At 35.8% G+C, this 46,384-nt stretch carries 29 protein-coding genes; 15 read left to right on the top strand and 14 right to left on the bottom strand.

Annotated elements, in window-relative coordinates:
* The coding region (locus Q7C23_RS11250; RefSeq protein ID WP_375032610.1) for an immunoglobulin domain-containing protein at nucleotides 1-7,142 on the bottom strand (7,142 nt) is incomplete at its 3' end.
* Nucleotides 7,143-8,465: 1,323 nt separating this feature from the next.
* Here Q7C23_RS11250 and Q7C23_RS11245 point away from each other — a divergent pair.
* The 4 genes from Q7C23_RS11245 to Q7C23_RS11230 all read left to right on the top strand — a co-directional run bounded on the left by Q7C23_RS11245 (nucleotide 8,466) and on the right by Q7C23_RS11230 (nucleotide 10,645).
* Nucleotides 8,466-8,663 carry a hypothetical protein gene (locus Q7C23_RS11245; RefSeq protein ID WP_375032613.1) on the top strand — a complete coding sequence of 66 codons (198 nt, stop codon included), beginning with the start codon at nucleotides 8,466-8,468 and terminating at the stop codon, nucleotides 8,661-8,663.
* A 507-nt stretch (nucleotides 8,664-9,170) separates the two neighbouring features.
* The gene (locus tag Q7C23_RS11240; protein WP_375032609.1) at nucleotides 9,171-9,395 is read left to right on the top strand and encodes a helix-turn-helix transcriptional regulator; all 225 of its coding nucleotides are present in this window, start codon (nucleotides 9,171-9,173) and stop codon (nucleotides 9,393-9,395) included.
* Nucleotides 9,370-9,705 (top strand): HipA N-terminal domain-containing protein, encoded by a 336-nt coding sequence (locus Q7C23_RS11235; RefSeq protein WP_375032608.1) that lies wholly within the window; start codon nucleotides 9,370-9,372, stop codon nucleotides 9,703-9,705. Before Q7C23_RS11240 ends, Q7C23_RS11235 begins: the two co-directional genes overlap by 26 nt.
* Nucleotides 9,698-10,645 carry a HipA domain-containing protein gene (locus Q7C23_RS11230; protein ID WP_375032607.1) on the top strand — a complete coding sequence of 316 codons (948 nt, stop codon included), beginning with the start codon at nucleotides 9,698-9,700 and terminating at the stop codon, nucleotides 10,643-10,645. The genes Q7C23_RS11235 and Q7C23_RS11230 overlap by 8 nt, the downstream gene beginning before the upstream one ends.
* Nucleotides 10,646-12,549: 1,904 nt before the next feature.
* Here the strand turns inward: Q7C23_RS11230 and Q7C23_RS11225 are convergent.
* Both Q7C23_RS11225 and Q7C23_RS11220 read right to left on the bottom strand, forming a co-directional pair.
* Nucleotides 12,550-12,801 (bottom strand): hypothetical protein, encoded by a 252-nt coding sequence (locus tag Q7C23_RS11225; protein ID WP_375032606.1) that lies wholly within the window; start codon nucleotides 12,799-12,801, stop codon nucleotides 12,550-12,552.
* Between the two features lie 17 nt (nucleotides 12,802-12,818).
* Nucleotides 12,819-13,331: a hypothetical protein gene (locus Q7C23_RS11220; RefSeq protein WP_375032605.1), complete on the bottom strand. Its 513-nt coding sequence runs from the start codon at nucleotides 13,329-13,331 to the stop codon at nucleotides 12,819-12,821.
* 267 nt (nucleotides 13,332-13,598) lie between these two features.
* Between Q7C23_RS11220 and Q7C23_RS11215 the strand changes: the two genes are divergently transcribed.
* From Q7C23_RS11215 to Q7C23_RS11205, 3 genes are all read left to right on the top strand, one after another.
* On the top strand, nucleotides 13,599-13,790 hold the full coding sequence (locus tag Q7C23_RS11215; protein ID WP_375032604.1) for a hypothetical protein: 192 nt from the start codon (nucleotides 13,599-13,601) through the stop codon (nucleotides 13,788-13,790).
* A gap of 111 nt (nucleotides 13,791-13,901) precedes the next feature.
* Nucleotides 13,902-14,189, top strand: coding sequence for a helix-turn-helix domain-containing protein (locus tag Q7C23_RS11210; RefSeq protein ID WP_056189192.1), 288 nt, complete (start codon nucleotides 13,902-13,904; stop codon nucleotides 14,187-14,189).
* Nucleotides 14,190-14,198: 9 nt separating this feature from the next.
* Nucleotides 14,199-15,452 (top strand): type II toxin-antitoxin system HipA family toxin, encoded by a 1,254-nt coding sequence (locus Q7C23_RS11205; protein ID WP_375032603.1) that lies wholly within the window; start codon nucleotides 14,199-14,201, stop codon nucleotides 15,450-15,452.
* 774 nt (nucleotides 15,453-16,226) lie between these two features.
* Here Q7C23_RS11205 and Q7C23_RS11200 read toward each other — a convergent pair.
* From Q7C23_RS11200 to Q7C23_RS11165, 8 genes are all read right to left on the bottom strand, one after another.
* Entirely contained in the window at nucleotides 16,227-17,210 is a 984-nt protein-coding gene (locus Q7C23_RS11200) for a hypothetical protein (protein ID WP_375032602.1), read from the bottom strand.
* Nucleotides 17,211-17,403: 193 nt separating this feature from the next.
* Nucleotides 17,404-17,637, bottom strand: coding sequence for a type IX secretion system membrane protein PorP/SprF (locus Q7C23_RS11195; RefSeq protein ID WP_375032601.1), 234 nt, complete (start codon nucleotides 17,635-17,637; stop codon nucleotides 17,404-17,406).
* Between the two features lie 268 nt (nucleotides 17,638-17,905).
* A complete protein-coding gene (locus Q7C23_RS11190; RefSeq protein ID WP_375032600.1) occupies nucleotides 17,906-20,227 on the bottom strand; it encodes a TonB-dependent siderophore receptor in 2,322 nt (773 codons plus the stop codon).
* Nucleotides 20,228-20,576: 349 nt separating this feature from the next.
* Nucleotides 20,577-21,887, bottom strand: coding sequence for an OprO/OprP family phosphate-selective porin (locus Q7C23_RS11185; RefSeq protein ID WP_375032599.1), 1,311 nt, complete (start codon nucleotides 21,885-21,887; stop codon nucleotides 20,577-20,579).
* A gap of 18 nt (nucleotides 21,888-21,905) precedes the next feature.
* Nucleotides 21,906-22,973 carry a type II asparaginase gene (locus tag Q7C23_RS11180; protein WP_375032598.1) on the bottom strand — a complete coding sequence of 356 codons (1,068 nt, stop codon included), beginning with the start codon at nucleotides 22,971-22,973 and terminating at the stop codon, nucleotides 21,906-21,908.
* Nucleotides 22,974-22,996: 23 nt separating this feature from the next.
* On the bottom strand, nucleotides 22,997-24,445 hold the full coding sequence (locus Q7C23_RS11175) for an aspartate ammonia-lyase (protein WP_375032597.1): 1,449 nt from the start codon (nucleotides 24,443-24,445) through the stop codon (nucleotides 22,997-22,999).
* A gap of 47 nt (nucleotides 24,446-24,492) precedes the next feature.
* Nucleotides 24,493-25,719: a DcaP family trimeric outer membrane transporter gene (locus Q7C23_RS11170; RefSeq protein ID WP_375032596.1), complete on the bottom strand. Its 1,227-nt coding sequence runs from the start codon at nucleotides 25,717-25,719 to the stop codon at nucleotides 24,493-24,495.
* A gap of 81 nt (nucleotides 25,720-25,800) precedes the next feature.
* The gene (locus Q7C23_RS11165; RefSeq protein WP_375032595.1) at nucleotides 25,801-26,055 is read right to left on the bottom strand and encodes a hypothetical protein; all 255 of its coding nucleotides are present in this window, start codon (nucleotides 26,053-26,055) and stop codon (nucleotides 25,801-25,803) included.
* A 209-nt stretch (nucleotides 26,056-26,264) separates the two neighbouring features.
* On the opposite strand from Q7C23_RS11165, the gene Q7C23_RS11160 reads away from it, so the two are divergent.
* The 8 genes from Q7C23_RS11160 (at nucleotide 26,265) to Q7C23_RS11125 (ending at nucleotide 38,797) form a co-directional block, all read left to right on the top strand.
* Nucleotides 26,265-27,854 carry a hypothetical protein gene (locus Q7C23_RS11160; RefSeq protein WP_375032594.1) on the top strand — a complete coding sequence of 530 codons (1,590 nt, stop codon included), beginning with the start codon at nucleotides 26,265-26,267 and terminating at the stop codon, nucleotides 27,852-27,854.
* A gap of 74 nt (nucleotides 27,855-27,928) precedes the next feature.
* Nucleotides 27,929-28,822 carry a dienelactone hydrolase family protein gene (locus Q7C23_RS11155; RefSeq protein WP_375032593.1) on the top strand — a complete coding sequence of 298 codons (894 nt, stop codon included), beginning with the start codon at nucleotides 27,929-27,931 and terminating at the stop codon, nucleotides 28,820-28,822.
* A gap of 265 nt (nucleotides 28,823-29,087) precedes the next feature.
* On the top strand, nucleotides 29,088-30,239 hold the full coding sequence (locus Q7C23_RS11150) for a porin (protein ID WP_375032592.1): 1,152 nt from the start codon (nucleotides 29,088-29,090) through the stop codon (nucleotides 30,237-30,239).
* A 22-nt stretch (nucleotides 30,240-30,261) separates the two neighbouring features.
* Nucleotides 30,262-31,692, top strand: coding sequence for an anion permease (locus Q7C23_RS11145; protein ID WP_375032591.1), 1,431 nt, complete (start codon nucleotides 30,262-30,264; stop codon nucleotides 31,690-31,692).
* 72 nt (nucleotides 31,693-31,764) lie between these two features.
* A complete protein-coding gene (locus tag Q7C23_RS11140; RefSeq protein ID WP_375032590.1) occupies nucleotides 31,765-32,505 on the top strand; it encodes a ZIP family metal transporter in 741 nt (246 codons plus the stop codon).
* Nucleotides 32,506-32,629: 124 nt separating this feature from the next.
* Nucleotides 32,630-33,841, top strand: coding sequence for an NO-inducible flavohemoprotein (hmpA, locus tag Q7C23_RS11135; RefSeq protein ID WP_375032589.1), 1,212 nt, complete (start codon nucleotides 32,630-32,632; stop codon nucleotides 33,839-33,841).
* A 480-nt stretch (nucleotides 33,842-34,321) separates the two neighbouring features.
* A complete protein-coding gene (locus Q7C23_RS11130; protein WP_375032588.1) occupies nucleotides 34,322-34,771 on the top strand; it encodes a response regulator in 450 nt (149 codons plus the stop codon).
* A gap of 12 nt (nucleotides 34,772-34,783) precedes the next feature.
* Nucleotides 34,784-38,797 (top strand): PAS domain S-box protein, encoded by a 4,014-nt coding sequence (locus Q7C23_RS11125; protein WP_375032587.1) that lies wholly within the window; start codon nucleotides 34,784-34,786, stop codon nucleotides 38,795-38,797.
* Between the two features lie 124 nt (nucleotides 38,798-38,921).
* On the opposite strand, the gene Q7C23_RS11120 is transcribed toward Q7C23_RS11125, so the two are convergent.
* From Q7C23_RS11120 to Q7C23_RS11110, 3 genes are all read right to left on the bottom strand, one after another.
* Entirely contained in the window at nucleotides 38,922-40,835 is a 1,914-nt protein-coding gene (locus Q7C23_RS11120) for a sialate O-acetylesterase (RefSeq protein ID WP_375032586.1), read from the bottom strand.
* 234 nt (nucleotides 40,836-41,069) lie between these two features.
* Nucleotides 41,070-42,995, bottom strand: a complete 1,926-nt coding sequence (locus tag Q7C23_RS11115; protein WP_375032585.1) for a RagB/SusD family nutrient uptake outer membrane protein — start codon at nucleotides 42,993-42,995, stop codon at nucleotides 41,070-41,072.
* An 11-nt stretch (nucleotides 42,996-43,006) separates the two neighbouring features.
* Complete coding sequence (locus Q7C23_RS11110) at nucleotides 43,007-46,081, bottom strand: SusC/RagA family TonB-linked outer membrane protein (RefSeq protein WP_375032584.1); 3,075 nt, start codon at nucleotides 46,079-46,081, stop codon at nucleotides 43,007-43,009.
* Between the last annotated feature and the right edge of the window lie 303 nt (nucleotides 46,082-46,384).

Raw genomic sequence — 46,384 nt, 5'->3', positions numbered from 1 at the left:
TAGGTTATCGTCTCCCCTGCCTGGGCAAAGCCGTCACCGTTCACGTCATTGAAGACAGCACCCTTAACAATAGTAATATTAGGTACAGCTACAAATAATGTTGCCGTTGTTGTACTGCAATTAGTTGGATTTAAGTTCTCACAGATACTGTAGGTTACTACATAAGTTCCTCCTGTTGTATTTGGAGCTACAGTAAGGGTTCCATCAGCATTCAGCGTCAGACCTGCCGGTACAGTTACCGGTGTTAATGTAATATCAGATGGATTTAAAATCGCACCGTTCAGCATATCATTTAATAATACTGAAGGCGTACTTCCACCAGTTGTTCCACTTATTGAAGCAGAGGTAAAATTATCTATGACGGCATTGATAACCGGCGCAGTCACATTTACTGTTACAGTAGCTGTATCACAGTTTCCACTATTTACAGCCTCACAAATTTGATAAGTCAACAGATAATTTCCGGCAGGTGTCCCAGCTGCCACAAACACATCTGTCCCTGATAAAGTAATCCCGGGATGGGTTGAATTTACAAAACTAACCATAACATTTCCAGTTGTAGCCGGATTACCTCCCAAAGTATCATTTAACAGCACATTACTGAAAGAGATCCCCCCCGATATGCCCGCTATAGAATTCCCTGTGTCATTATTAGCTACGATAGGCTGTGCCCCAGGTACATTTATTTGAACTCTATCAGAGCAGTTAGCAGTAGTTGTCCAAACAAAAACATAGGTTCCATTGGTATCAAAACCCGTAATGGTTGTTGTAGGATTATTAATGTCTGTGATAATAGCCGCTCCCGGAGGCGTACCTAAGATACTCCATGTCCCCACTCCTGTTGCAGCCATGGTAGCTGTTCCATTTAAAAATACATTTTGGTCCGGTCCAGCATCAGAAATATTTAAAATGATCTGTGCAGGCAAGCTTGCCATTCCTGCAGCATCCACTTCATTAAAGTTAAAAACTATGCTCGATACACCCGCCCCCGGGTCTACAGTCAATAGGTTGGGGTTATAATTTGAAATAACCTGTCCTGCTGTTACCGCTATACTGTTATAAAAAAGCGTCCCGTTAACAGGCAATGAAACTATAGTGATAGTATTGGTACTGCTGCTGCCCGTATAAGTACCATCTTCAAAATCAGATCCTGTTAGAACCGGGACATTTATTTGTGTACTTCCACCAGCATCTGTAATACAGGCAGTAAGAGGATTGGCTATTGGTATACTGTTGATACCAAAATCTGCGTTGACCACCGAGGTTGCGGCACCTAATACTATGTTTGTCAAAACACCGTTTACAGTACCATCATTTCCACTACCTGTTCCGAGGTACTCTCCCGTATTGGCCCAACCCGAAGGTAAACTTGAACTTGGAGCTGGTGTACCCACTATTGCTGCTGTTGTGCTCAATACAACACTGTAAGTTCCAGGGGGTAAGAGGGTAAAATTATAAGATCCATCTATAGCCACCGCTGAATTGGCAACAACGTCCCCAACGTTATTAACCAATATCGCAGTAAGCCCTCCGGCATTGGTTCCGATACCATCTACTGTACTAAAAGGAGTACCTATTAAGCCATTTGCATCATCATGTACCACACCGCTTATTCCCACAGCAATCACTTCTATAGTTGCAGTAGTAGTTCCATCACAATTGCCAGAGTTTAATTTTTCACATATACTATAAGTTAAAACATAGGTACCGGCAGGAGTATTTGCAGAGACCGTAATCGTTCCATTCGGGTTTAATGTCAATCCGGCTGGAACGGTCACAGGTGTCAAAATAATATCGGCCGGGTTTAAGATTACTCCATTTAAGGTATCATTCTGAAGAACCGAAGCCGTTGTGCCCCCAGTAGCACCATTGATGGGAACAGAAGTATAATTATCATCGACCCCATTAATCATTGAGGTGGTTACCACAACAGATGCAATATCTACACAACCACTAAGGCTAGTCCATATAAAATTATATGTGCCTGGCGTACTAAAAGCTGTAATGGTCGTGAATGGGCTGGATGGCGTGGTAATCGTAGCCGTACCCGGATTCCCTATTTGTGGTGTCCAGGTACCTGTCCCAGTGGCTGCCATTGTAGTGTTGCCGCCCACAAATGCCGATTGGTCTATTCCTGCATACGTTGTTGACAATGTTACTGTGGCGGGTAAACTTACAGCACCCAGACCATCTACTACTGAAAAAGTAAAGGATAATGTGGAAACTCCCGCATTGGGATCTATTGTCAATAAACTTTTGTTGTAATTTGATATAACCTGGCCGGCTGTTACGGGGAGTCCGCTGTAATAAAGTACACCATTTGCCGGAAGGGTTACAATAGTTATTGTGTTATTATTGGTACTGCCATCATAGATACCATCTTCAAAATCGACACCAGTCAAAGCAGGTACGATTATTTGATTGGTTCCCCCTGGGTCTACCTCGCAAGAATTTATAGTATCTGCCGTTGGCCGGCCGTTGATCCCAAAATTAGCATGGGCCACATTGGCCGTGCTTATTACAATATTGGGCAGGATACCATTTACATCACCATCATTGCCAGCGGTAGCCCCAAGGTTTTCGCCAGTATTGGCCCACCCTGCCGGCAGGCTCGGGCTTGGAGGGGTTGCCCCCACAACTGCATTGGCAGCACTCAGCACTATACTATAAGTACCCTGATCTATAGAAACAAAACTATAGTGGCCGTTAACAGGCACAGGGGTCACAGCAACTACTCTTCCTAAGCTGTTTACCAGTATTGCATTTAAGCCTCCGGCATTTGTACCGGTACCGTTTACAGTATTGACAGGAGACCCGCCCAGACCATCCCTGTCACCAAAGACAGTTCCTTCCAGTAATAGAATTGAAGTATAATCCTCTACTTCACCGTTATCGAATATATCATCAAAAGCTGTAAAAACCACTGGTATATCAGCCACAATGAGACGTAACTTATAGGCCGTAACTCCAGAGGGCGCTAGTATTGCAACTGGTAATATTACAGCTGATGCTCCCACTGCGCTGTTGCCGCTGTAAAAAGCAGGGTCGCCATTGGCATCTACATCATCGGCAAAATTCCCGTTGTTGTTCCAGTCAAACCACATTCCGTAATGCACCATAGTGCCAGGGGTGTTGGTATTTAAAATCACATTAAAGGTTTGTGATGTAGCTGTTTGTGCAGCGCCCGTCGGACGGATCAGTCCATCATCAAAAGCATCGGCCGAAGCTGTCGCATTTCGTAATGGAATGGACTCAAGACTTATACCCGCTCCTGCCCATACTGAGGTGTTTGAACCTGTGGGCACACCCGCGACCAGACAATTGGCTACTCGTGCCTGTGCTACCGGCCAAGGGGCAATTATATCACTATAATCATAGTTGTCAATGGCAGTTATTTCAAAACTGGCTACAGAGCTGCACCCGCCATTGGAACCTGTTACGGTATAGATTCCAGGTGTGGTTACCGTTATACTCGAAGTATTGGTTTCACCCGTGCTCCAATTATAGGTAAGTGTGGGAGCAGTTCCCTCCGCATGGGATAATACCGAGGCGGGAATTGCTTGTTTAGCAATGGAGGGTCCTGAATAGGAAACCGTTAAGGCATCTGCCCCTACGGCGCTTTGAAAGTAATTAACAACAATTGCGTGGCGGCCCACCGAAAGATTAAAGGCAGTGGAAGCTACTTCTGTTAAAGTATGACCCCCATCATTACTGACACGTAAAGATCCATCAATATATAGATTGCTTCCATCATGGCTGTTGGTATAAAATATGTAGTCTCCGGCAGTCGTTATATTTATAAAACCTCGATATTGAACTCCATAAGAAACCGAACTTGTGGTAATGCCGCTAAGACCCGTAAGATTCATTTGACTCGCAATACCGCTAGTTGCCGGCTCTTCATTGTAAAAGCCATTAGCAATAACCGTAAAATCAGAACTGGCAAATAAGGAACTGGCATCATACGGATTAAATGTATCATATCGAAGGCCCGGAGTAAAGCCAGCAACATTTAAGGTTATAGAAGGATTATTACAGTTTAATCTCTTAATACCACCAGTGCCTATGGCAAAACTCGACAACACCGAAGGGCTTACCGTTATGGTAGTACTATTGGTGACAGTACAGCCATATTTATCTGTATAGGTACAGGTATAAGTGCCCGCCTGTGCAGCTTTAATGTCCGTAATCTCAAATTCGGCCTGTGTACTGGTAAAACCATTTGGTCCCGTCCAGCTTATACTTGCGGGAACCGCTCCCGCAGGAACGGTCTCCGATGTAAAAGTAACCGTAGAGCCAACGCATGGAGCACTAGGCATTGGAGTAACAACTATCGAGCTGATAGGTAGGTCAACAATTAGATTTTCAATATGAGAACAGCCTGTGTTGTCTGTTACAGTTAAAAGATATGTACCCGTATTCAGAGCCGTAGGATCCGTAAGAACAGGACTAGCCTGAGTGCTGGAAAAGCCATTAGGGCCTGTCCAGCTATAACCTGTAATATTGGAATTAAATGCAATAGCACCATTATTCAAAGTAATAGTATTGGTCTCACAGGTGTGAGTTGTTTCAGGAAATAAAACAACATTTCCAAAATCAGAAAAATTACTGTAATCGCCGCCACCATTACTATACATATTTTGATAAAAATAGAATTTACCCAATGTATTCTTTATACTAACAACGTCACCCGGCGAGAAAGTATTAGTAACAGTTTTCCTACAGTAACTCCAGCCAGGCATATTGGGTATTGCGGTAAAATCAGAAGCTTGTAAAAGCGTTGTATCACCATTTAATGAAAATCCACTTAAAATTGAATTAGGAGCTACAAAGTTAAAAACTGCCTCAGTTGCAACTGTCGGATACTGGAATGCGATTGCTCGTGTGCCTTTACATTCGGCAATTGGCGTTAAAACCCCACCACCTAACTCTGTGGCGTATCCTCCGATTTTATAAACCATAATTGGTTTGTCTGCTATAATGCTGGCAGCATTTTTGCCAACTGGCATCAAGTGTTTTACCATGCCTCCCTTGTTAACTACAAGAGTACTGGTGGTAGTCCCATCAAATATTGTTATCGTAGTTCCGTCTTCAGAACCAAAAATATAAGCCAATTCTCCATTATTATTAAGATTAGCACGTAAATGAACATATTCCAAGCCTAATTTGGCAATTGGCACTAATTGGTCTCCCATATTATCTGCAGCACTTCCATATCCTAATAAATCATCCATATAGGTAACAACGACAGGCTTGGTACTCGTGACTAAACTGCCTGCCATATGTCTTCCTGTACTTGACGTCGCCTCAGCCGAGTAACTTTGGCCCTTGTTAAGGGTTATAGTAAAAGGCACATTGGCACCATGTCCTAAAATGGCCTCAGTCGGGTTAATTGTAACTATTGTGTTATCTTGCGTAGAAGTTACTACAAACATACTTCTTGCCAGACCCCAACTTTGCGAATTACTAAAAGTGTCCTGACCGGGAATAATAAAAGAAGTTCCCAAAGCGTTGGGACCTCGAAGTGGCATTGTACCATAATTAGAATCACTCTCATTGGCATAGTAAGCTCCCATCTGTCCGTTGACCCGAATTCTGAGTCCCTTATTTTGAATTGTATTAGCGGGCTTTACTGTTATAGAATTGATCAGTGATGACATATCTATGATTTTAGCTGTAGTAGGAGCAATGAAACCCGTTATCGGGGTAAAGCTTGGATCAGCAGGCATGTCAATAACGTAAGCAGCACTTTGGGTATCGGAAACCCCCGTAAAATGCAGTTTTTGAGGCATGAAATAAGTTGTATTCCAAGAAGGTACCCCGAACCAAAACTCAAAGTCATAGGTTGTAGGGATAATCTGTTCACCGATATTAAGGGTGAAATAATCACCATTATTCAAGGTTATTCCTGTAAATTCTAGGGTAGAACCTGATATCGATCCAGTATAAGGTGTTGATGTAGCAAAGCTGTTGCTGTTGTTAACTAACAAAGCAATATTGCTTAAATTAGCTGTTGATAGCAATAACTCAGGGATAAGGTTTAGATCAAATTTAAGATTAACTGCACCCACACCAGATTTACTCACCCGCCATACACGCTGCAATCGTTTTCCATAACCACCTGCCGGTACATCGGTAGACCGCAAATCAATCGAGACACCATTATCCCCGGTTATGAAATAGTCGTCATTATTTAGTGCGGCTGGACTTTCAATACTCAAAACGGAACCAATATTTACACTTCTTGAATTGGTTTGATTTAAACCCGAGCCGTCATCTTTGGCAATACCCGTTACATCTTTGGCGAATCCACTATGTGAAGTAGCGCTAGGGTACCATGCTACACCAGAACTATTTACATAATTCTTTGCTACAGTTTGATCCAGGGTAATACCATATTTCAGTGCCAGATAACTTTGGATCTGATTATTTTGCACGGCATTTACCGGCCCCAAATAGCCAATTACTTCTGCTATGTCATCATTTGCCATAGAATTTCCTAAGGTAGCATTACTGGCACCTCCCGTAAAGCTTGTCATTGTGACTCCTGAAGCCAATACCTTACCATCAGAAACTATTGCATTTTTCACAGTACCGCCATGCGTCTGCCCAGCTGTTATACTGGCATTGAAACTATACATATGAGGTTCTTTGTTATTGGGTATGCTGGCGAAACTAAATATTAAATCTGGCGCTTTAGGGCGCCAATACACATTACCATTAGTAGAAAAAGGCAAGAATATAGATAATGAGCCACCTGGTATTGCTTGATTCACTAAAGTAGCATTACCAGCTGAATTATTGATTCTGATCACCGAATAAATATTTACATCGCTAATGCTTCCAACTCCTGTAATACCATTTGCAAAGTTCATTACGTCATTGGTAAATCTAACAGCAGGATTATTATTAATAGAATTATTTACTAAGAGCGGCTGGGAACTAGCAACTGCCTGAGTAAAATTTATAGCGTTACCTGACTGATCAGCCCATGCCGATACATTTGTTCCAGTTACGCCTGCGTCGGCTTTCAACCAAAATTTAAGATTGCTACTTACTCCTCCGGGTGCCTGGGCTAGTGAACTCGAAGAGGTTAGCAATAACAGAAAAGCAATGATAAGAAATAAGTATTTTTTCCCCATAATAAAAGTATTAATAAATTGGATTATTAATTGCTTCGACTTTACAATAAAAACACAGCGGTTTTATTTAACTAAAGAAATTAGCAAAGTATTAGGTTAAACATGGATATAAATATGGTTTGTATGATTTTTGATTTGTTACCAATAGCATAATTGTTCTTAACTGCTATAGTATGCTAAATAAATGATTAATCATCAGTCAAAAATGCCATTTAAGGATTAGCTTTTCTTAATTGTTAAATCCTCTCAATTATGAAACAAGAACAGTAAATTGTTTACAATTATAAAGTTAGAGAATTAAAGTGTACGGATTTGTGATTCACAGTTAAATAAAAGTAAATCAATCACAAAGCGGTTTTATACAAATTGATAATACTAATCTGTTATCAACCGATTTAAAAGTCAAATTTCTGCTTTCTAAAAGTCATTTATTTTTGTGATATCGCTAATAGTGGATAGGATTAAGCGAGAAGCATTCGTGCCATTTTTTGCATCTGGACTATGAAAGATAAACCTCTGTTTCTTTACATTGTAGTCGTAACTTCATTTTCATTCCATAGTTGGTCACAAAAAAGTCTTCCAAAAGAAAAAAAATACACCACTCAAAAACTAATTATTCAAATACTATTGATACAGTTGCTACAAGGAAAAAAATAAAATATTACCATGTAGAAGAAATTGTTTTGCAAAAGTTTGGCAGCCACAAAAGAATATATAATGTAACGTATACAAAATTAATTGCAACCAATGATTTAGAATCAAATGGAAAAAGAACAATAACTGCTGTGTTCGAAGACGACATGTAAGATAAAGGAATTGTAAAAAGTAAAAATGAAATAGTGGTAGATTCTGAACTTGCCAAAAAGGAACAGGAAAAGGGCAACTCTCTAAAGCTATCAATAAAACAACAGAAAGATCAATACCGAAAAAGAGAAATTACGACAGGGACAACTCGGTAAAATTAAAAATCTAAAAATAATAAAAACGCCGGGATTTAACGTAAATAATTGGCCGCAAGACGGCGATCCCATAATACTCAGTACCAGTGATACAATATTAATTAGCAGGATTACAGAGCAAGAAATACAGCAACAACCTTATAAACTATTAAAAAATCAAAGGCTCAAACGCAAGAGGCACTTAATAACTTTTCTTCAAAATTACACCCAAATAACATAGTCATTCCAAATTTTTTGAATAAAATTGAAATAACTAGCCAATTACCAAGCACTAAGATTTCAAAAACGTATCTATAATAAATGTACATTGATGTTATAAAAAAATTTGAAAGAATGGTTAAAGACGGCTACGACTCTTTAGAAAATCGCTGACTCTTATTATTTCAATAATGATTTTAAAAATGCCAAAAAATACTATAAAAAATTACTGGCGAAGTACCCGAATGATATAGGAGCTGAATATTATTATAAATATTTCCTTGTATTAAAATCGGAAAATCAAATAAAAGCTGCTAATTTTTATCTTAAAAAATACAATGAGCTAAGTAGTTTAAAAAATTAATATATTTAATGGATATAAAAAACATCTCTTTAATAATTCTGAAAAGATTTTATATCTATATTGCTTTGTGCTTTACCCTCCTTCGTAAATAAAAGTAGTCTGTCAATATCTTCTTCAGGAATGCTTATATTATCCATATTTTAAGCTATAAAGATACAAGAGTAATTTTTTAATTTAAAATTATGAATATTAATTTTATTTAAACATGTTAAGTAGAAAAAACTAAACCAGAATCATTTTTTTATCCAAAACTACTAAAAAACAGTTATTTAAACTTATAACCCTCCTTATATAATTACTTAATTACACATCATAATGATCAATAATACATTTAATTCCATAGAAAAACAGTAAAAAGTCAATATTATATCCAAATACATATAATTATAATTTTTAAAATATTTTTATATTCAAAAACATATAATTATTCGCTTTTTGTTTTTTTTATACTCAAAAACATATAGTCATTATTTTTTTTACTATCTTTATATTTAAAAACATATAAAAATGAATGCAATAGCAGATTTCGTAAAGAAGCGACGAAAACAAGCAGGGCTTACCCAAGAAGAGTTTGCAATGAGAGCAGGTGTGGCATTGACAGTAATTCGCAAAATAGAACAGGGAAAAGAAAATCTAAGCTTATCTAAAGTAAATCAGGTATTACATATGTTTGGACATATTTTAGCACCTATAATAGAAAATAATTATGCGACAAGCGATAATAAAATATAATTCTATCAAATCGGGAATTTTAACCGAATCAGACGATGGGGAATATGTATTTACATATGATGAAGATTATATTGCCAACCATCAAGGGTTATTCATAACTTTTGATATGCCTGTACGTCAACGTCCCTATATAAGCAAAAGATTATTTTCTTTTTTTGATGGTTTAATTCCGGAAGGATGGCTTTTAAATATAGCATCTGAAAGCTGGAAAATAAATAAAAATGACCGCATGGGACTTCTTTTAGCATGCTGTCAGAATGCTATAGGCGCTGTGAGTGTTCACCCTTTTAAAGAAAATCAAAATGGCTAAATGTCTGTATTGCTACAAAGAACTAGATGATGATCAAATCGATTATCATCCTAAATGCAGTCTTGTATTTTATGGTACAATCCACCCTCCTATTCTCCCATACAAATTAGAAGAGATGGAAAAATTAGCTAAAGCGGCTGTTGAATTATCCGTATCAGTTCCAGGCGTTCAGCCTAAATTATCATTGGGATGGATTAAATCACTGTTAGAAAACGGTCATGACGAACGTCTCACCATTATGGACGCACTAGACGGAAATTACATTTTAAAACCTCAAAACCAACAATTTAATCAGATGCCCGAAAATGAGCATCTTTCTATGAAATTGGCTGAACTGTTTAAAATTGATGCTGTGCCGTCAAACATGATCCGTCTGGCATCCGGTGAATTATGTTATATTACTAAACGGATTGACCGAAGAAATGATGGTTCCAAAATCCACATGATTGATTTTCTGCAGATTTTAGAATTAGGAGATAAATACATGGGAACAATGGAGATGCTTGGAAAAAATATCGGAGCATTGTCTGTAAATACATTACTTGATAAATTACGGTTCTTCGAACTTACACTATTCAATTTTATTATTGGAAATAACGATATGCATTTAAAAAATTTCTCAATGTGGCTCTCAGATATTGGCTGGGTTTTATCGCCTTCTTATGATTTATTGAATGTAAAAATAATTTTACCAAAAGATGATGAAGATACTGCCTTATTATTTGGAGGAAAAAAGAGAAACTTTAATAAAGTTTATTTTGACAGATTTGCAGAAATTTTACAATTAACTCCACGACAGATTAATTATGTATACAGAAGATTAAGTCTATGGCTTCCTCAGGCTGTTGAGCTTATTGATATTTCTTTTTTACAAGACGATTTAAAAAAGCAGTACAAAGAACTCGTTACAATGCGAACCAATTTATTTATTAGGCTTTGATATTAAATTTTCAAGACAGAAAGCCTTAACAGTTTTATTCAGCTGATTTAAAACTTTATGACTTACAAAAATAATTTCTGTGAGATATGATAATTTAAAATCGAATTCTTAAGTAAGCACAAAGGATAAGAATGCATTCATTTTTAGGCTATAAGACAATCGAAGAATTTGATAAAATTAATAATTTATATAAAAAATAATGACCATTTAAACACAAAAAGATGGAAACAATTATAAAGCAAGCTAAAAGGTTTAGAAACCAAAATGTTATAATATCATTGATAGGGTCTGTAATTTTTTTGGCAATTGCTCTTATTGTTATAGACTTATCTGTTTTTCTGGCAGTATTTTTAGGTATTATTGGACTCTTATATCTTTTTTCTTTTATAAAAAACAGGGTGTTACCGAAGAATCCACTGAAATCATTATTAGTGATACGAAGGTCTTTTTTAATTCAATAGGAACTTTTGCGTGGGATGAAATAAATACCTTTGAAGTAAATAAGAGGAGCAGTCATAATGAATACAATGAAAAAAGTACTGCTACTTACTTATATATAATGTTAGAAAATAAAAAATCCTTTTATTTTCTAATAGATTAACTTGAGAAAAATGAAAATGAAATTGTGGCACTTTTTTTACAGTACAAACCAATTCTCCAGAAATCACATATTTAGCGACAATATGAATTAATATTTACATAATACACCTCATACATCAACCAAATTCAGTATACTGCAGGTATAAGTGACATTGATATTAACATCCATTGAATGACAACTTTAATTTTTCAACCTTGTTGTTTGTTCACTATATTTGACTGTTCATTTAAAATGAACATGAGATAAAAGTGAACAAAAAAACAATTGAAAATTGTAACTAAAATTAAAAAAATAGATAAGCTTTTCAATTTAAAAAAATAAAAAATAAAAAACAAATATGCACTGCAAGCTAATATAAATAAAGGGCTCTACTGATTTTTCCCAAGCCTATCGATAAATGATTTTTTTGAATTTAGCTTTCCGGAAGTTACTTCTTAAACTGACAAATAACACAAATTTCAACCCAACAAAACACGCCATATAAACCCTAGAGGGTTTATATGGCGTGTTTTGTTGGGTTATGGTTTGTTACTCAAGCGCCCGCACCGCTTGAGTAAAGGTAATCTTTATTATTTAGAAATATAAGATATCACATTAGATATTAAGATATTAATTTCCAACTTATAACTAAATAATTTTTTGATCTAATCAAACCTAAAATTAGTGTGCTTATATAAATATTCTTCATGAATAAGATTTACTAAGTTTAGCACTATCGAATTTACCAATATAAACACGATTATGTTTACTAATTTTATCACCTATCCATCCAGATTTCGAAGAAATTATAGTGTGGTTCGAATCTGCAGCTGATTATTTCCAAAGTGCATATATAGGTGCACCTTTTTTCGAGAGGTTTGTCAACGCTAGTTACTACTAAAACCACCATCGCGATGAGTTTTCATCTTTTGAAAATGATTATTTTCATCTGGAATAAACATAAGATATCAAAAAAAATAATCCCATTTTACAAGTTAAGTAGTGATAAAATTTATATTTAGGAATTGAGAGCTTACTCAAGAACGAAATTATTAAAAAAACTGAAGTTTATTAATTCTTAATAGATTCTTTTTCTAGATTGAAAATCCCGGAACTAAATTTTTGTTCACCAGGCAAGACGTCATTGTCGTAGTACACTACGCATTTTATTTTGTACTTACCATCTTTTAAGATTTTTTCATATAACTTTTGGGAATAATTCCATCTAGGTATATGTATGATACTGCTTGAGGCATTATTCCGTCATCTACGCCATTAAGATCAAAATCATAGGATGTAGAAACCCCTTTGGAATTAATTAAAATTAGTTCTGCCCTACTTTTAATTGGAAATATTTACTATTAGATTTGGGAATTACTTTGAGTGTTACTGTTACATTTTTTGCTTCAGGTTCTGGTGCATAATCTACAGCTGAAACTTCATCTATTTTTAGAGTAATTAGATCAGAACTTGGTTTTTCATATCGAGTGCCATTATTTTCAATGCTATTGATATTTTCTTTATTCTCACGTGTAAGCTTTATAAATTCAGAAACTCCAGCATATAAGGCAAACATTAATAATAGAATTGTAATTACTTTATTATTTTTTCCACAACCTTATCATAAAAAGATTGTGAATCTTCAACTATTTTTCCTGCAAGTTTGTTTTTATCATAAAGCTCAATTTCTTTTGAAACATTATCACTAAATTTTTCAGTAACACGCTCTAGTATCTCAAGATACTTGTCAAGAAAATTTAAATCAATTAGATTTGGTTTTTCTTCGATACAATAGAAGTTTTTATTTTCAATTTCTCGACTTTCCATTTTACCTGTGAGAAAACCATAATAGCTACTAGTATATTTTTCAAGGTGCGTATATTGATTCCTTTCAGGCTGGTTAAAATACTCTTGTTCCTTAATAGCCACTTTTTCGAGAAATTCATTATATTTATTTTCATTCCACTGCTTAGAAATTTGTACAAAATAATCCTTATCCACTGATAATAGATTAAAATGAGCAATTTCGGATTTAAGCTGTTCGAAAAAAATATTTACAGTTTTATCGTTTGAAGTATGAATAGTTTGATTTATCTCTTCATTCATATTCTCAAAAAGCCTTTGAATGTGGTCTAACTTAAACTGTAAGTTATCTTTTTCCCAACCACCCTTTTCATCTTCAGGCGTCTTAAGTAATCAGTAAATTCATAAATGGTTCCGGCTTCACGGAAGTGTATGAGATCATTAATCGCCAAGTTTTTTCGAGGGAAGGTTAAAGTCATGATTGAAAGTTATAGTTATAAGAAAACAAGAAAGGTAAATTTATAAATAAATCATTAATAAAGCTATTAGCAACTTCTTGAATTTGCTAGTATGTCTACTTTCCAGATGAGATTTGGTATTTCGAACAACAATAACAACAACAACAACAACAACAACAACAACAACAACAACAACAACAACAAGAAGAAGAAGAAGAAGAAGAAGAAGAAGAAGAAGAAGAAGAAGAATAGAAACACAAACAAATTGATTGTTATTTCAAACAAATACATTAACTTTGTATGAAATAACAATCAATAATAACATTAGTAACATTAGTAACATTAGTAACATTAGTAACATTAGTAACATTAGTAACATTAGTAATACTAGTAGCTTTAGTAATATATTGCAAAGATGAACAGGAAGAAACAAATCATTTATCCCAAATATAAGGAGGTGATGGAACAAATGGGAGAGAATATTAAACTAGCGAGAAAAAGACGTAAACTTACCACTAATCAATTAGCTGAACGTGCAGATATCGCAAGATCTACACTGTATCTAATAGAACAGGGAAATGAAGGTGTAGCTATGGGTGCTTATTTTAATGTACTTCGGGTCTTAGGTCTTCATGAGGATTTTCTTAAACTTGCAGCGGATGATACCTTTGGACGAAAATTACAAGACTTAGAGTTATTATAATTTGAAGAGATGGCACAGAACAAATTTGACATATATGTTTACGCACATTGGATAGGTATGCAGGAACCTGAGTTAACAGGCATACTGTCGGCACATTTTGCCAAAGGTAAGAAATCATTCAGCTTTGAATACGATAGAACATGGATTAAATCAAAAGATCAGATGCTTTTTGATCCGGATATTCAGTTTTATTCAGGTCCACAATTCCCGAGTGATAAAGAAAACTTTGGAATCTTCCTTGATAGCATACCAGATACATGGGGGCGAACACTAATGAAAAGAAGAGTCAGCCAGCAGGCAAAAGAGAATGGAGAAAAACCACGAACACTTTACGATATAGATTATCTTCTTCGTGTTTACGATGAAAGCCGCATGGGAGCGTTGCGTTTTAAGACTGAGCTCGACGGCCCCTTTTTAGACAATAATAATACAAGCCCTACTCCACCGTGGTCTTCCATCCGTGAACTTCAGAACGCCGCAAAAATGCTGGAGAATGACGATGATAACAAAGAGATCCAAAAATGGCTCTCTGTTCTCATGGCTCCAGGCTCTTCTCTTGGAGGAGCTAGGCCAAAAGCTAATATTCTTGATGAGAATAAGGAGCTCTGGATAGCAAAATTCCCTTCAAAAAATGATACGATTGATAAGGGGGCATGGGAAATGCTTGCCTATGAACTAGCACTTAAAGCGGGCATAGATATGGCGCCAAGCAAAATTGAGAAGATTGCCGGCAAGTACAACACTTTTTTCACAAAGCGTTTCGATCGGGAAAAAGAACAAAGAATACATTTTGCGTCGGCAATGACAATGACTTCTAATAGTGAAGATACAATTCGCGATAATATGCCAAGCTATCTTGACATTGCTGATTTTATTCAAAACTATGGAGTGAATATTAATGAAAACTTACAGCAGCTATGGCGCAGGATAATTTTTAATATTGCCGTTTCTAACACTGATGACCACCTTAGAAATCATGGATTCTTATTAACTAACGAAGGATGGATACTATCTCCGGCTTATGATATTAATCCCTCAATAGATAAGGATGGCCTTGCCTTGAATATTGATACTAACAACAATGAGCTTGATTTTAATCTTGCAATAAGTGTTGGAGAATATTTTAGACTAGATAACAACCAAATGGATAAAATCATAAATGAAGTTATTAAAGCCGTAAGCAGCTGGAAAGTTATTGCGCAAAAAATTGGAATCTCTAGGACAGAACAAGAATTAATGACTGCCGCATTCATAGTACCTTAATGTTATTATTAAAAGTAAATTTTCAAATATATTCAAAAGCATATGATTAGGTGAACAGTAATACATCAGAAGTAGCCATAATAATCTATTGTCATTAAATACAAATACGTACATCAGAAGATTATATTATAAAAAAATGTATTTTTGCCATATTAAAAAAATAAAATTATAACCTGTTAAAATACAATGTATTACATACTAAATAGCACATTGAAAGTTTGTGGCAGAATCATAGCGCAACGGGTAAAAAAATATTAGAAATGCAGTATAATAGAGGGATGCGGAGCTTAGGTTCGAATCCCTCTTTCTCCCTGGAATTCTCAAGGATATTGTATCAAAACGAAATATCTATCGAAAACAAAGGTGTTCGACTGTCGAACACCTTACAATAATTTTAAAAGTTATATTTTCCTTTTTAGAATAAAAAATTTGACCTAAAATCTAAAAAAATAAAATAGCATTTTCGATTTAAACAGAATAAATAGTAAATCCATAGGCGCTTCAAGCTTAGATAAATAAGGGATTTAGTGATTTTTACCAAGCTTATTTATAAACATTAAAATAGGGATTAAGTGTTCGATTGTAATCCCATCCATTCCACAAAAAAGCCTGTAAACCCAATGTTTACAGGCTTTTTGTTTTTAAATGAAGTTAGAACTAGCACATATAAAAGGTGTTTTAATTCAAATTTGACTTTAGATTGAAGAGCAAACCTATAATCATAAAAAAACCCTGTTCATTGAGCAGGGTTTTCTTTTATATAAAGAATTCTAATTATAGTACATAAGTTGAAGCTCCTCTATTTGGCCATGCAGTATTTGCATTTGGTAGAAATGATGCGTCAACATGAATTGGAGGTCTTTTTGTGTTTCCGGTAAAATCTTGAATATTAACTAATGTATTAGCACCATTTTTGATGCTTAAATCTGTAAGTGTAGTAATAGTAAATGCCCAGATAGATTTAATTTTATTATTAGAATTAAAATTTAAAGTAACCCACTTATTTGATGAAACATTCATTTGCTCAATATTCACAAAAGGGGCAAAATTGAATGATGTAAGTTGATTTCCTTGAATAAATAATTGGGTAATACCAGTATTATTATTAAGATTTAATGTTGTAAGCTGATTACCATAACACCACACACCAAATAAAGTTGGTGAACTTGGAAGAACTAAGCTAGTTAATTGGTTAAGGTGACACCAAACCTGCTGTAATTTTGTATTTGCGGTTAAATTTAAGGTTGTCAATAGATTCTGCTGACATTCAATCCACTCTAAATTTGCTAACCCTGAAACATTGATAGTTGTTAAATTGTTTTGTGAAACAATTAGCTGCTTTAAACCTGTAAATCCATTTATTCCAGTTAAATCAGTGATACCTAAACCTGCAAGGTACAATCCGCCTCTTGTAGTGTCTACTTCTACCCATTGATCTCCTGGATTAGCATCTTGTGCTGCTCCCATATTTACTATTGCAGTTCTAAAAGCTGCATCAGGAACATACGTACTAACAAAAGCTGCCGTTCTTGAAGTGCTAGAACCTTTCGATGTTACAGACTCTGATTTTACAGATTCTATCGAAGCCATAAAGGCTGGATATTTTGCATTTAAATAATCCTGTGGAGTAGGGTTAGGATTAAAGGTAACTCCTTTTACTGTGGCATTTGCATTTGAAGGAGTTGAACTTTCTGTGCTGTCATCTGTTGAACATGCTACGAAGTTAAGCGCTAACACAATTAATAGTAATTTTTTCATAGATTTGGAAATTTTATTAAGTTATTTCCCAAATATATTAATTATAACTTATCCTTTTACAAAAATTATAAGAATTTACATAAAAATAATAATAACTATTTCAAGATGTGAAATTATTCCAAAAACTCACACTGTATTTAAGAATTTAAAAAATATTTATAAAACATCTTTTTTTTTATAAATACTTTTAGGTTTAAATTTTAAATTGAAGAAAAAATTCGTTTGTATTTCTAGCTTTCGCAAGTTCATCCTTAAAATTTGCTTCAAATGCATATACGACCTTTAAAAGTTTAAATATTGTAATTCCTGCAATACCGGCACAAGCATTATCTATCCTGTAAGTTCCTCCAATTTCAAAAATATTGTCTATTTCCAACATAGTATTAAAATCTACTGATATTGGAGCCCCGATAGCGCGGATTTGCAATCCATGCCCGCAAAGTATATCTTAACAGATTAGAAAAAAGAAAATCCAGTTTTTATTAATATTAGGAACGGGCACGGAAAGAATTTCCGCGCTATCGTTGCGAATATGCGAGCGATCGGGAGTTTTTACTGGAAATCACTTATCAACAACGAAATAAAACATAACTAGCTCAATACTCAGCGAATCCACAAAAAAAGCCTGTAAACTAAATATTTACAGGCTTTTTATTTTTCAGTCTGACTCTGAAAATGATGCTAGGTAACGAAAACTAAAATTTAAAAGTAAGATTAGCCAGGAAATTGGTTGGAGCCTGCGGAGCTCCCCAGGTACTGCAATATTGCTCGTTAGTTAGATTATTTAATTTGATTCCGATTCTCCAATTTGGTCTCTCATAAAAAACAGTCGCATTTAAAATAGTATAAGATGGAATATAAAAAGTATTAGCAGTAGACATATAGGTTTCGTCTACATAATTAGCTCCAAAACCTAAACCTAAGCCTTTTATCTTGTTTTGGAATTTATAAGAAGCCCAAAAATTCACTACATTTTCTGGGGCATCTGCCGCCTTATTTCCTTGAAAAGTAGTAGATTTTACAATCTTATTATCATTGTATGCGTAGCCGGCAATAATATCTAATCCCGCAATCGGATTGGCTATCAATTCAAAATCAAAACCTTTACTTACCTGCTTTCCTCCTTGTTCATAAGTTAAGTCCGCATATCGCATTACGGCATTGTCATTCGTAATGCTGTAATAACTAATAGTAGTGCTTAATTTCTTATTGAAAACTTCCGCTTTGATACCAGCCTCAAACTGATTTGCATAAAGTGGATCTAAGATCAACTGTCCGCCATCAGGTTGGTTTACAGGAGCAAGATTCTGAAATCCGTTTAAATAATTCCCGAACACAGAAACCTGATCTTTAACTATTTGGTATACCAAACCTAATTTAGGAGACAAAGAAGTTTGGTTATAAGCCGGAGTTGTCCCACTTTCTTTACGATCAAAATTATCAACACGTAAACTCAACATGGCAGAAAATCGGTCAGCGATGCTGATAACATCAGAAACATAGGCACTAAAGGTAAACTCTTCCCTGCCTGCTCTTATCGTTGGATTTCCCAGTACATCATCAATCTCTTTTTTTCTCACGGGAACAAAATTCGCTGTCACATCAATGGTTCTAAAAGGAGTTACAGGAGTCGTAACAGTTGAAAATGTATCCGAATAATATCTGTAATTCACACCGGTTAGCAATTTGTGTTTTAAAAATCCGGTTGCAAATGCACCATTAATATTTTCCTGTATGTTGGTATAATTACTCGATATAGGTCCAAAAACAGTAGCACGCATTGTCACTGTTGTTGGCGAAGTCCAGGTTGGCAAAGCCTGATAACTGTACTCCACATTCTCACTTACATAAGAAAATAAAGTAGTCGATTTCCAGTTGTCACTAATTTGATATTCTCCCTGAACAAAAGCTTTTGCTGACGATGATTTAGCATCAGCATCGTCGTGAACTAATGCTTTTTTATAATCCAGTTTTACATCACCGGGATTTGTTATACCAGATGCAGCACTTGCATTAGGGTATAAAGGTTTTGTGTTATTCGTATTAAACAACTCCGCATCGATATTAAATGTAAGTTTATCTGATGCTTTATAAATAATACTTGGCGTAAATTCGAGTGTATTGTTGAAACCATAATCCAGGAAGCTTTTTTCTCTGTTTACAGCTACATTTAGTCGGAACAATACATTTTTATCTTTTGTAAGCGGTGTATTAATATCAGCTGTCAGACGATTTAATCCAAAACTTCCTCCTGTGTAGCCGATTTCAGTTACTGCAGTTTCAAAAGGTTTTTTGGTCACTACATTTACCACTCCGCCAAAAGAAGATGCGGAAGATCCAAACAAAGTTCCTGAGGGGCCTTTCAATATTTCGATTCGTTCTACATTCGCGATCCCAACGGAAGAACGGCCTGATAATGTTTCCATTCCGTTTCTTGAATTTATCCCGACTGTAAAACCTCTAAAAATAGCTGCAAAACCACCCGATGGGTAATTAAGCGGTACTACTCCGGGTGAATTTCTAATAGCACTCCCAATCTCGACTGCAATTTGTTCCTGTAAAAGTTCTTTATGAACTACACTGTAAACCTGTGGATTTTCAAGATTTTTTAAAGGCATTCTGGCTACATAAGTTGTCTTTTTTGATAAAATGCTTTTTCTGCTATTAATAACAACTTCCTGCAATTCTTTATTTGAAACTTTCAATTGCAAACTAATTGTAGTCGTTTCATTATCTGCAACATTTATTTCTTGTTCCGAAGTTTCATAACCTGTCAGGGATATTTGCAAAGTATAGGTATTGGCTTTTACTCTGTTCAATTCAAAACTTCCATCATCATTTGTTGATGTGTTGTATTTTGAATTCTTAAGCGTAATGTTTACGTCTGCTGCCGGAGCCCCATCTGAAGTTGTGATTTGTCCTTTTACTTTTCCATGACTCTGTGAAAAGGAATGGACTGAAAATAAAAGGGTGATAATACATAAAAAGAGTACTGTTTTTAAACTAAGATATTTCATTGATTTTCAAATTTGATTAGTTTATTTTTATTTAGAATTAATAAAAACAGTGCAAATGTAAAAATTAATAATTGCTTAACAAGTATTTATTTTGTCTAATGGTATTTAACTAAAGCAAATTAAAATACGTACCTACCGCTAGATTACTTATACAAACGAAAAAGGCCTGTAAAACTAAGTTCTACAGACCTTTGTATTTTATTTTTTTTCTAACTTCTTTAATTCATATAGCGCAATGGGCCTTATTATTCATCAATATAACAAAACCCACTTCGCTATATTCAACTAAAAACAATTTTAAATGAAACAATTTAAGCCAACCTTTATTTTTTTTAAAGTATTTGTTTTATTAAAGTAAAATCTGAATTCTGGATTGAAAAAACTGGGTTGCCCCTTTCAGGCTGTACCGGTCCAATATTCCATAACCGTAAGCAAATTCAAATCTAAAGTTTCCGGAAAGATACCAGTTAAACGTAGGTGTTATTCTCCAGAATCGTCCGCCCTCGATTAATCCGCCATTTAATTCATTAGTAGAATATCTTAGTGCGGCTTCGATTTCTCCTAATCCTCCCTGAAAAACAGATTTCTTAACCGGGATGAAAGTATAAATTCCACTTGTCGTCGTATACGGTCTGCTTGCTCCTGTAAAAATATAACTCATCATTACTTCTCCACCATGAAAAACCGGATCATTTTTTTCTTTTGAATTAAACATCTGCCAGCCATATTCAGTTCCAAACAACCATGGTCCTTTATTATAGTAGATTTCCCAACCCACAAAAGTTCCCTGATTGGATGAAAAACTACCCGTATCTATAAAAATGGGAGCTGTGTTGGATTCGGGTCTTGATTTAAGTCTGATCTTATTATCTTCCGGCTGTCCTATTCTGAAATTACCTCCAATATGAAGCGTAGTTTGTTTTTCTTCAGAATGAATTGGAAGCCATGCCGCTCTTGTGATAAATTGCCAGCTATACGTACTGAAACCCTGATTGTGCGATAACCAGTCTGCAAAAATCCCCATATTCCAGACGATTCTTTGTTTAGGAAGGTAGCCAAGCCATTTTATACCGTCACCTAAAATGGGTATTGCATCAATTGCCATGTGTCGTTCCAAAGATTCTCCGGAGTAACCGTTCATGACTTTACTAAGTGAGTAACCTTCTTTTGTTCGACCGATAAAAATGCTTCCCCAGATCTCCGGAGTTGCGATCATTACACCTGACTCCCGAACATACCATTCTTTCGCATCACCGTCATACATGAAACCGGCCTTCCAGGTTATGGTTCTTTTTGTTTTAAGCTGACCACCGATTAAAATCCTAAAGTCACGAACATCAAAATCGTATTTAAGCTCTTCGCCAATAGAATCCATTTGTCGTTTCCCGGTTGCATCCTGGGTGTATCCAGCATATTCATATAAAAAACCAGCACCCAATTTGATCGTTGTAAAACTGGTGTCAAACATATTCCAGGGCAATTTTTCAGCCTTTGTAGTGTCTGCAGCCTGTAACACATCTCCTTCAGTTCCGTCAGGTACTGTTTTTGGCAGTTCCTGACCTAGTGAACGACAAGGTAAAATCAGCATTGTAAAGACAACCAAACCAACCCGCAATTGCGACAGAAAGGAACAATTTGCTATGATTCGTTTTGCTTTCAAAATACCGTTGTTTATAGATTAATATTCCAGGAATATTTTTTGTAATTCATCCAATTTTCTTGGTTTAAGTAAGGCTACGGTCAACAGTATTCTTGATTTTTGCGGATTTAATCCATAAGAAGCAATAAGTCCTAATTCATCATCATTGCACTCTACATTACGTCCTACAATACCAGTAGCAACACGTGTGCTTCTAACTACGATAATTCCTTTTTTACTTGCTCTTGCACAAGCATCAAGAGAAGCTTTATTCATATTTCCGTTACCAACGCCGGCAATCACAATTCCTTTTGCGCCTTTTTCAATTGAAGCATCAATTAAATCCGGTTTCATATCGGCATCAGCATAAATAATATCAACACGAGGAAAAGTCGTTACTCCTTTCACATCGAATTCAGAACTTTTTCCGAATTTTTGATCAGGATAATGGTAAAAATCATTCACTCCGTAAGAAGTAGTTCCAATAAGCCCGCGTATAGGAGACATAAAAGTCTGAACAGCAGTTGTACTAACTTTAGTTAAAGATTGTGCCGAATGAATCCAATCATTCATTACCAAAAGTACGCCGTGGGCTTTTGCTTCAGGATCTGCAGCCACAGCAATCGCATTGTAAAGGTTTAAAGGCCCGTCAGCACTAATTGCAGTCGATGGTCGCATGGATCCAACAAGTACAACAGGTTTTTCTGTTTTTACCACCAGATTTAGAAAATAGGCTGTTTCCTCCATAGTATCAGTTCCGTGTGTGATCACAAAACCGTCAACATCTTTACTTCCGGCCAATTCATTTATTCTGTTGGCTACTTTCAGCATGATTTCAAATGACATATCCTGAGATCCTACATTTGAAATTTGCTCTCCTTTAATATCGGCCAGTTTCATAGCGTCCGGTACTGCATTTACCATCGCATCTATAGTAACTTGTCCGGAAGTATAACCCGATTGTACGCCACTTGCCGCGGAACCTGCAATGGTACCTCCTGTTGCCAGAATTAAAACTTTCGGCTTCGTTTGAGCCATTACACCCGTACTTACTGATAATAGGATAATAAGAAATAGTTTTTTATAAGAGTTTGTATATACTTTCATGATATAGATTTTTTAGTTCATGGTTATTTTTGTCCTGTTAAACTTGCAGGGGCAAGCAATTTTTTAATTTGATCCTCTGTAAGCAATTTTTTTTCACGAATAAGCTCCAGAATTCCTTTGTTGGTTTCAAGGGCTTCTTTGGCCAGCTCAGTAGTTTTTTCATAACCCAAAACCGGATTAAGAGCCGTAACAATACCTACGCTTCTTTCCATATAATGGTCTTGCACAGATTTGTTAGCTGTAATTCCTTCGATACAATTTTTTCTGAATAAGGGAAAGGTTTTAAAAAACAATCCTTGTGATTCCATCATGGCTATAGCTTCAACTGGTTCAAAAGCATTCAATTGAAGTAAACCGGAATGAGCAGCAAGCGTCACGGTCAGATCATTTCCTATTACTTTAAAGCAAACTTCATTCATTAACTCTGGCATTACAGGATTTACTTTACCCGGCATAATCGAAGATCCCGGTTGAAGTGCCGGTAAATTAATTTCAAAAATACCAGCGCGTGGTCCGGAAGCCAGAAAGATAAGGTCACTACTAATTTTTGACATAGCAACGGCCATACTTTTAAGTGCCGAAGAATAAATTACAAATCCTTGTTGACTAGAAGTGGCAGCAATAAGATCTTTACTCATCACTATAGGTTTTCCTGTAATTTTAGCAAGATGCGTGGCCACCTTTTCGGCATAACCTGGTGACGCTGTAATTCCGGTTCCTATTGCTGTCGCTCCCATGTTTTGTTCACATAAAAACACTTCTGCTTTTCGTAAAGCGGCAATTTCTGCGTCAAGCTGATTTCCAAAAGCGTGAAATTCCTGTCCCATTGTCATTGGTACAGCATCCTGTCCTTCGGTACGCCCCATTTTTAGAATGTCTTTAAACTCATCTCCTTTTTTATGGAATGCTTTGGCCAGTAAATCAGCTTCTTTTATCAGTTTATCATTGTGTAATAATAGCGCCACTTTGATCGCTGTCGGATATACATCATTTGTAGATTGTCCCATATTTAAATCGTCGTGCGGTTCTAAATATTGATACTCCCCTTTTTTATGGCCGCTCATTTCTAAACCGATATTAGCGAGAACTTCATTAACATTCATATTTGCTGAAGTACCTGCACCACCCTGATACAAATCTACCAGAAACTGATCGTGGTATTTTCCGTCTATAACAGCCTGACAAGCTTTTTCTATGGCTGCGAGTCGGTCTTTTTTAAGTCTGCCATCGGCTGCATTGGCACGTGCCGCGGCTAATTTCACCATCGCAAAAGCTTTTACATAATCGGGATAAAATTGTGTCGTCATTCCGCTGATCTGAAAATTTTCAAGCGCGCGGGCGGTCTGAACTCCGTAGTAAGCATTGTTCGGAATTTGCTTCTCACCCAAAAGATCTTTTTCAGTTCGGGTTTGAGCACTAAGGAAGCTGATGTATAATCCGAAGAGGATTACATAATGTATTTTTTTACACATGTGTTCTGTTTTTTAGTTTTTGGTAACTTTTAGAGAGCTATTTCTTTTTAGTTTTTTCTGTAGAATGCTTGCGAGAAGTTATATTTAAATGAGAATTGTACTTTTGATATAGAAGTACTCCATCCGTCGCTAAAATTTTCACGATCACCCCATTGAAATTCAGCTCCAACCATGCAATTTTTTGCCGGAGAATACAACACATTCGCTATTGCATATTGCCCTTTTTTGAAAGCATCAGGAGCTTGTCCGTCAGAATTATCAATATCAATCATAGAATAACCAATGGAGCTCGTGAATTTTTCATTCCAGCTATGATCAAGAAAAGCAACTACACCAACCAATGGAAGCGCGACACCTTTTACCGGCGTAACGGCATTTCCAGGATTATTTTCGATACCCACATCTACTGGGGCGTCATTCATGTAGTTCTGAATTCCTTCACCATACACAACCTGGCCTCTGAAGACATCACTTTTACCAAATTTAATATTGGTACTTAAATTCAATCCCCATCCAAGGGCATCTCCTGATAAATCAAATTGGTCATTATTTTGGTCTTTCCATTCAATTTTTCTAAGTATACCGGCTAACTCCAGATATCCCCAGTTAAATCCATGGCGGTATTCTGCAGAAAGATCGGGTAACGGAAATCTTCCATTAACTCCCTGAAGTTCTATACGGTTTGCATATACACCCTGATCGGCACTTGCTCCTGGTCTCTCCAGTGCAATAGTCAAACGGGTATCGCCCTGAATGGGCATATAACGTATTTGTATGTTTCGAAAGAATACCATTCCCGTTGGTCCCCAATATTCTAAGGTATTCGGAAATACATCAATATCCATAAAAGGGCTCCAGGTCTGACCGGCTCCAAATTTTCCTAATTCAGCATAAGCATGTCTTAAACGAAAAGTAGTTTGACCTGCATCAACACCCGTACCATATAACTCAAACTCAAATTGCGTTTTCAGTTCCCCAATTCCTGTGTCAAAATAATTTTTTATACCAAATCTAGTCTGACGTACGGAGGCATAATAACTGCCGTCTACTCCATATTCATCTTCATAAGATGGCAATTTGGTAGGTCGCACGGCATCATACCAATCTGGCTGAATCTGATTAAAATTATAGCCAATATCGGTCATGATAAAGCCGTAAATTTCCATACTTTTCTGAGCGTCACCCTCCTGTGCATGCGTTAGGTTTGCAACAAAAAAACAAATTATAATGGCGTGATACCGGATCATTGCCACCTGTAAAAGCTTTTTTTTCATAATTATTTTGGTTTAAAATTGTTTGCTTAGTTAGTTGAGCATACCACGCGCTTTAATGGGATTCCAGTTTGTGGGTAAAATTTATTCCATGTTTTTTTCTATGTATTGCACTATTTCATCTTCAAGTTCTTTAGTCAGATTTTCATACTCTACTTTCAGATGAAAATCCTCTTCCATTTTTTTTTTGAATTTTTCGACATTGATTTTACTGCAACAATAATCATCGCACATCGTTTTGAAATCATCGTCAACCAAATACAAAACTTTGATTGATTCTTGATAATTGGAAAGTTTTTCGCTGTATAATTTCTCCGGAATTGACATTTTATCTTTCATTAAATACTGATATTCAATCAAATATAAAAAAGCATGCTATTGAAAAAGAGTTAAAAACCGTTAAATTTAACGGTTAAATGAAGGAAAAAACTTATTTTTAAACCTTTTTTCCTACAAATAATCTAATTTTATCATAAAATGAAAATAAATTATTTAACTTTATAGGTACCAAAATTTTCACCCTATTATTCTCATTTAATGCAACTTACATGGAGAATGTAAAAAAAAAAACACATGAAGAAATTTTTACCGAACTAGAATCTGTTTTAACATTTACATCATTAAGAAGCTCTCCTATCTTAAGTAAATTTTTAAGATATATTGTGGAGGAAACACTTAATGAAAACCAGCATTTTATCAAAGAATATTCTATTGCTATAAATGTGCTTAACAGATCAGCTGATTTTAATTCTAATGATGATGCGGTTGTGCGTATACATGCAGGCCGGTTAAGAAGAATATTGAATGAATATTATTTGACTATCGGCCAAAACAATTCATTAATAATAGATATTCCTAAAGGCTGTTATATTCCGAGATTTATTCGAAAGGAGCATCATCAAAAAGAAGATGTGCGGCCCATTGTGCCTCCCCATGACGATACAAATCCAATCATTGCTATATTCCCATTTAAATCAATCACCAACAAACAAAATTTAGATATTTTCTCGCTAATGCTGTGTGAAGAGCTAAGTGCAGAACTATCATTATTTGAAGATATTTCCGTTGTGGGGAATTTTTCATCTGAAATGATTTCAAAAATCAATCAAAATATTATGGAGGCAGCTAAAGCAATAGGTGCCGATTTTATTATTACCGGAAATATTCAATGCAATGATAAAACACTCCAAATAAGAGTTAACCTTTTAAACTCAAAAACGGGAGAATTCGTAATGACGAAATCTTTCGATCATATTGATATTAAAGACATTCATCAAATACAAAGTGAAATCACACACAGTATTGTTAGTGAAATAGGCGGCTATTATGGTAGTATTTTTAAAGAAATAATTAAAACTTCGCCCTCCAGAATTAGTGATAATTTGAGTATTTGGAAAGGGATTTACAGTTATTATAAATATCAATGTGACTGTACCTTGGAGAATTACTGGTCGGCTTTCAGAAATTTAGCTGAAGCAACAAAATTACATCCAAATCACGCAACCACCTGGGCGATGTTAGGCGAGTTTTATCTTGACGGAGCTGCGTTTGCAATTGACAATGACGAAAATACTATTGAGGAAGCTTATCGCTGCGTAATGAAATCTTTAAAAACAGATCCACATTGCCAACATGCGTGGCATACTTTGACTGGGGTTAATTTGTTTAAAAAAGACCCGGAAGCCTGTCTCTATTCTGCCGAACAATGCATTAAAATAAACCCTAATGCATCAGGTATCGTTTCGGGAGTTGGGTGCATGCTTGTTCTTGCTGGCTATTTTGATAAAGGTTTTACTATTATGCAAAATGCCATTCAAAAAAATCCCTATTGTCCCTGGTGGATCAATATTGGTTTTTGCTGCTATTATTTATCAAAAAAAGAATATAAAAATGCTTTTTTATGGGCTGAAAAAATGGATTCTGAAGAGACTTTTTGGGATCCGCTTCTTAAAGCTGCTACATTATCTTTGATTAGTGAAGACATTAAGGCACAAAAATATCTTTCGAAACTTTTAGCTTTACAGCCAGACATACCAAACAAAATCCATCAAATACTTTCAAGTCTAATTCTTTCTGAAGATTTAGTAACAGAAGTAGTTGAAGCGGTCAAAAGAATCGAATTAACTCAAAAGAATTAATTATTTTTCACTAAAAATCAAGTAGTTGCAATATCATAAAATACAAATCATTTTAGTTTCAAAAAATAAATGCCATGCAGAAATTAACCAAAGAAAATATTTCACAAGAAGTATTTGACCTCTATGATGACTATGCCCATAATAAAATTGAGAGAAGGCAATTCATCGAAAAACTATCCATTTTTGCAGTTGGGGCCATAACACTTCCTTCGCTTTTAAGTTTTATGATGCCAAATTATGCAGACAGCATCTTAATTAAACCGGGAGATCCAAGAATAAAATCAGACTATATTACATATGAATCCCCTAAAGGTGGCGGGTCTATCAAAGGACTTTTATCACAATCTGTTGAAACCAAGAAAAAACTACCCGGAATTATTGTCGTTCATGAAAATCGAGGCCTTAATCCCTATATTGAAGATGTTGGCAGAAGAGCTGCTGTTGAAGGTTTCATCACGCTTGCTCCAGATGCCTTATCGCCATTAGGAGGTTATCCGGGAAACGACGATGCAGGACGCGAATTGCAAAAAAAACGTACCCGCGAAGAAATGCTCGAAGATTTTATTGCCGCGTATGAATACTTAAAAGCTCACAAAGATTGTAACGGTTATGTAGGTGTTGTCGGATTTTGTTTTGGTGGATGGATATCTAATATGATGGCAGTAAAAATATCAACTTTATCAGCTGCAGTTCCTTATTATGGCGGACAACCAACTAAAGAAGAAGCCGAAAAAATAACAACTCCGTTAATGCTGCATTACGCCGGTTTAGATACAAGAGTTAATGAAGGCTGGCCTGCTTTTGAAGAAGTGCTAAAAAAGAATAAGGTCGAAAATAATGCGTATTTCTATCCGGAAGTGAATCACGGTTTTCATAATAATACAACCCCAAGATATGATGAAGCGGCCGCTACTTTATCGTGGACAAGAACGATCGATTTTTTTAAACAGAAATTAAAAAAGAAATAATTATGAAGCTTTTGAAGAAACTGCAAAGCCGGAAAAGATGATAATGTAATTCATCTAAAATTACAATTTTCCAGTGATAGTCGTGAATGGATATTTTTTTGATCAGAAATGCTAACAGTATTTTAACGGTACTTTTTCTACAATAAGTTACTTTTTTTCTTACTTTAGTACAACATTTCTAACAGTGACAAGCCGGACAACTATATTCCTTTTCCCTTTTGTCACTAATTTAAGATCAATAATAAAAAACTTAATTTTTTTATTTATGAACTGTATCCGTACAATTTTACTAGTATTTGCCGGTTTTACTTTTTTAATGTTTCCACTTACCATACAAGCCCAAACTCCGGAAACTGCAGCAGCTGAAAATACTGTAAAATATCCTCAGTTTCAATTTAGAGGACTTTTTCAGGGAAGATTTCTGGCAGCGATGACAGATAATGTTGATGTGCTTGGCGTTCAGCATACAACCGGAGAAGTTACACAAACTTCGTTTGATATTAAAAGGATGCGTGTTGGTCTCACCACTAAAATTAGTCCCGAAACTGAAGTTGTAATTTTAGTAAACTTAGCCGATTTTAAATCGGATCCAAAAGGAAAAGTTTTAGAGAATGCTTACGCAAAATATACATTTAATAAATATGCAGCCTTAGTTGGAGGGCAGTTTAGAGCTCCATTTGGTATCGAAGATCAGGTTTCGGTAGATATCATAAAATCATTTGATTTCTCCAACCAGTATTATGAATTCGGAAAAAACGGCTGGACCAGTTTTCAAATTGGTGCTTCAGTTCTGGGATCAGTTGATATTGGAAAAGTTCCCGTAAATTATGCCTTTACTATTGTCAATGGAAATGGAAAGAATCAGGAAAAAGATAAGGATAACGGAAAACAATATTTTACAAGATGGGTTTTCGGTTTATCAAAAAAGAACAACATAAATCTGGGTTTAAACGGAGGAACCGGAAGAGTTTCAACACAGGAAGTTTTTGCTGTTGGTGCAGATATAACCAGTAATTTTAAACTTGCAGACAAGCTTAATTTAGAGTTGCAATTGGAATACAAACAAGGAACAAATCATAATTTATATTTTTCATTACCGGTTGAAGGCAGAACAGCTAGTGTAGTCGACTACCAAATGCGAGGTATGTATTTTTTACCCAATTTAAGATATGCAATAGCTTACAAAAGATTGTCATCAATAGAAGTATCCTGTCGATATGAAACTTTTGATTCCAGTTATAAAATCAACTCAAACGTAAGACAAACTTATACGCCAATGATAAGTCTTGAATTTGGTAAAGCCTACACTGGCCGCATTGAATTAGGATTTACACTTGATAATTATGAAAAAGACATTCCCGATACGTCGACCTATAGCAGCAATTTATTTTTAATGCAGCTGCAATGCCGACTTTAGTTTAATTTAATTCTCGTTCATTATGAAAGAAGTAAAAATTACCCAAACCATCATTACCTTTGCCGTTGGACTTATTATTTGGTTTATTCCGGCTCCACAAGGTGTTGTAATTGAAGCCTGGCATTTGTTTGCCATTTTTGTGGCTACTATTCTCGGAATCATTCTGAAAGCAGCTCCAATGGGAACCATGTGTATGATTGCGATTGCATTGACTGCCTTTACACAAGTTCTCGCACCGGGAGAAGCTGGTAAATCGATCACGCTGGCATTAAAAGGTTTTGGAGATAAGGTAATCTGGTTAATCGGAATTTCATTCTTTATTGCGAGAGGTTTTATTAAAACCGGATTAGGAAACAGAATCGCTTTTCTATTCATCAGAGTATTCGGTAAAAGCTCCCTTGGATTAGCTTATGGTTTAGGACTTGCTGATGTGGTATTGGCTCCTGCTGTACCAAGTAATACAGCTAGAGGTGGCGGAATTATCTATCCCATTATGAAATCAATGTCTATGAGTTTTGGCTCCATGCCGGATCAGCCGGAAACACATCGAAAATTGGGTGCGTTTTTAACCTTGAATAGTTATAATATGAACCTGATCGCCTCTTCAATGTTTTTAACAGGAACGGCCAGTAATCCCATGTGTCAAAAATTTGCGCTCAATTTAGGAATCAAAATTTCGTGGATGTCGTGGGCAACTGCAGCGATTGTTCCGGGTATCGTTTCCTTCTTTGTCATTCCGTTTGTATTGTATAAAATTTATCCTCCTGAACTCAAAAGTACTGGAGACGCTCCACAAATTGCCAGTCAGAAACTAAAAGAAATGGGACCAATTTCCCAAAATGAATGGTTAATGTTATTGACGTTCTTCATTTTATTGTTTCTTTGGATAACAGGTGATTTATTCTCTATAGATGCTACAACTACTGCTTTTATTGGTTTAGTGGTGTTATTACTAACTTCAGTTTTAACCTGGGAAGATATTAAGGCCGAAAAAGGTGCCTGGGATACCATTGTTTGGTTTTCTGTTTTGGTAATGATGGCAAGCTCACTTAACGAATTAGGTTTTATTGGCTGGTTTAGCGATCAGGTAAAAGCGGAGATTGGTGGTTTAAGCTGGCAAATGGCTTTTCCAATTATTATTTTAGTGTACTTCTTTAGCCATTATCTTTTTGCCAGCGCAACAGCACACGTGGCTGCCATGTATGCTGCATTATTAGGCGTTGGTATTTCTATCGGAATTCCGGGATTACTACTTGCTTTCATGCTTGGATTCGTGGGCTCTTTATACGGAACTTTAACACATTACGGTCACGGGCCAGCACCTGTTTTCTTTGGTAGCGGTTATGTCGACTTAAAAAGCTGGTGGGTTAAAGGCTTAATTACCGGACTTGTCATGTTGCTTATTTACATGGTAATTGGCGGATTATGGATGAGAGTTATTGGCTATTTCTAAAAAACAATAAAAGAGAAATAGGTTAAAAATCAGCAATTCAAAAGTACGGTCATGCAATAAAACATATTTATTATGCTACAAGCTTTTATTACAGGTTTATTAGCGACTTCATCCCTCATTATTGGTGGAATACTGGCCATTCGGTATTCGCTAAGTAATCGTGCTATTGGTGTGATTATGGGATTTGGTGCCGGAACCTTAATTTCTGCCATATCGTATGAGTTAATTTTTGAAGCCGTAAAACTAGGGAGAGGTACTTTGTATCCGGCTTTTGGCTTTTTTGCAGGCGCATCCATATTTTATTTTTCAGACAAGCTTATTGCCAATTTTGGAACCAATAATCCGATGAAGTTAGGTCAAAGCAAAAACTCCAATTTAATAATCCCGATGGTATTGGCAATTATATTAGATGGGGTGCCCGAATCCATCATCATCGGCTTAGGACTCTTTGAAGGAGTTTCAGGAAACCTTACGATGTTAGTAGCGGTTTTCATTTCTAATTTACCGGAAGCTATCGCAGGATCTTCCGGAATGAAATCGAGTGGCTGGAGTAATAAAAAAATCATATTGCTCTGGATCTGTATTGCATTGCTTTGTGCATTGGCAACACTTGCCGGTTTCTCGGTTTTCAGCAGCGCTTCGCAGGAATGGCTTTCTTTTATTCAGGCTTTTGCCGGTGGTGCAATTTTAATGATGTTAGCCAACTCCATGATTCCGGAAGCTTACGAACACGGAGGAAAATTGGCAGGAGTCTTTACTGTATTTGGATTCTTTTTTTCTGTATGTCTGGTTGTTTTTGAGAACTTCCATTAAAAAATAAAATCAATTTACTTCTTATGATTTGAGTCATAAAAAGTAGCCTTAACTGATAATTAGATTTGTCTTTATAAATGTTCGACAAAAACATTTATTCAAAATAAATTCTAAATATCACAAAATGAATTCAAATCAAAAAGAACTAATCAAAGCTACAATTCCAATTTTAAGAGCCAGTGGCGAAGATCTGACCAATTATTTTTATGCCAGAATGTTTAGAGAACATCCCGAATTGCGAAATATGTTCAATATGGGAAATCAGGCTAACGGAAGACAAAAATCTGCTTTAGCCAATGCCGTTTTGGCTTACGCAGAAAATATAGAAGATCCAAGCGTTTTAATTGGCGTTCTGAAAGGAATTGGCACCAAACACAGAAGCTTAAATATTCAGCCAGAACAATATAAAATTGTTGGAATGCAATTAATCGCTTCTATTGCCGAAGTTGTGGGAGAAGCAGCCACACCCGAAATATTGGAAGCCTGGACAGTTGCCTATTATCAATTGGCAAAAATAATGATTGATCTTGAAAAAGGTTTATACGAAGAAAATGCAGCCAAAGCCGGAAGCTGGAACGGCTGGAGAAGATTTACAATTAAAAAGATTGTCGAAGAATCAACAGAAATAAAATCGTTTTATCTTTATCCGGAAGACGGAAAAGAAATTGCTGATTTTCATGCAGGACAATTCATCAGCGTTCAGGTTTTTGTTCCGGAATTAGGTCTTTTACAACCTAGACAATATAGTTTATCGAGTGCTTTCAATCCTGAATATTACCGAATTTCAGTAAAAAAAGAAAGCGGAATTGCACCAAATCCATCCGGTCTGGTTTCTCAAACTTTACATTCAAAATCAGAAGGAGATGTTATTTCAATTTCGGCTCCAGCCGGATTATTTCACCTTGAAAAAGAGGCTACAAATCCATTGGTTTTAATCAGTGGCGGTGTTGGTCTTACACCCATGTTGAGTATGCTGGAAACCAATTTAAATGCGCTTCAAAATAAAAAAACAGTCTGGATTCACGGCTGCCGAAATGAGTCTGTTCACGCTTTTAAAGAACAAATTTCAACTTTAAAAGAAGAAGCAGAATGGCTTGAAACCTATACTTTTTATGATTCGGCGCCAAATGATGTAACTTTTTCAAATGAAATCATTGAAGGGCGCGTTGACCTTCATAAATGCAAAGAAGCTATTTTATTAGAAGAAGCTAAATTTTATATCTGTGGTCCTGAAATGTTCATTAAAACACAATACGAAGCGTTACTCAATCTGAATATCAATCAGAAAAATATCTTTTATGAAGAATTTGGCCCTCAATTGATTAATCTGAATTAAAGTGACAGTCATTCCTTTTTTCAGGAAAAAAAAGTTAACTCCATTCTTAAAAAATTGTATCACAACTTTTTTTATAACATTGACATTAGCCAGTATTAATTATTCAGACCCATCTAATTTTCTATTCTTTTGGATGCGTTCCTGGATCGTGGCTTGTTTGATTTCAAACTTTCTTTCCTTATTGTTTTCTTCTAAATGATAAATTTCACAAAAACCTTCAATCAACTGATTTGAAGGTTTTTATTTTTCAAATATTTATAAACTTGAAAATACTTTACTGACAAATTAAAAAAAGCAAAATCAAAAAAAGATTGTGAATTAATAGTTTAAATCGTTAAATTTATTGCGTTATTGTTGATTCCTAAGTGTGGAATTAGTTCTATCTTAGCAGAAACAAAATAGTAAAAATCTCATCTAAACTAAACAGAATGAGATCCTTTAATAAAAAATATTTTAACCGAGATTATATCCTACAATACAATGAATAAACAGCATTACAATCTTTTACTAGCGGACGATGATGAAGACGATTGCGCTTTTTTTAAAGAAGCCCTTGATGAACTGTCGCTTCCGGTATCTCTTGCTGTTGTTAATGATGGTGTTCAGCTTATGGATTATTTAGCCGCTAATTCTTCTGATAATTTACCAGATATGTTATTTCTCGATCTTAATATGCCACGCAAAAATGGTCATGAATGTTTAAAAGAAATAAAAGAAATTGACAAACTCAATTCGCTGCCGGTGATTATTTTCTCAACATCCCTGGATACAGAAATTGTTGATTTGATGTACCAGAAAGGCGCGACTTACTATATTCGGAAACCCGGCGAATTTTCTAAATTAAAAAAAGTCATTGGCAACGCCCTGAATGTAGTTTCTGAAAATAAATTAAAACAACCTGTACGAGAGCATTTTGTTCTTCAACCTTAAATAGTTTTGAGAATGAGCCGTACAAACAAGGGACATTATTTTCTAGCCGGTGGTGGTGAAATGGGCGAATTAATTCGTGCCAAAGACTGGAGTAAAACATCTTTGGGTGATCCTTCAACCTGGCCCCAAAGTCTTTGTACTATGGTGGCCGTTATGCTGGAAAACCCTTTTGGAATGTATATTGCCTGGGGTGACGATTATACACAATTGTATAACGATGGATATCGTCCTATTTTAGGTTCAACCAAACATCCCGATGCTCTCGGCATTAGTACAAGACAAACCTTCTCCGAAATCTGGGAAATTATAGGTCCTATGTTTGATGGCGTTATGGAAGGCAAACCTATTGGTTTTCCAGACTTTATGTTACCTTTAAACAGAAATGGATTTATAGAAGAATGCTACTTCGATTTTTCATACAGTCCCATTAGAAAAGAAGATGGTACCGTTGGAGGTGTCCTTGTTACTGTTATTGAGACGACAGAAAAGAAACGGGCCACTGATGCCCTAAAGGAAAGCAATTCCCGTTTTTTAAATAATATTATGCAGGCTCCCGTTGCAATGTGTGTTTTTAGAGGAAAAGAACACATTGTAGAAATTGCAAATGAAAAAATGATTCACTTGTGGGGAACAACAGCAGAAAAAGTATTAAATAAACCTATTTTTGAAGGCTTGCCAGAAGCAAAAGATCAGGGCTTAGAAAATTTAATCAATACAGTCTATAGTACGGGTGAAAAATTTATTGCAAATGAACGTCCGGTTCAATTGCCCCGTAACGGAAAAATTGAAACTTTTTATCTGAATTTTGTTTATGATGCCCTTAAAGAAAGCGACGGAAGTATCTCTGGAGTTGTAGCTATTGCCATCGATGTAACAACACAGGTTCTAGCCAGAGAAAGAATTCACGAAGGTGAACAAAAAGTAAGACAGCTTGTAGAAAATGCCCCTTTCCCTATTGGTGTTTATGTGGGCAAAGAAAAACGAATTGAACTTGCTAACCAATCGATTATGGACGTTTGGGGAAAAGGAAATGATGTTGTTGGGAAATTATATACCGAAATTTTACCGGAACTTGATAATCAATTGGTTTTTGATCAGATTAGTCACGTCTTTGAAACCGGTGAATCTTTTCACTCCAAAAATACCCGTATTGATCTGACTATAAATGGTGTATTAGAAACTTTTTATTTTGATTATAGTTTTACGCCATTATACGATATAAATGGGAACATTTATGGGGTAATGAATACTGCAGCCGAAACAACTGACCTTAATCTCGCCAAAAAAAGAATAGAAGAAAACGAGAATAATTTGCGAAGCATGGTTTTGGAAGCTCCAATTGGTATCTGTGTTTTAGATGCTAAGACTTTGATAAGCGAAATCGTAAACGAAAGTTTTATTGAAGTCGCAGGAAAATCATACGATCAAATTGCAGGAAAACACTATTGGGATTCCTTTGTCGAAGTTAAACCTTACTACGAAGAAGCTTTACAAAAAGTTATAGATGAAGGTCTGCCCTTTCATGCAAATGAAGTAGAAATGATGCTTGTGCGTCATGGTAAAGAAGAAATTGTATATGTGACTTTTGTATATGCGCCTCTTAAAAATATAGAAGGAAAAGTAACAAAAGTCGCGATCTGGGTTCTAGACAATACACCTCAGGTAAAAGCAAGACAAGAAATTGAAAAAGCAGACAAACGTTTCCGTAATACTGTAAAACAGGCTCCGATTGGAATCACTATTTTACGTGGTTCTGACTATATGGTTGAAATGGCAAATGAAGCTTATTTAAAACTAGTTGACAGAGAAGAGCATACTTTTGTTGGAAAGCCATTATTTGAATCTTTACCAGAAGTTGAAGAAAGCGTAAGTTCTCTTTTAAAAGATGTTCTAACAACAGGAATTCCGTTTCATGGATATGAAGTGCCGATTCCTTTAAATCGCTATGGAAAACTGGAAATTTCCTATTTCGATTTCTTATATTCTCCTTTAAAAGAAGAAGACGGAACTATTTCGGGAATTATTGTAACTGTTACAGAAGTCAGTGAAAAAGTTGAAACACGAAAAGAAGTAGAGCAAAATGAGGAGAGACTAAAAATTATTGTTGAAGCAAGTGAACTAGGCACCTGGGAATTAAATGTAAAAACCAGAGAACCTATTTATTCTCATAGATATCTTGAAATTGTTGGTGGATACAAGGATAATCTAAAATTAACCCATGACCAATTGCTGAAACATCTTCATCCTGATGATATGCACATTCGAAATAAAGCTTTTAAAGAATCTCTTATCTCAGGATATCTTAATTATGAAGCACGAACAATATGGATAGATAGTTCAATTCACTGGATAGAAGGAAAAGGAAAACTTTTCTATGATGAAGAAAATAAACCCGAGAAATTAATTGGAACCATTCGGGATATTACGGATGAAAAAAATCATCAGCATGAACTGGAAGAAAGCGAGAAAAGATTTCGCTCTTTGACAGAAAGTATTCCACAATTAATTTGGGAAACCGATGAAAAAGGAAATGCGCTATTCGCCTCTGGAAAATGGTTTGAATACACCGGAACTCATCCCGCTGGCGAAGCCGAATGGAAAGCGATGATTCATCCGGATGATTTTGAAGAAAATACCAGAATTTGGAGCCATAGTTTGGCCACTGGAGAAGTCTATCGTTGTGATGTTCGCGTTAGAAGGAAAGATGGCAATTACAGATGGCACGCCGTAATTGGTGAACCGGTTTTAGATATTGATGGTAAAATTCTAAAATGGGTGGGTGCCTTCACCGATATTCATACCGAAAAGGCATTTACCCATGAGTTAGAACAGCAAGTAGCCGCCAGAACCAGAGAATTGAATTTAATGAACGAATCTCTTCAAAAAAGTGAAGAACGTTATCATTTAATGGTGGAAGAAGTGCAGGATTATGCCATTTTATACCTTGATCATCAAGGAACTGTAGAAAATTGGAATTTAGGTGCTCAAAAGATCAAAGGATATAAAGCCGAAGAAATTATTGGGCACAATTTCTCTAAATTTTATACAGAAGAAGATATAAAGAAAAATCTTCCTCAAAAACTGCTAAACGTAGCTATAGAAAAAGGAAAATCAAGCCATGAAGGATGGCGCATTCGCAAAGACGGAACCTATTTCTGGGCGAGTTCTGTTATTACTGCAGTTCACAACAAAAAAGGTCATGTAATTGGTTTTTCAAAAGTGACACATGATCTATCAGAAAAAAAGAAAGCAGATGATAAATTAAAATTAAATGCCTTAGAGCTTAAAGAAAAAAATGAAGAGCTGGAGAAAATGAATCAGGAACTTCAATCATTTGCTTATATCTCAAGTCATGATTTGCAGGAACCGTTAAGAAAAATTCAAACTTTTGCTTCGCTGATTCTGGAAAAAGAATTTGAAAATTTATCTAATGAAGGAAAAGATAAATTTCAGCGTATGCAAAGTGCCGCGCAACGTATGCAAACGCTGATTAATGATTTACTCTCATACTCCAGAACAAATATTCAGGAACGTGTTTTTGAAAAAACAGATCTTTCTAAAATTATTGATGAAGTTAAAGACGATTTAAAAGAAGAAATTGAGCAAAAACAGGCCACAATAGAAAACTGTGAGAATTGCGAAGCCAATATTATTCCGTTTCAATTTAGACAACTCTTGTACAATTTAGTGAGCAATTCGCTTAAATTCTCCAATCCTGAAACGCCAATTGTCATAAAGATTGAAAGTGAAATTGTGAAGGGAGCACTTCTAAACAATGAAAAATTGGAAAAAGACATTGACTATTGTCATATTAAAATTTCGGATAATGGAATTGGTTTTGAGCAGCAATACAGCTCTAAGATTTTTGAAGTTTTTCAGCGTTTGCATGGGAAACTAGAATATACAGGAACCGGAATTGGACTTGCCATTGTGAAAAAAATTGTAGACAACCATAGCGGCATTATTACGGCTACCGGCGAAAAGAACAAAGGAGCTACTTTTGATATTTATCTTCCAGTTCAATAATGAATTAAATTCCAATTTTTAAATTCCAAATTCCAAAACGTAAACTTCAAAACTTAAATTCAATATAAAAGCGGGAGTCTATTTTAGAACTCCCGCTTTTTTTTACTTTAATTCGATTATGATTTTACAAACTGCCTTCAAAAGGAGAAGCCGGTAAATTTTCCTTATTGTATAAATTTGCCTGATCCGGATTATCTGCCCAGGCATATCGCACTCTTGTTGGATTTAAAATTATTTCATTTGATATGATAATTTTATCTCCTTCAATAACCGCATTAGCCCAAACAAATTTCCCGTCTTTACCAGCAATTTCAAATGCTTTAAGCGGTTTATTCTCTTTAGTTGTTAAACCTGTTCCAACATCGGTAAAACTTAAAACAAGTTGATTTCCTTTTTGTTCCATTGATTTAAAAAGAGGTCCGGAAGCAACAAGATTTTTTTCTCCATAAACCATTTTTCTGGCCAATAAAGAAAGTCTCCTTCCTACATCGTATTTGTTTAAAGGATGAATGTCATTCCATTCTCCAAGATCAATCGTAACAGCCATTCCTGTATTTGGAACTGATAAAGTGTTTTTTTGCTGTTGCCTTAAAGCGGCCCAGTTACTTTCTCCCGGTTCTGTTTTTGGCGCCATGAAATTAGTAAGCTGCACATATAAAAACGGAAACGAACCTTGCTTCCACTCTGCTCTCCAATTGGTAATTAAGGTTTCCATCAAAGCCGAATATTCTTCCGGTTTTTTAGTACTCGATTCACCCTGATACCAAAGCACACCTTTTATTCCATAATTTTTCAATGGTGCAATCATCGCATTATACAACCCGACTGGTTTCCATCTAATAAAAGTAGGCGAAGGCAAAGGCAACATTTTTACACCTAATTTAAATTTCCAGGAACCTTTCAAATCAATAACTTCATTACCCAAAATCAATTCGTATGGTTTGTCTTCAACAAAACCACCTCTTCCTGAATTATTAATGACACGAATGGCAATTTCATTTTTTCCTTCTTTTAAAAACTTCGCATCAAAAGTATAAATTCTTGGCGGATACATATAAGAGGTTGTACCCACAAAATGTCCGTTTACATACACCGAATCAGCATCAACAATTCTCCCTAAAATAAGTTTTGCATTAGTTTCTTTAAGATTTGAAATTGTAAATTCTTTTCTTAACCAAACCACACCGTTTACATTTCCCAATTCAGTATCAGCCCAATATCCCGGAATATTCATGCTTTTCCAATCGATATCTTCCAATTCAGGATTTGACCATTTCTTCTTTAAACCTTCATCCTGACTGTTTATAGTCGAATACCAGTTTGAACTTATTTGTTTATCATTTGCTTCAATTTGAACCCCTAACGTTCCGTCTTTAAATTTCTGGTATTCTTTGTCATATTCAGGAAATTTTTTTACTGCGTTGGCACTAATCCAGCATTCTGCAGGCGAGCCACCTAATGCGCTATTAATTAACCCGATCGGAATGTTATACTTTTGATAGATTTCATCAGCAAAAAAATAAGCAACAGCCGAGAATTTTAAGATGTTTTCAGGAATTGCCGAAAGCCATTCTCCTGATGACAGATCTGTATTTTCGTTTGCAAATTCGTATTGATCAGGCACCAAAAATTGTCTGATATTGTTATTATCAATCTTTGCGATTACGTCCTTATATTTTCCCTTAACACGTTCCAGTGGAAGTTCCATATTTGATTGTCCGGAACAAAGCCAGACATCACCAATCAGGATATTTTTCAAGACAATAGTATTACTGGCTGATAAAGTCATTTCATACGGTCCGCCTGCTTTTTGAGACGGCAGTACAACCATCCAGTTTCCATCTTTTGCAGCTGTTGTTTTGAATTTCTTTTGATTGAAATTAATTTCGATCTTTTCATCTGGCGATGCCCAACCCCAAATTTTCAAGGGAATATCGCGCTGTAAAACCATTCCGTCGCTAATTAAACGTGGCAGTTTTATCTGAGGATACATACCACTGCAAATAAACAATGTTAGAAAGAGGAGTATTTTTTTCATTTTATTTTTTCTTTTATTATCCGAATGATCATTGTTTTGATGCTGAATTTACAATGAAATATTTACAATATGACATTTCATTACTTCAACAACAAAAAGCCGAAAGAAATAAACTTCCGGCTTTTTTGGAAACAAACTTACATTATGTTATAAATTAATTCTGTAAAAAAAATGTATAACGACTAACTAACTACTTTTAGATCTAACCAAATTTGTTTCAATATTTAATTCTACTTAGTAACCCGGATTCTGATAAGCCGCTTTATCTGCAGCCGACATCACCATTGCATCAAGCTGTCCTTGAGGAATTGGGCGTAGATAATGATGTTTATCGATTGTTCGTGTTACGGTTACAGGTGTGTGATCTCCATAAGCAGTACCACAAATTTGATAAGAACCGGCAAGTTCTTCCCATTTTTGAGTACGAATTAAATCATACCAACGATATCCCTCAGCATAATATTCACGTGAACGTTCTGCCAAAATATAATTAATATCAATAACTGCTGGTGTAGCAGCTGTCAGAACAGCGCTATTGTCTTCAATCTTAGCTGTATTGCCAGCATTGTTCCATCTCCACTTTCCTGCACGTGCACGAATCACATTTATTAACTCTCTGGCGCTTTTTCCACCTTTTACAGTTGCCCCTTTTACAGCTGCCTCAGCCGCGATAAAATAAAACTCTGAGAATTTAGCAATGCTAAAAGGTCGTGTGCTTGCCGCATTCGGCTGTCCTAATGTTCCATCGTTATCAGTACGATAAACACCTAGCTTCCAAAGTCCCGGGTAAACAACTCTGCTGATTCCGCTTGGATTAATTACATAATCTGCTCTTCCCGGAAGCACTCCTGCCCCAATATTACCAGTTGTATTTGAATAGACTACTGCTGGATTATCTTCATTAAGAAAAGTAAGGATCGCATCGCCAGGATTAACTGTCAAATCATTTGCATTAGTTAAAGTTGCAGGAAGTGGCGGCACCACTTTAACTTTGTTCCAATTACCGCGGTAAACGGTTGTAAAAGTGCCATCGTAGCGGGAATCATTTGTTTTATCAGCAAAAGTATTTTTAATTACATTTATGGTTGGGCACATACGAGTCCATGGGCGTCCTAAAGGCTGAGCCGCTTCACGCTGAACGGAACTTACACCGCCGCTTCTGATATTGGTATAATTCCATGTCATCATCCATCCTGCAAAATTTTCCGGAGCAGCGCCATTTGAATAAGTTAAACTACTTGCATTATAAAATTCACTGGTTTCTGTATGATCTGCATATAATAGAATTTCGCTATTACGATCATTCTGACCTAAATTCACATCATAATACGTATTTTGTAAGCTGAAAGTCCCCGGATTTTCAATACCCTCCGTTGCTATATTATATGCTTGTTGAAAATACCATGCAGCATCATGCCCATCAGGATCGGTTCTGTTGGCTTCAGGATATGTTGGAATATTATTTGGATTTTGCAACCACCATGCATAGGTTAAATAGGCTTTTGACAAATATAATCTTGCAACAGTTTTAGTTACCCCTCCTTTTACCCTTCCTACCTCAGGCAAATCATTTACAGCGGTTAATAAATCAGGGAAAATGGCCTTCGTATACACTTCCGGAACAGTATTACGAACTGAAGTTCTTACCGGATTTATATTGAATCTTAATTCACCGGAACCTAAATCTAACGGCACTCCACCAAAAGTCTGTGTCAGCGCAAAATAATCAAACGCTCTGAAGAATCTTGCCTCTGCTATTAAGGCAGGAGAAATTCCTACTTCAGCTGCATTTTCAATGATACCGCTCGCCGTATTGATATTTAGGAATGCCGCTCCCCATAATGCATCTGTACGGCTGCTTGTCGACGTTATAGACCCTACACCTGAAAGATCCATATCTTTAAAGTTATTATCAGCACTTTGACCGTAAGTAGCTTCATCTGTACCTGTTACTGTAGTATTATAATAGTAAGCCTGTCCATAGATGTAACGCAAATGAGCATACATAGAAGTCAATCCGCCATAAACACCTTTTTCTGTTTTAAAAAAACTTGGTTCATAAATACTGCGAGGCTGTTCATCTAATATTTCTGTACATGACCCTAAGAACAACAGCATCAGAGCTGTTGCTATAAAAGTTCTTATTTGTATACGTTTCATTATTTTTTTATTTAAAATGTTAAGTTAAAACCAATTAAGAAATTACGCGTTGCCGGAGTATTAGTTCCCAGAGTCAATAAACGTCTTTGGTATGCCGTTGTTACTGCAGCATTTTGGTCCCCATATGAATTGGTTTCAGGATCCATTCCTGATTCTTTGTGATAAGGCGAAAACATTACAAATGGATTTTGAACCGTACAATAAATACGGAATCTTTCTAAACCTGATTGATCCAAAAATTTATTTTTGAAATTATATCCAAGTGAAATAGTACGAATTTTTAAATAAGAAGCATCAAAATAACCAAGAGTTGAGCCATATTTTGGATTATCTCCACTTGCAATTCCGCCTGGTTTTGGATATTTGGCATCTGTATTTTCCGGCGACCAGTAATCGACATCAACATTGCCTCTACGGCCACTCATCATGTTCAGATAACCAGAAGCAGAATAAAGGGTACTAATTAAAATACCGCCGCTCTGAAAAGCACCAACTGCACTTAAGTCAAAATTCTTATAGGCTACACGTGTATTAAAACCACCCTGAAAATCAGGATCGATTTTCATAACTTGTCTGTCTTCCGGACCAATTGCTCTTGTTGGCGAACCATCAGCGTTAAATCCTCCTGTATATTTTACCTTGATCATACCTGGGTTTCCTCCCGGTTCAAACTTGGTCAAATTAGCATCACCTTCCTGCCAAAGTCCTACTTTTTCATAATCATAAATTACATTTATTGGCTGACCAACAAACCACCAGTTTCCTTCATCTCTTGTTTGTCCTGAATCCAGTGCAACCAATTTATTTTTATTAGAATAGAAATTCACTCCTGCTTCCCAGGTCCATCCGGCAGCATCATCTATTATCACTCCATTTAAAGAGAATTCAATGCCTTTATTTTGAGACTGCCCAATATTTGCCGTATAACTATTTACACCAGATGTAGCAGGAAGACCAACTCCTAATAAAATATCTCTTGTGTCTGTAACATAATATTCAACAGTACCAGACAAGCGATTTTTTAAAATTGCAAAATCGATTCCATAGTTCCATGTTTGTGAATATTCCCAACCAAGCTTAGGGTTAGTCAATTGCGAAACATAATATCCAACGGAGTACTCATCTCCAAAATTATATGGTCTTGTACCTAAAAGTCCCAGCGTTGCATAAGGGTTTACAGATTGATTTGAAGTTTCTCCATAACCAACACGTAATTTCAAAGCATCTAAGAAGTTTACATTTTTCATGAAGGATTCACCTTTCACATTCCATCCAGCTGAAACTGCAGGATAAGTATGCCATTTATATCCAGGTGCTAATCTTGAAGAAGCGTCCGAACGAACGGTAGCTGTCAGCATATAGCGGTTATCATACGAATACATCGCACGTGCCATATAAGACATTAAACCACTTTTGTTATAATGTTGGTTATCCGGATTAATTGTAATTTCTCCTGTTGCGTTTCCTAAGTTGTAAAATTGAAAAGCATCAGAAGGAATTCCTTTTGCTGATACAGAAGAATCGTTAAAAGAAGTCTGCTCAGAAGAATACAGTCCAACTAAATTAATTTTGTGTTTATCAGCAAAAGTGCGATCGTAGCTTACTAAATTTTCAATAACCCAGTTTGTGGTTAAAGAATGACCAATAGTTGCTGTCGAAGGGGTTGTTTCCTGCGCGCTAAAAACACCTTCACCAGTATAACTTCCAACATCTGTCATGCGGAAATTAAGTCCAACATTTAGGCGGTATTTCAATCCCTCAACACCTGGAATCCTAACTTCACCAAAAAAGTTATTATAAGATCCAAAGGCTCTGGTTTGATCAATCCATTTATCACCTAAATTTTCTATACTCTCTCGTGTATAAACCCATTGTTGATCCAATGGCATTTGTATAATTCTTTTTAATGAACCATCAACATTATAAGGATCAGCAATAGGAGAGCTATTTAAGACCCCATACATAGACAGATTATTTCCTTTTGTAATCGAATAGTTATTGTTAGTAGTGATTCCAAAACGAAAATACTTTCCAATTTCCTGATCTACAGCAGCGCGCAAAGAAATACGTTCATAATCCTGACCCGGAATAACTGCTTCATCTTTATAATGACCAAGTCCAAAATTATACGAACCGCCTTCTGTTCCGCCTGAAACTCCAAAATCATTACTGGACACCATACCTGTTCCATAAAATAAATCCTGCCAGTCTGTATTTACGTTATCAGCTTCATCAATACCATTTGTGTAGATACCGGCTGCTTTACGCAATTTTACAAATTCTGGTCCGTCCATCATAGGATATCTGGCGAAAACACTTTTTAAACCATAGTAATTGTCAAAGGTAAATCGTGCCTTTTGCCCTTTTTTTCCTTTATTAGTTGATACTAAAATTACACCATTTGCTCCACGAGAACCATAAATTGCCGTTGCAGAGGCATCTTTTAAAATATCAACACTTTTGATATCAGTTGGATTAATATCGCCAAGCGAGCCAGCGAATGGTATACCATCCAAAACTACCAAAGGATCATTACTTGCGTTTAAGGAGCGGGTTCCACGAATTCTAATTTGCATGGTTGCTCCAGGTTTAGAGGATGTCTGAGTCATTTCCACCCCGGCGAGCCTTCCTTGTAAAGCCTGTGTAATATTACCAGCGGGTACTTCTCGCAAATTCTCTCCTGTTATAGAAGCAACAGAACCGGTAACCGCTTCTTTACGTTGAGCGCCATAACCAATAACGACAACTTCCTGCAAAGCATTAGAACTTTCCTGTAACACGGCATCAACCTTAGTTTTACCTGCAACAGGGATTTCTTTTGTAGTTAAACCTAAAAAACTGAATACTAGCACTGCATTAGAAGGAACATTTGTAATAGTATAATTTCCATCAAAACCTGTCACAACACCCGTTTTGGTGCCTTTAATATTCACATTTGCTCCCGGAATCGGACCCTGAGCATCAGAAACAACTCCGGTAACTGTTGCCTGAGCATTGGCACTCAAAGAAAACAGAAACATCAGAGCAAGAAACCCTAAACATCTTAGGAGCTTTGATTTGCTTTTAACTGTAAAAAAGTTAGTCATAAAAAATTGATTTAGATAATTAATAGTAATGGTTGAGTTAGTTTTTTTATTGCATAAATATTGAAGTTTTGAAACTCCATTATAAGTCAGTTTGAATCTCTTTTTTAATATTCATTTAACAAATATAAATAAAAATCTAAAACACACAATCGGTTGCGTAATATTTTTTTATTTATATCTAAAAAAATACAGAATTAAAATAGAGTTAGTGTAATTTTATAATTAAAATTTTGCTTTAAACTCAATAAACACTTGAGTGATAGGGAAAATCTGATCGTTAATTAATTTATTATGAAAAATATT

Origin of the sequence: Flavobacterium sp. LAR06 (assembly GCF_041946075.1) — a bacterium.
Taxonomy (GTDB): Bacteria; Bacteroidota; Bacteroidia; order Flavobacteriales; family Flavobacteriaceae; genus Flavobacterium.
Note: the sequence above shows the minus strand (reverse complement) of the source record. Positions and strands in the feature narration are given on the sequence as shown.

Excerpts from the sequence above, each read along its gene's own strand:
- Q7C23_RS11175 (WP_375032597.1), bottom strand. The coding sequence starts at position 24,445 with ATGTGTAAAAAAATACATTATGTAATCCTCTTCGGATTATACATCAGC.
- Q7C23_RS11125 (WP_375032587.1), top strand. The coding sequence starts at position 34,784 with ATGAGCCGTACAAACAAGGGACATTATTTTCTAGCCGGTGGTGGTGAA.
- Q7C23_RS11210 (WP_056189192.1), top strand. The coding sequence starts at position 13,902 with ATGAACAGGAAGAAACAAATCATTTATCCCAAATATAAGGAGGTGATG.
- Q7C23_RS11240 (WP_375032609.1), top strand. The coding sequence starts at position 9,171 with ATGAATGCAATAGCAGATTTCGTAAAGAAGCGACGAAAACAAGCAGGG.
- Q7C23_RS11225 (WP_375032606.1), bottom strand. The coding sequence starts at position 12,801 with ATGTTTGCCTTATATGCTGGAGTTTCTGAATTTATAAAGCTTACACGT.
- Q7C23_RS11115 (WP_375032585.1), bottom strand. The coding sequence starts at position 42,995 with ATGAAACGTATACAAATAAGAACTTTTATAGCAACAGCTCTGATGCTG.
- Q7C23_RS11190 (WP_375032600.1), bottom strand. The coding sequence starts at position 20,227 with ATGAAATATCTTAGTTTAAAAACAGTACTCTTTTTATGTATTATCACC.
- Q7C23_RS11160 (WP_375032594.1), top strand. The coding sequence starts at position 26,265 with ATGGAGAATGTAAAAAAAAAAACACATGAAGAAATTTTTACCGAACTA.
- Q7C23_RS11170 (WP_375032596.1), bottom strand. The coding sequence starts at position 25,719 with ATGAAAAAAAAGCTTTTACAGGTGGCAATGATCCGGTATCACGCCATT.
- Q7C23_RS11215 (WP_375032604.1), top strand. The coding sequence starts at position 13,599 with ATGTCTACTTTCCAGATGAGATTTGGTATTTCGAACAACAATAACAAC.
- Q7C23_RS11155 (WP_375032593.1), top strand. The coding sequence starts at position 27,929 with ATGCAGAAATTAACCAAAGAAAATATTTCACAAGAAGTATTTGACCTC.
- Q7C23_RS11145 (WP_375032591.1), top strand. The coding sequence starts at position 30,262 with ATGAAAGAAGTAAAAATTACCCAAACCATCATTACCTTTGCCGTTGGA.
- Q7C23_RS11230 (WP_375032607.1), top strand. The coding sequence starts at position 9,698 with ATGGCTAAATGTCTGTATTGCTACAAAGAACTAGATGATGATCAAATC.
- Q7C23_RS11180 (WP_375032598.1), bottom strand. The coding sequence starts at position 22,973 with ATGAAAGTATATACAAACTCTTATAAAAAACTATTTCTTATTATCCTA.
- Q7C23_RS11220 (WP_375032605.1), bottom strand. The coding sequence starts at position 13,331 with ATGAATGAAGAGATAAATCAAACTATTCATACTTCAAACGATAAAACT.
- Q7C23_RS11150 (WP_375032592.1), top strand. The coding sequence starts at position 29,088 with ATGAACTGTATCCGTACAATTTTACTAGTATTTGCCGGTTTTACTTTT.
- Q7C23_RS11120 (WP_375032586.1), bottom strand. The coding sequence starts at position 40,835 with ATGAAAAAAATACTCCTCTTTCTAACATTGTTTATTTGCAGTGGTATG.
- Q7C23_RS11235 (WP_375032608.1), top strand. The coding sequence starts at position 9,370 with ATGCGACAAGCGATAATAAAATATAATTCTATCAAATCGGGAATTTTA.
- Q7C23_RS11200 (WP_375032602.1), bottom strand. The coding sequence starts at position 17,210 with ATGAAAAAATTACTATTAATTGTGTTAGCGCTTAACTTCGTAGCATGT.
- hmpA (WP_375032589.1), top strand. The coding sequence starts at position 32,630 with ATGAATTCAAATCAAAAAGAACTAATCAAAGCTACAATTCCAATTTTA.
- Q7C23_RS11140 (WP_375032590.1), top strand. The coding sequence starts at position 31,765 with ATGCTACAAGCTTTTATTACAGGTTTATTAGCGACTTCATCCCTCATT.
- Q7C23_RS11130 (WP_375032588.1), top strand. The coding sequence starts at position 34,322 with ATGAATAAACAGCATTACAATCTTTTACTAGCGGACGATGATGAAGAC.
- Q7C23_RS11165 (WP_375032595.1), bottom strand. The coding sequence starts at position 26,055 with ATGAAAGATAAAATGTCAATTCCGGAGAAATTATACAGCGAAAAACTT.
- Q7C23_RS11205 (WP_375032603.1), top strand. The coding sequence starts at position 14,199 with ATGGCACAGAACAAATTTGACATATATGTTTACGCACATTGGATAGGT.
- Q7C23_RS11110 (WP_375032584.1), bottom strand. The coding sequence starts at position 46,081 with ATGACTAACTTTTTTACAGTTAAAAGCAAATCAAAGCTCCTAAGATGT.